Origin of the sequence: Curtobacterium sp. AB451 (assembly GCF_050585845.1) — a bacterium.
In the GTDB taxonomy this organism is placed as follows: domain Bacteria; phylum Actinomycetota; class Actinomycetes; order Actinomycetales; family Microbacteriaceae; genus Curtobacterium.
In genome coordinates this window covers 515,328-572,830 of record NZ_JBOBQG010000003.1, presented here as the reverse complement: position 1 = coordinate 572,830, position 57,503 = coordinate 515,328, and the positions used below count along the sequence as shown (strand labels likewise).

51 protein-coding genes and 1 other RNA gene (1 of these 52 only partly in view) are annotated in these 57,503 nt (G+C 71.3%); 40 read left to right on the top strand and 12 right to left on the bottom strand.

Annotated elements, in window-relative coordinates:
- Positions 1-37: 37 nt before the first annotated feature.
- A complete protein-coding gene (locus ACQXVK_RS09635; protein WP_430853404.1) occupies positions 38-571 on the bottom strand; it encodes a hypothetical protein in 534 nt (177 codons plus the stop codon).
- A 59-nt stretch (positions 572-630) separates the two neighbouring features.
- Between ACQXVK_RS09635 and ACQXVK_RS09630 the strand changes: the two genes are divergently transcribed.
- Both ACQXVK_RS09630 and ffh read left to right on the top strand, forming a co-directional pair.
- Positions 631-1,344, top strand: a complete 714-nt coding sequence (locus ACQXVK_RS09630; protein WP_430853403.1) for a VOC family protein — start codon at positions 631-633, stop codon at positions 1,342-1,344.
- Positions 1,345-1,388: 44 nt separating this feature from the next.
- Entirely contained in the window at positions 1,389-2,939 is a 1,551-nt protein-coding gene (ffh, locus tag ACQXVK_RS09625) for a signal recognition particle protein (RefSeq protein WP_022905829.1), read from the top strand.
- A 180-nt stretch (positions 2,940-3,119) separates the two neighbouring features.
- Here the strand turns inward: ffh and ACQXVK_RS09620 are convergent, their stop codons facing one another.
- Entirely contained in the window at positions 3,120-4,259 is a 1,140-nt protein-coding gene (locus ACQXVK_RS09620) for a glutamate--cysteine ligase (protein ID WP_416393803.1), read from the bottom strand.
- A gap of 118 nt (positions 4,260-4,377) precedes the next feature.
- Between ACQXVK_RS09620 and aroA the strand changes: the two genes are divergently transcribed.
- The 8 genes from aroA to trmD all read left to right on the top strand — a co-directional run bounded on the left by aroA (position 4,378) and on the right by trmD (position 13,878).
- Positions 4,378-7,539, top strand: coding sequence for a 3-phosphoshikimate 1-carboxyvinyltransferase (gene aroA, locus ACQXVK_RS09615; RefSeq protein ID WP_430853402.1), 3,162 nt, complete (start codon positions 4,378-4,380; stop codon positions 7,537-7,539).
- Positions 7,536-8,711, top strand: a complete 1,176-nt coding sequence (locus ACQXVK_RS09610; protein ID WP_022905826.1) for an acyl-CoA dehydrogenase family protein — start codon at positions 7,536-7,538, stop codon at positions 8,709-8,711. Before aroA ends, ACQXVK_RS09610 begins: the two co-directional genes overlap by 4 nt.
- A 78-nt stretch (positions 8,712-8,789) precedes the next feature.
- Positions 8,790-9,656, top strand: coding sequence for an SDR family oxidoreductase (locus ACQXVK_RS09605; protein ID WP_430853401.1), 867 nt, complete (start codon positions 8,790-8,792; stop codon positions 9,654-9,656).
- Between the two features lie 4 nt (positions 9,657-9,660).
- Positions 9,661-11,793 (top strand): FAD-dependent oxidoreductase, encoded by a 2,133-nt coding sequence (locus ACQXVK_RS09600; RefSeq protein WP_430853400.1) that lies wholly within the window; start codon positions 9,661-9,663, stop codon positions 11,791-11,793.
- Positions 11,794-11,960: 167 nt separating this feature from the next.
- A complete protein-coding gene (rpsP, locus tag ACQXVK_RS09595) occupies positions 11,961-12,374 on the top strand; it encodes a 30S ribosomal protein S16 (protein WP_022905823.1) in 414 nt (137 codons plus the stop codon).
- 4 nt (positions 12,375-12,378) lie between these two features.
- Positions 12,379-12,615, top strand: a complete 237-nt coding sequence (locus ACQXVK_RS09590) for an RNA-binding protein (RefSeq protein WP_022905822.1) — start codon at positions 12,379-12,381, stop codon at positions 12,613-12,615.
- 19 nt (positions 12,616-12,634) lie between these two features.
- Positions 12,635-13,180 carry a ribosome maturation factor RimM gene (gene rimM / locus ACQXVK_RS09585; protein ID WP_022905821.1) on the top strand — a complete coding sequence of 182 codons (546 nt, stop codon included), beginning with the start codon at positions 12,635-12,637 and terminating at the stop codon, positions 13,178-13,180.
- Between the two features lie 5 nt (positions 13,181-13,185).
- Positions 13,186-13,878 (top strand): tRNA (guanosine(37)-N1)-methyltransferase TrmD, encoded by a 693-nt coding sequence (gene trmD, locus ACQXVK_RS09580; RefSeq protein WP_022905820.1) that lies wholly within the window; start codon positions 13,186-13,188, stop codon positions 13,876-13,878.
- A gap of 248 nt (positions 13,879-14,126) precedes the next feature.
- Here the strand turns inward: trmD and map are convergent, their stop codons facing one another.
- A complete protein-coding gene (gene map, locus ACQXVK_RS09575; protein WP_430853399.1) occupies positions 14,127-14,918 on the bottom strand; it encodes a type I methionyl aminopeptidase in 792 nt (263 codons plus the stop codon).
- 166 nt (positions 14,919-15,084) lie between these two features.
- Between map and rplS the strand changes: the two genes are divergently transcribed.
- The 9 genes from rplS (at position 15,085) to ACQXVK_RS09530 (ending at position 22,303) form a co-directional block, all read left to right on the top strand.
- On the top strand, positions 15,085-15,441 hold the full coding sequence (gene rplS / locus ACQXVK_RS09570) for a 50S ribosomal protein L19 (RefSeq protein ID WP_022905818.1): 357 nt from the start codon (positions 15,085-15,087) through the stop codon (positions 15,439-15,441).
- Positions 15,442-15,606: 165 nt separating this feature from the next.
- Complete coding sequence (lepB, locus tag ACQXVK_RS09565; protein WP_402263664.1) at positions 15,607-16,353, top strand: signal peptidase I; 747 nt, start codon at positions 15,607-15,609, stop codon at positions 16,351-16,353.
- Positions 16,350-17,057, top strand: a complete 708-nt coding sequence (locus ACQXVK_RS09560; RefSeq protein ID WP_022905817.1) for a ribonuclease HII — start codon at positions 16,350-16,352, stop codon at positions 17,055-17,057. Before lepB ends, ACQXVK_RS09560 begins: the two co-directional genes overlap by 4 nt.
- A 159-nt stretch (positions 17,058-17,216) precedes the next feature.
- The gene (locus ACQXVK_RS09555; RefSeq protein WP_031261428.1) at positions 17,217-17,540 is read left to right on the top strand and encodes a DUF2469 family protein; all 324 of its coding nucleotides are present in this window, start codon (positions 17,217-17,219) and stop codon (positions 17,538-17,540) included.
- A gap of 117 nt (positions 17,541-17,657) precedes the next feature.
- Positions 17,658-18,005, top strand: coding sequence for a histone-like nucleoid-structuring protein Lsr2 (locus tag ACQXVK_RS09550; RefSeq protein WP_402263661.1), 348 nt, complete (start codon positions 17,658-17,660; stop codon positions 18,003-18,005).
- Between the two features lie 153 nt (positions 18,006-18,158).
- Positions 18,159-18,527 carry a YraN family protein gene (locus tag ACQXVK_RS09545; protein ID WP_022905814.1) on the top strand — a complete coding sequence of 123 codons (369 nt, stop codon included), beginning with the start codon at positions 18,159-18,161 and terminating at the stop codon, positions 18,525-18,527.
- Positions 18,524-20,050 carry a YifB family Mg chelatase-like AAA ATPase gene (locus ACQXVK_RS09540; protein WP_430853398.1) on the top strand — a complete coding sequence of 509 codons (1,527 nt, stop codon included), beginning with the start codon at positions 18,524-18,526 and terminating at the stop codon, positions 20,048-20,050. Before ACQXVK_RS09545 ends, ACQXVK_RS09540 begins: the two co-directional genes overlap by 4 nt.
- A complete protein-coding gene (dprA, locus tag ACQXVK_RS09535) occupies positions 20,047-21,246 on the top strand; it encodes a DNA-processing protein DprA (protein ID WP_430853397.1) in 1,200 nt (399 codons plus the stop codon). Before ACQXVK_RS09540 ends, dprA begins: the two co-directional genes overlap by 4 nt.
- 25 nt (positions 21,247-21,271) lie before the next feature.
- On the top strand, positions 21,272-22,303 hold the full coding sequence (locus tag ACQXVK_RS09530; RefSeq protein WP_430853396.1) for a tyrosine recombinase XerC: 1,032 nt from the start codon (positions 21,272-21,274) through the stop codon (positions 22,301-22,303).
- 43 nt (positions 22,304-22,346) lie between these two features.
- Here the strand turns inward: ACQXVK_RS09530 and ACQXVK_RS09525 are convergent, their stop codons facing one another.
- Entirely contained in the window at positions 22,347-22,946 is a 600-nt protein-coding gene (locus tag ACQXVK_RS09525) for a M23 family metallopeptidase (protein ID WP_430853395.1), read from the bottom strand.
- Positions 22,947-23,376: 430 nt separating this feature from the next.
- Here ACQXVK_RS09525 and ACQXVK_RS09520 point away from each other — a divergent pair, with 430 nt between their 5' ends.
- From ACQXVK_RS09520 to ACQXVK_RS09475, 10 genes are all read left to right on the top strand, one after another.
- Positions 23,377-24,819 carry a sugar porter family MFS transporter gene (locus ACQXVK_RS09520; RefSeq protein WP_430853394.1) on the top strand — a complete coding sequence of 481 codons (1,443 nt, stop codon included), beginning with the start codon at positions 23,377-23,379 and terminating at the stop codon, positions 24,817-24,819.
- 263 nt (positions 24,820-25,082) lie between these two features.
- Positions 25,083-26,030 carry a 30S ribosomal protein S2 gene (gene rpsB / locus ACQXVK_RS09515; protein ID WP_430853393.1) on the top strand — a complete coding sequence of 316 codons (948 nt, stop codon included), beginning with the start codon at positions 25,083-25,085 and terminating at the stop codon, positions 26,028-26,030.
- Between the two features lie 81 nt (positions 26,031-26,111).
- A complete protein-coding gene (gene tsf / locus ACQXVK_RS09510) occupies positions 26,112-26,939 on the top strand; it encodes a translation elongation factor Ts (RefSeq protein ID WP_402263641.1) in 828 nt (275 codons plus the stop codon).
- A 153-nt stretch (positions 26,940-27,092) separates the two neighbouring features.
- The gene (gene pyrH / locus ACQXVK_RS09505; protein WP_022907890.1) at positions 27,093-27,812 is read left to right on the top strand and encodes a UMP kinase; all 720 of its coding nucleotides are present in this window, start codon (positions 27,093-27,095) and stop codon (positions 27,810-27,812) included.
- 47 nt (positions 27,813-27,859) lie between these two features.
- Positions 27,860-28,414 (top strand): ribosome recycling factor, encoded by a 555-nt coding sequence (gene frr, locus ACQXVK_RS09500; RefSeq protein WP_022907889.1) that lies wholly within the window; start codon positions 27,860-27,862, stop codon positions 28,412-28,414.
- On the top strand, positions 28,414-29,406 hold the full coding sequence (locus ACQXVK_RS09495; RefSeq protein ID WP_416393718.1) for a phosphatidate cytidylyltransferase: 993 nt from the start codon (positions 28,414-28,416) through the stop codon (positions 29,404-29,406). Before frr ends, ACQXVK_RS09495 begins: the two co-directional genes overlap by 1 nt.
- A 67-nt stretch (positions 29,407-29,473) precedes the next feature.
- Positions 29,474-30,022, top strand: coding sequence for a DivIVA domain-containing protein (locus ACQXVK_RS09490; RefSeq protein ID WP_042723970.1), 549 nt, complete (start codon positions 29,474-29,476; stop codon positions 30,020-30,022).
- A gap of 60 nt (positions 30,023-30,082) precedes the next feature.
- Complete coding sequence (locus tag ACQXVK_RS09485; protein WP_416393720.1) at positions 30,083-31,066, top strand: transglycosylase SLT domain-containing protein; 984 nt, start codon at positions 30,083-30,085, stop codon at positions 31,064-31,066.
- 14 nt (positions 31,067-31,080) lie between these two features.
- Positions 31,081-31,386: a hypothetical protein gene (locus tag ACQXVK_RS09480; RefSeq protein WP_402263630.1), complete on the top strand. Its 306-nt coding sequence runs from the start codon at positions 31,081-31,083 to the stop codon at positions 31,384-31,386.
- Complete coding sequence (locus ACQXVK_RS09475) at positions 31,383-32,111, top strand: alpha/beta hydrolase (protein WP_430853392.1); 729 nt, start codon at positions 31,383-31,385, stop codon at positions 32,109-32,111. Before ACQXVK_RS09480 ends, ACQXVK_RS09475 begins: the two co-directional genes overlap by 4 nt.
- Positions 32,112-32,255: 144 nt before the next feature.
- Here ACQXVK_RS09475 and ACQXVK_RS09470 read toward each other — a convergent pair whose 3' ends face one another.
- Complete coding sequence (locus ACQXVK_RS09470) at positions 32,256-34,148, bottom strand: hypothetical protein (RefSeq protein ID WP_430853391.1); 1,893 nt, start codon at positions 34,146-34,148, stop codon at positions 32,256-32,258.
- Positions 34,149-34,334: 186 nt separating this feature from the next.
- On the opposite strand from ACQXVK_RS09470, the gene ACQXVK_RS09465 reads away from it, so the two are divergent.
- Together ACQXVK_RS09465 and ACQXVK_RS09460 are read left to right on the top strand one after the other, a co-directional pair.
- Positions 34,335-36,071 (top strand): hypothetical protein, encoded by a 1,737-nt coding sequence (locus tag ACQXVK_RS09465; protein WP_430853390.1) that lies wholly within the window; start codon positions 34,335-34,337, stop codon positions 36,069-36,071.
- A complete protein-coding gene (locus ACQXVK_RS09460; protein ID WP_430853389.1) occupies positions 36,068-37,081 on the top strand; it encodes a tetratricopeptide repeat protein in 1,014 nt (337 codons plus the stop codon). Before ACQXVK_RS09465 ends, ACQXVK_RS09460 begins: the two co-directional genes overlap by 4 nt.
- A 105-nt stretch (positions 37,082-37,186) precedes the next feature.
- On the opposite strand, the gene glgB is transcribed toward ACQXVK_RS09460, so the two are convergent.
- The 3 genes from glgB to ACQXVK_RS09445 form a co-directional block, all read right to left on the bottom strand.
- Entirely contained in the window at positions 37,187-40,045 is a 2,859-nt protein-coding gene (gene glgB, locus ACQXVK_RS09455; protein ID WP_430853388.1) for a 1,4-alpha-glucan branching protein GlgB, read from the bottom strand.
- Complete coding sequence (locus ACQXVK_RS09450) at positions 40,042-42,042, bottom strand: alpha-1,4-glucan--maltose-1-phosphate maltosyltransferase (RefSeq protein WP_416393727.1); 2,001 nt, start codon at positions 42,040-42,042, stop codon at positions 40,042-40,044. Before ACQXVK_RS09450 ends, glgB begins: the two co-directional genes overlap by 4 nt.
- Positions 42,043-42,184: 142 nt before the next feature.
- Positions 42,185-44,215 (bottom strand): glycogen debranching protein, encoded by a 2,031-nt coding sequence (locus ACQXVK_RS09445; protein WP_402263613.1) that lies wholly within the window; start codon positions 44,213-44,215, stop codon positions 42,185-42,187.
- Between the two features lie 59 nt (positions 44,216-44,274).
- Between ACQXVK_RS09445 and ACQXVK_RS09440 the strand changes: the two genes are divergently transcribed.
- The 8 genes from ACQXVK_RS09440 (at position 44,275) to ACQXVK_RS09405 (ending at position 52,320) form a co-directional block, all read left to right on the top strand.
- On the top strand, positions 44,275-45,438 hold the full coding sequence (locus tag ACQXVK_RS09440) for a cysteine desulfurase family protein (RefSeq protein WP_430853387.1): 1,164 nt from the start codon (positions 44,275-44,277) through the stop codon (positions 45,436-45,438).
- Positions 45,439-45,498: 60 nt separating this feature from the next.
- Entirely contained in the window at positions 45,499-46,605 is a 1,107-nt protein-coding gene (gene prfB, locus ACQXVK_RS09435; RefSeq protein ID WP_031262920.1) for a peptide chain release factor 2, read from the top strand.
- A 115-nt stretch (positions 46,606-46,720) separates the two neighbouring features.
- Positions 46,721-47,479: a cell division ATP-binding protein FtsE gene (ftsE, locus tag ACQXVK_RS09430; protein ID WP_031262921.1), complete on the top strand. Its 759-nt coding sequence runs from the start codon at positions 46,721-46,723 to the stop codon at positions 47,477-47,479.
- Positions 47,476-48,390: a permease-like cell division protein FtsX gene (ftsX, locus tag ACQXVK_RS09425; RefSeq protein WP_031262922.1), complete on the top strand. Its 915-nt coding sequence runs from the start codon at positions 47,476-47,478 to the stop codon at positions 48,388-48,390. The genes ftsE and ftsX overlap by 4 nt, the downstream gene beginning before the upstream one ends.
- A gap of 249 nt (positions 48,391-48,639) precedes the next feature.
- Positions 48,640-49,116: an SsrA-binding protein SmpB gene (gene smpB / locus ACQXVK_RS09420; protein ID WP_022907777.1), complete on the top strand. Its 477-nt coding sequence runs from the start codon at positions 48,640-48,642 to the stop codon at positions 49,114-49,116.
- Between the two features lie 96 nt (positions 49,117-49,212).
- Positions 49,213-49,590, top strand: a transfer-messenger RNA (tmRNA) gene (gene ssrA, locus ACQXVK_RS09415).
- A gap of 207 nt (positions 49,591-49,797) precedes the next feature.
- Positions 49,798-50,529, top strand: coding sequence for a hypothetical protein (locus ACQXVK_RS09410; RefSeq protein WP_430853386.1), 732 nt, complete (start codon positions 49,798-49,800; stop codon positions 50,527-50,529).
- Positions 50,530-50,655: 126 nt separating this feature from the next.
- Positions 50,656-52,320, top strand: coding sequence for an APC family permease (locus ACQXVK_RS09405; RefSeq protein WP_430853385.1), 1,665 nt, complete (start codon positions 50,656-50,658; stop codon positions 52,318-52,320).
- Positions 52,321-52,345: 25 nt separating this feature from the next.
- Here the strand turns inward: ACQXVK_RS09405 and ACQXVK_RS09400 are convergent, their stop codons facing one another.
- Together ACQXVK_RS09400 and ACQXVK_RS09395 are read right to left on the bottom strand one after the other, a co-directional pair.
- A complete protein-coding gene (locus ACQXVK_RS09400; RefSeq protein WP_430853384.1) occupies positions 52,346-53,650 on the bottom strand; it encodes an LLM class flavin-dependent oxidoreductase in 1,305 nt (434 codons plus the stop codon).
- A 3-nt stretch (positions 53,651-53,653) separates the two neighbouring features.
- A complete protein-coding gene (locus ACQXVK_RS09395; RefSeq protein WP_430853383.1) occupies positions 53,654-55,045 on the bottom strand; it encodes an O-acetylhomoserine aminocarboxypropyltransferase/cysteine synthase family protein in 1,392 nt (463 codons plus the stop codon).
- Positions 55,046-55,170: 125 nt separating this feature from the next.
- Between ACQXVK_RS09395 and ACQXVK_RS09390 the strand changes: the two genes are divergently transcribed.
- The gene (locus ACQXVK_RS09390; protein WP_430853382.1) at positions 55,171-56,385 is read left to right on the top strand and encodes an amidohydrolase family protein; all 1,215 of its coding nucleotides are present in this window, start codon (positions 55,171-55,173) and stop codon (positions 56,383-56,385) included.
- 148 nt (positions 56,386-56,533) lie between these two features.
- Here the strand turns inward: ACQXVK_RS09390 and ACQXVK_RS09385 are convergent, their stop codons facing one another.
- A complete protein-coding gene (locus ACQXVK_RS09385) occupies positions 56,534-56,851 on the bottom strand; it encodes an NUDIX domain-containing protein (RefSeq protein ID WP_430853381.1) in 318 nt (105 codons plus the stop codon).
- A gap of 524 nt (positions 56,852-57,375) precedes the next feature.
- Positions 57,376-57,503, bottom strand: partial view of a M50 family metallopeptidase gene (locus tag ACQXVK_RS09380; protein WP_430853380.1) — the end only. Its footprint extends 586 nt past the window's final position; the window shows 128 of its 714 coding nt (coding positions 587-714); the start codon falls outside the window, past its right edge — the gene reads right to left on this strand; the stop codon is at positions 57,376-57,378.

The following is a 57,503-nucleotide window of genomic DNA, read 5'->3' as shown; positions in this document are numbered from 1 at the left end:
ACTCCGTCCAACAACAGTGTTCGCGGATGTCCGCGCGTCACGGCACGCGGACGTCCTGCCACGAGGCCGTGCGGAGCTCCTCCTCGTACAGCGCGCGAGCCCGCGGCAGGTGGCGTCGTTCGACCGCGAAGACCTGCACCGCGATCCCCGCCCACAGCACTCCGGGGAAGAGCGCCAGGACGACGTCCTGCCAGCCTGCCGCGTCGAACAGCTGCGGGACGGCCAGCGCGAGGAACAGGACGGTCAGGACCGCGGCGAGCCACGCGAACCAACCTGCCCGGTCGATGGCCTGCGCGAGCCACCGCACGCGCCGGCGGGCGGGGACGCCGACCGGCTCCGGACCACCGCGGACCCACGCACGGAGCGCCCGCTGCGTGCCGTACCCGCCGGTCGCGGCCCAGGCGACGACGACGAGGGCGGTCACGAGCAGGCCCGCGCCGATCCCGACGGCCACGGCGGACGACACCGGGATCGCGAAGCGCGACGCGAACACGGCGGCGGCGAAGCCGCAGAGCAGTGCGGCGGCAACGGCGCGGACCCAGCCGCCGAGGTCGATCTCCCGGAGGTGCATGCGACGGACAGTAGTCCGGGGCTTGACCTGAAGCGCGGTTGAGGGTGTCGGGTGGGGCCATGCACATCCGCCAGGTCCAGCTCGCCACCCGCTCCCTCGACGACACCGCCCGCTTCTACGAGCGACTCGGGTGCGCCGTGCTCGCCGACGACGACTCGGTCCGGGTCACCATCGGGGCGTCGCAGCTCGTCTTCCGGGCGCTCGACCGGATGACCGGGGCGCACCACCTCGCGTTCACGATCCCGACCGGGACGTTCGCGGACGCGAAGCGCCGGGTGGCAGCGGTCGCGACGGTGCTCGGGGCGGACGGTGTCGACGAGTTCGAGGGGCCGGCGGGCTGGGACTCGCGCTCGGTGTACTTCGAGGGCCCCGACCGGCAGCTGCTCGAGCTCATCGAGCGACGACGACTCCCCGCCGGGGACGCCGCGCCGATCGACGGGCAGGCCGCACCGACCGACGGGCAGGCCGCACCGGCCGACGGGGACGCCGCGCCGCTCGCCCCGCTGCTCGTGTCGGTCAGTGAGGTCGGCATCGCCGTCCCGGACGTCCCCGGGGCTGTCGAGACGCTCAGCCTGCACGGACTCGACCCCTACGCCAACCAGCCGGGGCCCGACTTCGCCCCCGTCGGCGATGTCCACGGGCTGCTCATCCTGGTGTCGCCCGGTCGGCAGTGGTTCCCGACGCTCGACCGGGCCCCGTCGTCGGCTCCGGTGGTGGTCGATCTCGGGCTCGGCGCGACGGTGGAACTCGCCGAGGGCGTCCTCCTGCGGTGAGCGGGCGAGAGCGTCCGGGCGGGGCCTTGTAGAATCGACGGATCATGGCGCAATTCGGTTCACTCTCCGATCGGCTGACCGAGACCTTCCGCAACCTGCGGAGCAAGGGTCGGCTGACTCCGTCCGACGTCGACGGCACCGTCCGCGAGATCCGGCGGGCGCTCCTCGACGCCGACGTCGCGCTCGAGGTCGTCAAGGCGTTCACCGCAGCCGTCCGCGAGCGGGCCCTCTCCGACGAGGTCAACCGCGCGCTGAACCCGGCGCAGCAGGTCGTCCAGATCGTCAACGAGGAACTCGTCGGCATCCTCGGCGGCCAGCAGCGTCGCCTCGAGTTCGCCAAGCGGCCTCCGACGGTCATCATGCTCGCGGGCCTCCAGGGCGCCGGCAAGACCACGCTCGCGGGCAAGCTCGGCAAGTGGCTCAAGAAGGACGGCCACACGCCGATGCTCGTCGCGGCGGACCTCCAGCGTCCGAACGCCGTGCAGCAGCTGCAGGTCGTGGGCGAGCAGGCGGGTGTGCACGTCTTCGCGCCGGAGCCCGGCAACGGCGTCGGCGACCCGGTCAAGGTCGCGAAGAACGCCATCAAGGCCGCCGTCGACCAGCAGTACGACACCGTCATCGTGGACACCGCCGGTCGTCTCGGCGTCGACGCCGAGCTCATGAAGCAGGCCGCGAACATCCGCAAGGCCGTCGACCCCGACGAGGTCCTCTTCGTCATCGACGCGATGATCGGTCAGGACGCGGTCAACACCGCCCGCGCCTTCCAGGAAGGCGTCGACTTCACCGGCGTCGTCCTCTCGAAGCTCGACGGCGACGCCCGCGGTGGTGCAGCCCTGTCGGTCGCCAGCGTGACCGGGCGTCCGATCATGTTCGCCTCCACGGGTGAGGGGCTCGACGACTTCGAGCCGTTCCACCCCGACCGCATGGCGAGCCGCATCCTCGACCTCGGCGACATCCTCTCCCTCATCGAGCAGGCACAGGGCGCCTTCGACGAGGAAGAAGCACGCAAGGTCGCCGAGAAGATCGCGAGCGACTCGTTCACGCTCAACGACTTCCTCGAGCAGATGCAGCAGCTCCGCAAGGCCGGCTCGATCAAGGGCATGCTCGGCATGCTCCCCGGCGCCAAGGGCATGCGCGAGGCGCTCGACAACTTCGACGAGCGCGAGATCGTCCGGACCGAGGCGATCATCCAGTCGATGACTCCGCAGGAGCGCGAGCTGCCGAAGCTCCTCAACGGCTCCCGTCGCCTCCGCATCGCCAAGGGCGCCGGCTCCACCGTGACCGAGGTCAACGCCCTCGTGAACCGGTTCGAGCAGGCCGCGAAGATGATGAAGACCGTCGCTCGCGGTGGTGTCCCGCAGATGCCCGGCATGGGCCCGATCCCCGGCATGCACGGCGGCAAGAAGCAGCAGCAGGGCGGCAAGAAGAAGTCCAAGGTCGGCAACCCGGCGAAGCGCGCGGCGCTCGCCGCGGGTGCCGCCGCGGCGCCGCAGCAGGCGCCGAAGGGGTCCGGTCTCGGACTCGGCGGCGGCAAGGGCGGCAAGGCGCCGACCGAGGAAGAGCTCGCGAGCCTGCAGAAGTTCCTGGGTCGGTAGCCGACCCCTGACGGACGGGAGGCGCGGTGCCGGCTGGCACCGCGCCTCCTTTCCGTCCGTGCGCACGTCGCGACGTTCCTTCCCAGAACCGCCGCGATGGAAAGCGGAATCGGGCGTACCCGGTCGGGAGGAACGACCAGGCACGCCCGAAACGGCCGAGTATGCCCGGAACGCCCGGGGTCAGAGCGAGTCGCGCAGCTCGGTGACCAGGTGCCGGACGACGGCGCGGAGGTCGCCGCCGTTCTCCTGCGCCACCTGCAGCTGTCGCTGGTACGAGGCGCCGGCCGCGATCATCGTGTCGAGGTGGTGCAGCTCCTCGAGGCAGCCGAGGCGCTCCGCCACCGGGTGGAGCCGCTCGACGAGGTCGTGCACCTCGTCGGTCACGAGCCGCTCGTCACCGGCGGCGTTCGTGATGATCTCGGCCTCCATGCCGTAGCGCGCTGCGCGCCACTTGTTCTCACGGATGAACCAGGGCTGCATGGTCGGCAGCGTCTCGCCGGCGTCGAGCCGGTCCGACATGGCGGTGACGAGGCACTGCACGAGCGCGGTCACCGCCCCGACCTCGTGCAGGGTCGAGATGCCGTCGGAGACGCGGTTCTCGAGCGTGCCCCAGCCGGGCGACGGGCGGATGTCCCAGCGGAGGTCCTTGACGCCGTCGATGACACCGGTGCGGGTGAGGTCGTCGACGACCTCCTCGAAGTTCGCCCACGCGCCGAGCGCCGGGGGCAGCCCACCGGTCGGCAGCTGCTGGAACATGAGCGCCCGGTTCGACGCGTAGCCGGTGTCGGTGCCCGCCCAGAACGGGCTCGAGGCGGTGAACGCCTGCAGGTGCGGCACGTACGCGAGCATCGCACCGAGGATCGGCAGGGCCTTGTCGCGGTCGTCGATCCCGACGTGCACGTGCACGCCCCAGATGAGCATCTGTCGCCCCCACCAGCGCGTGCGGTCGATGAGGGTCGTGTAGTGCTCGCTGTCCGGCGTGATCTCCTGCTGGTCCCACACGGCGAAGGGGTGCGTCCCAGCGCACATGACCTGCGCGTCGAGCGGTTCGGCGGCGTCGATGACCTCGCCGATGATCCCGGACAGCTCGTCCGTGGCCCCGCGCACCCGGGAGTGCACGCCCGTGACGACCTCGACCGTGTTCGTCAGGAGCTCCTCGGTCACCCGGTCGTGGTCACCGAGCCGCTCCTGCACCGCCCGGATGACGGCGGGGGCACGCGGGGTGAGGTCGCCGGTGTCCCGGTCGACCAGGGGGAGCTCCCACTCGACGCCGATCGTCGACGGGCGGGACTCGGTGAAGCGGATGTCCATGCTGTACATCCTGCCCGGCTCCTTGTCGGACACGCACAAGGATCGACGGGCCCGATCGTGCGGATCCGATTCACAGTGGTTCCACACCGGGCGTACCGTAGTAACGCTCAACAGGGAAGAGGTAGGCATGCAGCTGGTCGTGCGCGGGACGAACACACCAATCGTCGGAGAACTCGACATCCCGGTCTCGAAGTACCACGCGCACCGAGCGCTGGTCCTCGCATCGCTCGCGAAGGGGACGAGCATCGTCTCCGGCATCAGCGCGACCCGACAGGTCGAGTGGACCGTGGGCACGCTGCGTGCCCTCGGCGTCGACGTCAAGCGTCGTGGGGACGAGTACCACGTCACGGGCCTCGGCGGCCGGTACGAGGCCACCGACGTCGTCGACCACGGCTCCCGGGGCGCCGACGGCATCCTCAACATGGGCTCGTCCGGCACCACCCTCTACTTCATGACCGGGCTCGCGTCCCTGGCGGACAAGCCGATGACGCTCGCCGGGATGAAGTACTTCCAGCGTCGGCCGATCAAGGCCCTGCTCACCTCGCTCACCCAGATGGGCATCGAGCTCGAGGCCACGAACGACTGCCCGCCGGTCACCGTCCAGCCGAAGCGTCCGCGGGGCGGCGACGTGCAGATCGCCGGAACGCTCTCGCAGTGGATCTCCGGGCTGCTCCTCGTCGCGCCCTTCGCCGAGCAGGAGACCCGCATCCATATCACCGGCGGACGGCTCAACGAGCAGCCCTACGTCGAGCTGACCGTGCGCATGATGCGCCAGTTCGGCCTCACGGTCGAGGTGTCCGACGACTGGCTCGAGTACCGGATCCCGGCGAACCAGCAGGCCACCCCGCACGACTACGTGATCCCGCCGGACATCGGCTCGGCCGCGTTCGGCATCGCCGCTGCCGGCACCCGTGCGTCGAACGTGCTGCTCCGCGGCATGACGGCGTTCACCACCGCCGAGACCGACCACCCGGAGAGCGAGTTCCTCGACCTCGCGACGGCGATGGGCGTCCCGATGCGGATCGACGAGGAGACCGGGTTCGTCCGCATCGAGCACGACGGCTCCCCGCTCCGCCCCCTCGACATCGACTGCCAGCCGATCCCGGACCTGCTCCCGGTCCTGTCGACCATGGCGACCTTCGCCGAGGGCACGACCCGGCTCTGGAACGTGGCGCACATCCGGTTGAAGGAGTCCGACCGCGTCGCCGCGATGCTCCAGCTCAACCGCCTGGGCGGCCGCGCCGAGCAGGGCGCCGACGAGCTGCGCGTCACGGGGGTCCGACCGGGTGACCTGCAGGGGTCGCCGATGTCCTCGTTCAACGACCACCGCGTCCTCATGTCCCTCGCCGTCGCCGCGTCGGGGGCCGAGGGCACGTCCTCGCTCACCTACCCGCGCGCCTACCGGATCTCGTACCCGACCTTCCTCGAGGCGATGAACGCCGTCGGCCTCGACATGGAGGTCGGCGACGGCGCCGCGGCCCGGATCGCCCGCGACGACCGCATCCACGCGGCCGAGGCCGCAGCCGAGCGCACCGACCTCGGCGAGGAGCACGAGGCCGTGTCGAACGCACTGCCCGAGCTCACCGGCGTCGACGCCGACCCGCTCGTCCTCAGCGAGAAGGTCCGCGCGCTCGCCGAGACGGACCCGGACGGCCTCGCCGTGATCGAGGTCGGCGGTCCCGAGCCGGTGAACACGACGTGGCGCGAGCTGCAGGACGAGGCCGACAAGGTCTCCGCCCTCCTCCTCGAGCTCGGCGTCCGCACGGGCGAGTCCGTGGCGATGCAGCTGCCGAACTGGCGCGAGTTCGTCTCGATCACCCTCGGTGCGATCCAGATCGGTGCCGTCGCGACCCCGATCATGCCGGTCTTCGGTCCCCGCGAGACGACGATGACGCTCGCCCGGTCCCGCGCCCGCGTCGTGTTCCTGCCGAACCTGTTCCGCAAGCGTCGTCCGGCGCTCGAGCTCCTCGACGTCATCGACGAGGCGCGGGCGCAGAAGCGACGGCTGTCGGTCGAACACGTGGTCGTGCTCCGCTCCGAGGCACGCGGTCAGGGGGACACCCCGACGAACCAGCCCCCGCTGCCCACCGACGCCATGGAGCGTGTGGCCGCGAGCGAGTGGAACTGGCGGTACTTCGACACGGCGCTCGAGTCCGTGCAGGTGGACGTCGAGCAGATCCGCTCGCACGCGCCCGGCCCGGACGACGTCTGCCAGCTCCTCTTCACCTCCGGCACGACCGGCGAGCCGAAGGGCGTGCAGCACCCGCACCGCACCCTCGGCCTGGCGACCGCGATGCACGTCGCCCAGTCCGGTCTGACGAGCGCGGACCGGATCTACATCCCGTCGCCGCTCGCGCACCAGACCGGGTTCCTGTACGGCATGCTCCTGGCCTTCCGGCTCGGCGCGCCCCAGGTCATCCAGCCGGTGTGGGACGGCACCGTCGCGCTCGAGCAGGCGTTCGGCGCCGCGAAGGCCACGTTCGTGCAGTGCGCGACGCCGTTCCTCACCGACCTGGTCGACCTCGTCGAGGCCGGTGCCGCCCAGCCCGAGTCGCTGCGGATCTTCGTGCCGACCGGTGCCGCGGTGCCCCGGGCCCTCGCCCAGCGTGCCGCGACCGTGCTCGGCACGGCGATCCTCGGTGCGTTCGGCACGAGCGAGACGTGCCTCGGGGCGCTGTCCAGCCCGACCGACGACCCGGCGGACGCCTACGGCCACGACGGCCGCGCGCTGCCCGGGATCCGGATCCGGATCGTCGACGACGAGGGGCACGAGCTGCCCGCCGGCACCGAGGGCAACTTCGAGCTGCACTCGCCGACGATGTTCGACGGGTACCTCGACCGCCAGGACCTCACGGACGACGTCTTCACCGAGGACGGCTGGTACCGCACCGGCGACCTCGCCACGGTCGACGCCAAGGGCTTCCTGTCCATCACCGGCCGCGTGAAGGACGTCATCAACCGCGGTGGCGAGAAGATCCCGGTGGTCGAGATCGAGAACCTGCTGTACCAGCACCCGCTGGTGACCGACGTGGCGATCGTCGCCATGCCGGACGCGCGGCTCGGCGAGCGTGCGTGCGCGTTCGTCGTGCCGGCCGCCGGCGCCGAGCGGCTCGACTTCGCGTCGATGCAGCAGGCACTCGACACCGCCGGCGTGAGCAAGTACTACTGGCCCGAGCGGCTCGAGTACCTCGCCGAACTGCCCCGCAACGCGGTCGGCAAGGTCCAGAAGAACGTCCTGCGGGAGCAGGCTGCCGCACTCGTCGCGACGAAGGAGAACGAGACACGATGACCATCACCGCCACCGACCAGACGCTGGACGAGACGACGTTCCAGCAGCTCAAGGCCGAGGTCACCGAGTGGGTCCGCGGCCGCGGTGAGGAGTGGGCCGAGGAGATCGAGCGCACCGGCCAGGTCGCGCCCGAGCTGTTCCAGGAGCTCAAGGACAAGGGGTGGCTGTCGCTCGCCGCCCCGGCCGAGCTCGGCGGACAGGGCATCCCGTTCTCGCGCTACCTCGAGATCATGGAGATCGTCTCGCGCTCGCACGCGTCGATCCGCATGCTCGTCCACGTCATCAACGGCACCTGGCGCGCCATGGCGCCGTACGCGACGCCGGAGCAGCTCGACGAGGTCGTGAAGCCGAGCGTCGCCGGCGACGAGCTCGTCGCGTTCACGCTCACCGAGGCCACCGCCGGGACCGGCGCGGACATCCGAACGACCGTCCGCCGCGAGGGCGACACCTACGTGATGAACGGCGAGAAGCACCTCATCACCTTCGGCGTGAAGGCCGACTACTGGCTCATCGCCGCGCGTCTCGAGGGCACCACCGGCCAGGACGGCACCGTCGCGTTCCTCATGCCGAACTCCGGCCTGCCGGGCGCCGAGGTGATCGACGACTCGGACACCATGGGCATCCGCGGCACCGACCACGCGATCCTCCGGTTCACCGAGACCCCGATCCCGGCCTCCGCCCGCCTGGGCGAGGAGGGCCAGGGCCTCGAGGTCGCGCTCGGCGGCTTCCTGCTGCCGAGCCGCGTGTCCGTCGCGATGAGCGCCGTCGGCCTCGCCGAGCGGGCGAACGAGCTCGCCGTCGAGTACGCGAACAAGCGCGAGACGTTCGGCAAGAAGCTCGCCAGCCGCCAGGCGATCCAGTTCTACCTCGCCGAGAACTACGCCGACATCGCCGCCGCCCGCGCCCTCGTCCTCGAGGCCGCGCGCGCCTACGAGGAGGGCCGTCCGGACGCCGGCACGCTGTCGAGCGCCTCGAAGATGGTCGCCGTCGACATGCTCGCCCGCGTCACCGACAAGGCCCTGCAGGTGCACGGCGGCCAGGGCTACTGGAAGCGCAACGCGATCGAGCGCGTCTACCGCGACGCTCGCGCACAGCGCTTCGAGGAGGGCACCAACGAGATCCAGAAGCTGGTCGTCGGCCGCGCCGTCGTGACCGGCCAGGCCGGGTTCTGATCCGCAACCACTCCACAGCCGGGAGGCGCGGTGCGGGCCCGCACCGCGCCTCCAGGCCCTGACAACGCAAGGAACACATTGGCTGCAACCACTGCTCCCATCGCCCTCATCACGGGTGCCTCCCGCGGCATCGGCCGCCTGCTCGCGCAGAAGCTCGGCCAGCGCGGCGTCACCGTCGTGGTGACGTACAAGGGCAACGCCGACCTCGCCGAGGAGTCGCTCGCCGACGTCAAGGCCGCCGGCGGCGACGGGATCACGGCGCAGGTCGACATCGAGCAGCCCGAGTCGATCGACGCGCTGTTCGACCTGGTGCGCGACACCTACGGACGCCTCGACATGTTCGTCGCGAACGCCGCCGCGAGTGCCTTCAAGCCGGTCAACCAGCTCAAGCTGCACCACCTCGACCGCAGCTACGCGACGAACGCCCGCTCGTTCGTCCTCGGTGCGCAGCGCGCCGCCGAGCTCATGGACCGGGGCGGCCGGATCGTCGTCGTCACGTCCTACGGCTCGCTCCGTGCCTTCCCGACCTACGCCGCACTCGGTGCCGCGAAGGCGATGACCGAGGCGTACACGAAGTACATGGCCGTCGAGTTCGGTCCCCGGCAGGTCACCGTCAACGCGGTCAACGGCGGGCTGATCGACACCGACTCGCTCGACTACTTCTACAACTCGGTGCCGGGCATGGCACCGATGCAGAGCGTGCTCGAGAAGCTCCCGCTGCAGCGTCCCGGCACCGCCGACGACATGGCCGACGCGGTCGACTTCCTGCTCTCCGACAAGGCGTCGTACATCACGGGGCAGACCCTGTCGGTGGACGGCGGGCTGACCGTCATCGCGCCGCCGTACTGGGCGGACACCACCTCGCCGCTCCGCGACGCGGTCCTGCCGCCGGCCGACGCGGCGTCCGACGCTGCTGCCGACCCGGCGTCCGACACGGCAGAGTAGGCGCATGAGCACCGTCGCCATGCCCGACCTCGCCGTCGTCTCCTCGCCGTGGACGCTCGGCCCCCTGACGCTCCCGAACCGGGTGGTCATGGGGTCGATGCACACCGGGCTCGAGGTGCACGACGACGGCGGGGCCGGCATGGCGGCGTTCTACCGCGAACGCGCCGAGGGCGGTGCCGCGTGCATCATCACCGGCGGGATCGCGGTCAACGACGAGGCACGGGGCGGGCCGGACTTCGCCGTGTTCGGCGTCGGGGGAGCGGACGAGCGGTTCCGCACGGCGGTCGACGCCGTGCACGAGTCCGGGTCGGTGATCCTCGCGCAGCTCTTCCACGCCGGCCGGTACGCACTCGCGTCGGGCATGGTCGACCGACACGGTGCGCCGCAGCGGGTGGTCGCGCCGTCGGCCCTGCCGTGGGCGGCCGCACGGGGCGTGGTGCCCGTCGAGCTGACCGTCGCCGAGATCGAACGGACGATCGAGGACTTCGCCGCCGCTGCCCGGTCGGCGCGCGACATCGGCTTCGACGGCGTCGAGATCATGGCGTCCGAGGGCTACCTCATCAACCAGTTCCAGTCGCCGCTGACGAACCTGCGCGACGACGAGTGGGGCGGGGACGCCGTCCGCCGTCGGCGCTTCACCGTCGCGGTCGTCGAGGCCGTCCGCCGGGCGGTGCCGGACCTCGCCGTGACGATCCGGCTCTCCGGCGCCGACCTCATGCCCGGCTCGTCCACCGACGACGAGGTGGACGCGCTCGTGCACGAGCTGCTGCCGCTCGGCCTCGACGGGATCTCGGTCGGCATCGGCTGGCACGAGTCCCGGACGCCGACCGTGCAGGCCGCGGTGCCGCACGGCGCGTGGCTCGCGTACGCCGCCCGCATCGCCGGCGTCGTCCGGGCGTCGGCGTACCCGGACGTCAAGGTCATCGCGTCGAACCGGATGACCGACCTGCGCGACGGCGAGGCCGTGCTGGCCGACGGGCTCCTCGACGCGGTCGCCCTCGCGCGCCCGTTCCTCGCCGACCCCGCGATCGTGAACCGGTCGCTCGACGGCGCCTTCGACCTCGTCAACACGTGCATCGGCTGCAACCAGGCGTGCCTCGACCGGTCGATCATCGGTCAGCCGGTGTCGTGCCTGGTCAACCCGCGCGCTGCCCGCGAGGTCGCCTTCCCCGCCCGGCCGACGACCGACCCGAAGCGCGTCGACGTCGTCGGCGGCGGACCGGCCGGGCTCGCCGCCGCGGTCGACGCGGCGCGCCGGGGCCACACCGTGACCCTCTGGGAGGCGTCCGACCGGTTGGGCGGACAGTTCGACCTCGCCGCGCTCGTCCCGGGGAAAGAGGACTACGCGGCAACCGTCCGCGCCGCGCGTGCGGAGCTCGAGGCCCGCGGCGCGACGATCCACCTCGGTCGGGCCGCGACCGCCCCCGACCTCACCACGAGCGAGGCCGTCGTGCTCGCCCCGGGGGTCGTGCCGCGCACCATCGACGTCCCCGGTGCCGACCTGCCGCACGTCCGGTCCTACGAGCGGGCGCTCCGCGAGGGCGTCCCGGCGGGCACCGTCGCGATCATCGGCGGCGGCGGGATCGGCGTCGACACCGCGGCCTTCCTGGTCGAGTCGCCCGACGAGGCCCGTCGCGCGAGCGAGTTCGGCGCCCGTTGGGACCTCGACGTGGCCGACACCGTCGTGGGCGACGTGCCGCAACGGCTGCCCGTGGCGACCCGCACGCTCCGACCCGGCAGCGACGTCACGGTGCTCCGCCGTTCCGGCAAGTTCGGCCAGGGGATCGGCATCACCTCGCGCTGGGTGGCGATCGGACGGCTCCGGGACGCCGGCGTGCACCTCGTCGGCGGCGTGCAGGAGTACCTGCGCATCGAGCCCGGCGTGCTCTGGATCCGTGACGAGCACGGCGAGGAGCGGGGGATCCCCGCGGACACCGTGGTGGTCTGTGCCGGGCAGGAGCGCGCGCTCGGGACGGGAGTCGAGGCGGGCGCGGGGCCGTCCGACGGACTCGAGCCGCGCCTCCGGGCAGCCGGTGTGCCGTACGCCGTCGTGGGCGGCGCACGCGACGCGCGGAGCGTCGACGCGGTGCGTGCGACCTCCGAAGCGCTCGAGGCGGTTCGGCGACTCGCACCCTGACGGCGCGTCCCGACTCGCTTCTCGCTCGGAAACCTGCAAGAATGAACGGTCGAATCGTGTCCGCTCGACCCTCTATCCAGCGGATCACGGTCTCATCGAGCTTCCACCGTGTGTGCCCCCACGCCCGCGGTCCGGTTCAACCACAACAACACGCAACAGGAGCATTTGTGGCTGTCAAGATCCGTCTCAAGCGTCTCGGTAAGATCCGGGCGCCGTACTACCGCATCGTCGTCGCCGACTCGCGCACCAAGCGCGACGGTCGCGTCATCGAGGAGATCGGTCAGTACCACCCGACCGAGGAGCCCTCGGTCATCAAGATCGAGTCCGAGCGTGCGCTCTACTGGCTCGGCGTCGGCGCGCAGCCGACCGAGCAGGTCGCGGCCCTCCTCAAGCTGACCGGCGACTGGGCCAAGTTCAAGGGCGAGAAGGACACCGAGTCCAAGGTCAAGGTCGCCGAGCCGAAGCAGGCCTTCCAGGTCGACTCCTCCAAGAAGGCCGTCCTCAAGCCGAAGTCGGAGAAGACGGCCCCCGCCGCCAAGGCCGACGAGGCCGAGACCGCCGACGAGACGACCGAGGCGTAATTCCTTGCTCGAATCCGCGCTGACGCACCTCGTCAAGGGGATCGTCGATCACCCTGACGACGTGCGCGTCGCCAGTTCCACCTCCGCGCGGGGCGAGGTCCTCGAGGTGCGTGTGCACCCCGAGGACCTCGGCCGCGTGATCGGCCGCGCCGGACGGACCGCAAAGGCGCTGCGCACCCTCGTCACGGCTCTCGCCGACGGCAAGCGGGTGCGTGTCGACGTGGTCGACACCGATTCCTAGGGAGACGACCCAGCTCCGGGTGGGTCGCATCACGAAGGCGCACGGGCTCAAGGGCGGCATCAAGCTCGAGCTCTACACCGACGACCCGGATCGTCGGTTCACGCCAGGAGCCGTGTTCACGCTCCAGGTCCCGGACGACTCGCCCTGGGCCGGCAAGACCATCGCGCTCGACGAGCTCCGCTGGTACAACGGCCACCCGGTCGCCTTCTTCGAGGGCATCGGGGACCGCACCGCCGCCGAGACCCTCGCGCGGGCGATCCTCTGGGTCGAACAGGACGCCGACGCCGAGACCGGCGAGGACGACGCCTGGTACGACCACCAGCTGGTCGGGCTGACGGTGCTCCGCGACGGCGTCGAGGTCGGCACCGTCGCACGGGTCGACCACCTGCCGGCGCAGGACCTCCTCGCCATCGACACCCCGTCGCGGGGCGAGGTCCTCGTGCCGTTCGTCTCGGCGATCGTGCCCGCGGTGGACATCGCCGCCGGCACCGTCACCGTGACGCCGCCGACCGGGCTGTTCGAGGATCCCGAGGACACGTCCCGCCCCGAGACCGTGACGGACTAGCGCGCGTGCGCATCGACATCGTCACGATCTTCCCGGAGTTCTTCTCCGTGCTGGACGTCTCGCTGCTGGGCAAGGCCCGCTCCGGGGGTCTGCTCGACCTGCACGTGCACGACCTCCGCTCGTGGACGACCGACCGGCACCGCACCGTCGACGACACCCCGTACGGCGGGGGAGCGGGCATGGTCATGAAGCCCGAGCCCTGGGCGCAGGCGCTCGAGTCGATCCTGCGGCCCGACGGGTCGTCGACCCTCGTCGTGCCGACACCGGCCGGCACCCCGTTCACCCAGTCCATCGCGCGGTCGCTCGCGTCGACGTCGGACCACCTCGTGTTCGCCTGCGGGCGGTACGAGGGCATCGACGCCCGCGTGTTCGAGTGGGCCGCGTCGCGGTGCACCGTCGTCGAGCTCTCGCTGGGCGACTACGTGCTGAACGGCGGCGAGGTCGCGGCGATGGCGATGATCGAGGCCGTCGGGCGGCTCGTCCCCGGCGTCGTCGGCAACCCCGAGTCCCTCGTCGAGGAGTCGCACGAGGACGGGCTGCTCGAGTACCCGTCCTACACGAAGCCGGCGCTCTGGCGAGACCTGGCCGTGCCGGACGTGCTGCTCAGCGGACACCATGGCCGCGTCGCCGACTGGCGGCACGAGCAGCAGGTCGAGCGGACGCGGCGCGTCCGGCCGGATCTGCTGCCGGACGCGTAGCCCGTCCCGTCCCGTTCCGGGCGTCCGCGCGGTCGCGTTGTCGCGCGCCGTCCCGGACCCTCGCGCTCTTGCACGCTGTCCCGGGCCGTCGCGCTTTTCCGCGCTGTTCCGGACGTTCGCGCTGCGCGACACCGCACGCGCCGTCGAGTGCGTGAGCTGTCGCTGAGCCCGTGACGTCAGGGGGAGGACCCGGCTCCGCACCGCGGGTCTGGAGGCGCGGTGCGGGCCCGCACCGCGCCTCCAGACCGTCAGACGGTCGCGTCGGTGCGCTGGGCGCGACGAAGCGTGAGGACCTCCGGACCGGACTCGGTCACCGCGACGGTGTGCTCGACGTGCGCGGCGCGTGAGCCGTCGACGCTCTTGAGCGTCCAGCCGTCGTCGTCCTGGTAGAGCTCCGCGGTGCCCTGCATGAGCCACGGCTCGATCGCCACGACCAGCCCCCGCTGGAGCTTCAGGCCGCGCCCGGGCCGTCCGTCGTTCGGGACGTGCGGGTCGCCGTGCATCGTCCGGCCGACCCCGTGGCCGCCGAACTGCAGGTTCACGTCGTAGCCGGCGTCCTTCGCGACGCGACCGATCGCGTACGACACGTCCCCGAGCTTGTTGCCCGTGCGGAACTGGGCGATGCCGGCGACGAGCGCACGCTCGACCGTGTCGATCAGCCGCTGGTCGTCCTCGCGCGGGGTGCCGACCTGCACCGTCACGGCCGAGTCGGCGACCCAGCCGTCGACGCTCGCGGCGAAGTCGAGGCTCACGAGGTCGCCGTCGACGAGCACGCGGTCGGACGGCAGGCCGTGCAGCGCCGCGTCGTTGACCGAGGTGCAGAGGTTCTTGCCGAAGGGCGACTTCCCGAACGACGGGTGGTAGTCGACGTAGCAGCTCACCGCCCCACGGTCGGCGATCATCCGTGCGGCCACCCGGTCGAGGTCGAGCAGGTTCACGCCGACGTCGACGGTGTCGAGGAGTTCGTCGAGGACGTCGGCCACGAACCGACCGGCGGCGCGCAGGCCGTCCAGCTCGGCGGGGGTGCGGAGTTCGATCATGCGACCATCCTCGCGCGTTTTGCGGACGTGGGTTGCTGTGGCAAGATGGGTAGCCGTGCCCTGGCTGGACTCTGCCACGGGGGAGTCGCCGACACCGGGCACACACCTTCACTTACCGAATTCGATCCGCGGCGACCCGTGTGCGTCCGCAGAGAGTGACCCAATCATGAGCCAGCTCCTCGACCACGTCGACGCAGCGTCGCTGCGCACCGACGTCCCGGACTTCCGCCCCGGCGACACCATCAAGGTGCACGTCAACATCATCGAAGGCACGCGCTCGCGTGTCCAGGTGTTCCAGGGTGTCGTCATCGGACGCCAGGGTCACGGCCTCGGCGAGACCTTCAAGGTCCGCAAGGTGAGCTTCCAGGTCGGCGTCGAGCGCTGGTTCCCGGTGCACTCGCCGATCATCGACCACATCGAGATCGTCACCAAGGGTGACGTCCGTCGCGCGAAGCTCTACTACCTCCGCGAACTCCGCGGCAAGGCTGCCCGTCGCAAGATCAAGGAGAAGCGCGACTCCTGATCGCCTTCACAGTGAGCGCCCGCGAGCCGGACGCCGCTGTCGGCCCCTCGTCCATGTACGGTTGTGCATCGACGGGGGGCTTTCCCTTTCCGTGGGCGCACGTCGTCCCGGTCTCGCGGACGCGTGTCGTCCACGGTGGGATCCTGTGGTTGAACGAGAGCGGAAATGACGGACACGACTGACGAAACCGGGCGCCGACCCCGTGTCGAGAAGAAGCGGAACGGTGTCCTCACCTTCCTCCGCGACCTCGTCATCATCTTCATCGCGGCGCTGCTCGTCTCGTTCCTCGTCAAGACGTTCCTGATCCGGTCGTTCTACATCCCGTCGGCGTCGATGGAGAACACCCTGCAGATCAACGACCGGGTGATCGTCAACGAACTCGTCCCCGACGTGGTCTCCCTGAAGCGTGGCGACGTGGTCGTCTTCAAGGACCCGGGCGGTTGGCTCACCGGTTCCGAGGTGCCGAGCGTGACGCCGACCACGCAGCCCGCGAAGGCCGTCGACTGGCTCCTCACCCAGATCGGGCTGGGGACCGGTGACAGCGACGACCACCTCATCAAGCGCGTCATCGGACTCCCCGGCGACAAGGTCTCCTGCTGCAACGACCTCGGTCAGATGTCGGTGAACGGCGTCCCCATCAAGGAGCCCTACCTCAAGCTGCCGACGGGGGAGACCCGCGCCTCGGGGACCGACTTCTCGGTGACCGTGCCGAAGGGCACCATCTGGGTGATGGGCGACAACCGCTACGACTCCAAGGACTCGCGGTACAACGGCGACACCCCGTCGAAGGGGTTCGTGCCGCTGTCCGACGTGACCGGACGGGCCTTCGTGATCTCGTGGCCGTCGAGCCGCTGGACCTGGCTCGACGACTACCCCGAGGTGTTCGCCGGCGTGGAGGAGCGGGACAAGTGACCGCCGTCCGGCCGTCGCTGCGGGTGGAGAAGAAGCTCCTCGCCGATGGACGCGTGACGGTCATCGGGATGGACGAGGTCGGTCGTGGTGCGATCGCCGGACCCGTCGCCGTCGGTGTCGCCGCCGTGACGGTGGACATCGGTCGCGTGCCCCAGGGGCTCGCCGACTCGAAGCTGCTCACCGCCGCTCGTCGCGAGGCGCTCGACCCCGTCGTCCGCCGGTGGACCCGCACCGCGGTGGGGATGGCGTCCGCCTCGGTGGTCGACGAGCAGGGCATCGTCCCCGCGCTCGGACAGGCCGGGGCGTCGGCGATCGGTGCCCTGGTCGCCGACGGGCTCTCGCTCGACGGCGCCGTGGTCGTCCTCGACGGCTCGTTCGACTGGCTCACCCGTGCGGTGCCGGCCACGCTCCGGCTGCCGTCCGACCCGCTCGAGGTCGTCGTGCGGGTCAAGGCCGACCGGGACTGCGCGTCGGTCGCCGCGGCGTCGGTCGTCGCGAAGGTCGCCCGGGACGCGCTCATGACGGCGGCGCACGACGAGGCACCGCACTACGCGTGGGCGTCGAACAAGGGGTACGGGTCGACCGCGCACTACGACGCGATCCGCGCGGTCGGGGCGCACGCACTGCACCGGAAGAGCTGGCTGCACCAGGCGTCGAGCGTGGCGTTGGACGGGTTCGCGGAGTTGGACGCGCTCGCGGGCTGAGCGGCGCGGTTCCTCCGTGGCTGCGGCTCGGTCGCGTGACGCGATGTGGCTGCGGCTCGGTCGCGTGACGCGATGTGGCTGCGGCTCGGTCGCGCTACGTGGTCGCGGCTCGGTCGCGGTGTGTCGCCGGTGCTCCCGTCGCCGTAGACTGTGGGCGCGATGGATGACGACGAATTCGACGACTACGACCGCGAGGTCGAACTTGCCCTGTACCGCGAGTACCGCGACGTCGTGTCGCAGTTCCGGTACGTGGTCGAGACCGAGCGGCGTTTCTACCTGGCCAACGAGGTGGAACTCTCCCGCCGGGACACCGAGCACGATTTCTACTTCGAATTGACGATGAACGACGTCTGGGTCTGGGACGTCTACCGTTCCGACCGGTTCGTGAAGTCCGTGCGTGTCCTGACGTTCAAGGACGTCAACGTCGAGGAACTCACTTCCCGTGAACTCGAGCTGCCGAAAGAACTCGCGCTCGACGAGTGATCTTCAGTTCTTCGCAGGAAATGCGAGAATCTGAGAATCGCCGCGACAATTGTGCCGGCGTGCATTCCTCCCGCTAATGTGAAGGGGATTTCCCGTCCCCTGCACAAGGAGCACGTCATGGCACAGAAGGTCACCGTCCAGCTCGTCGACGACCTCGACGACACCCCGATCACCGCCGGCTCCGGTCGCACCGTCGAATTCGCGTTCGACGGTTCGTCCTACGAGATCGACCTCACCGACGACAACGTCGACAAGTTCCGCGAGGCGATCTCCGACTACGTCGCCGCGGCGCGCAAGGTGTCCGGTCGTCGTTCCGCCGGTGCCGCTCCGAAGGCAGCGCCGAAGCGCGGCAACTCGGAAGAGCTCGCGAAGATCCGCGAATGGGCGAAGGAGAACGGGTACGAGGTCTCGTCCCGCGGTCGCATCTCGACCCAGGTGCAGGAAGCGTACGCAGCCGCACACTGAGCGCCCTGCTGCAGGACCCCGGACGGCTTCGGCCGACCGGGGTCCTTCCTTTGTCCTCCACAGGTGATCGTCCGCTGATTCCCGTCCACAATTCGTCGAGGTCCGGCTCGATCGTGTTCGGCGGTCCGCGATCGTCGTCGTGGAGGCAACGACATGGAACGATCACCCCTGCGGAACGGCAGTCTCGGACGATTCGGCGAAGAACGGGCCGCGGAATGGCTGGAACGCCACGGATTCCGTCTCGTCGAACGCAATTGGCGGTGTGCGCGGGGTGAGATCGACATCGTCGCGTGGCAGTCGTGCACGCTCTGCTTCATCGAGGTGAAGACACGGTCCGGCGCCGCCACCGGTCATCCCTTCGAAGCGATCACGGCGTCGAAGGTCGCGCGACTGCGGCGACTCGTGCCGGCGTGGTTCGCCGACCACCCCGAGGTGTCCGCGCGGACGATCCGCATCGACGCGGTTGCGGTGCACGTCGACGGTGACCGGATCGGCGTCGAGCACGTGGCGGGCGTGCTGTGACGGCGGACATCGGGCGTGCCTCGGCGATCGCGCTCGTCGGGGTGCAGGGGCGCGTGATCGAGGTCGAGGCGCACCTCACCAGCCAGCTGCCCGGGTTCAGCATCATCGGCCTGCCGGACGCCGCCCTGGGTGAGGCGCGGGAGCGGGTGCGGTCCGCCAGTGCCCTCGCCGGGTGTCCGCTGCCGGCTCGGCGGATCACGGTGAACCTCACGCCGGCGTCGATCCCGAAACGCGGCTCCGGCTTCGACCTGGCCATCGCCATGGCCGTGCTCGGTGCCGAGGGGATCGCGCCCCGGGTCTCGCGCGACGTCGCGTACATCGGGGAGCTCGGCCTCGACGGACGGGTCCGGCCCGTCCCCGGGGTCATCCCGATGGTGATCGCTGCGCGGGACGCCGCCATCGGCACGGTCGTGGTGCCGGTCGGCAACGTCGACGAAGCACGGATCGTGCCGGGCATCGAGGTGATCGGCACCGCGTCGTTGCGGGCGAGCGCTATCACGGCGGGAGCGCTCCTGCCGCCGGTCGAGACCGATCCGGTGCTGCCGGCGCTCCCGGTCGAGACCCGTCCCGAGGCGCACGACCTGGCCGACGTGATCGGGAACGCCGTGGGTGTCCGGGCCGTGATCGCCGCCGCGGCCGGTGGCCACCACATGTTCCTGCTCGGACCGCCCGGAGCCGGCAAGACGATGCTCGCCGAGCGGCTCCCGGGGCTCCTGCCGGACCTCGATGCCGAGGCGGCGCTCGAGCTCGCCGCGGTGCGCTCGGTCAGCGGACTCGGCAGCCAGTCGTGGAGCGTCCGGCCGCCGTGGGAGGCGCCGCACCACTCGTCGTCGGCGACGGCCCTGATCGGTGGGGGATCCGGCCTGCTCCGACCGGGCGCCGTGTCGCGGGCCACCCGTGGGGTGCTGTTCCTCGACGAGGCGACCGAGTTCCCCCGAGCGGTCCTCGACGCACTCCGGCAGCCGCTCGAGTCCGGTCGGATCACGATCCACCGCAGCGTCGGCAGCGCCGAGTTCCCCGCGCGGTGCCAGGTGGTGCTCGCCGCGAACCCGTGTCCCTGTGGCAACGCCGGGGTCCGCAACGGTCCGCCGTGTTCCTGCAGTCCCAGCACGGTGCGCAAGTACCTCGGGCGGCTCTCGGGGCCGCTCCTCGACCGGATCGACATCCGGGTGGCGGTGCCGCGGGTGACGACGGGTGCCATCCGCGCGACCGAGGGCTCGGCGCCCACGACCGCCGAGGCCGCCGCGCTCGTGGCGACGGCTCGAGGTCGGATGGCCGAACGCCTGCGCGGCACCGGCTGGGCGTGCAACGCCGAGGTCACCGGACCCTGGCTCCGCGCCGACGGGCGGGCGCAGCCGGGTGCGACGGACCCGCTCGACCGGGCGCTCGACCGCGGCACGCTCACGATGCGGGGGTGGGACCGGGTCATGCGGTTGTCGTGGACGCTGGCGGACCTCGACGACGTCGAGCGTCCAGGCGCCCGGGAAGTCCAGGGGGCACTCGCGTTGCGGAGCGCACTGTGAGCGCCGCGGTCGACGATGACCCGCTCGCTCGGGTCACGTGGAGCGTCCTCGCCGAGCCGGGTGATGCCGTCGCCGGGGAACTCATCGCCCTGTTCGGGCCGCGCCCGGCTCTCGCGCTCGTCCGTCGGGCCGCCAGGACGAACACCGGGGCACTCGTCGAGCGGATCGGCGCGGCGACGTCCTTCGCCGACGGGACGGACCAGGTGCGTGCCGCGCTCGATGCCGCCGTGGGACGGTGGCGTCCACGCCTCGCGGGATCGGAGGACCGGGCCGTCGCCGCGACGGCTGCCGCCACCGCGGTCGGAGCCCGGCTGCTGCTCCCGGGGACGCCCGGGTGGCCGAGCGGGCTGGACGACCTCGGACCGCACGCGCCGTTCGTCCTGTGGAGCCGGTCGGACCTCGACGATCCGGTCGGCGCCGCCGGGTGCCGCGGTGCGCTCGCGATCGTCGGCTGCCGGGCGAACACGATCTCAGGGGCCGAGGCCACCGCGGAGATCGCCTCGGTCGCCGCCGACGCCGAGGTCGAGATCGTCTCCGGCGGCGCCTACGGGATCGACGCGGTCGCGCACCGGGTCGCCGTCGCCGCGGGGACGCCCACGACGGCGGTGCTCGCCGGCGGCGTCGACCAGTTCTACCCGGCGGGCAACCACGACCTGCTGCGCAACGTGCTCGGTCGTGGCCGTGTGCTGTCCGAGTCACCGCCGGGGACCCGACCGACGCGCTGGCGCTTCCTCCACCGCAACCGGCTGATCGCCGCCCTGTCCGGCGCCACCGTGGTTGTCGAGGCCGCTGCCCGGTCGGGGGCGCTCAACACCGCCCACCATGCGCTGCACCTCGGTCGGCCGGTGTTCGCCGTGCCCGGTGCGTTCGCATCCGCTGCCTCGGTCGGCTGCCATCGGTTGATCGCCGAGGGGAACGCGCAGATCGTCGTGCATCCGCGTGATCCGGTCACGGCGGTGGTGTCGGGCGCCGGACCCGGTGGGACCGCCTCGCCCGTGGCGACCGAGGTCGTCCTCGGGACCACGTCCGATCCGCTCGTGGTGCGGGTGCTGGACGCGCTCGACCGTCGTCCGCTCGACGTGGACGAGATCGCTCGTCGCAGCGGCCTGTCCGTCGACGACGCGGCCGACGCGCTGGCCCTGGCGCAGCTCGAGGGGCTCGCGGTCCCGGCCGCGGCGGGGTGGTGCCGGCGATGACGGTCGTCGGACCTACGCTGGCTGCGTGACCGATGGCAGTCAGGAGCGACTCGAGGCGGCGGTGCACGCGTTCCTCGGCCATGCCCGCCATGCCCGAGGGCTCAGCGAGCAGACACTCCGCGCCTACGCCAACGACCTCGAGCAGCTCGTCGCGTTCGCGGCGTCGCACGGGGTGGAGCGGCTGGCCGACGTGGAGCTCGAGCTCCTCCGCGACTGGCTGTGGGACGCCGATCACCGTGGGCTGGCCCGGTCCACCATCGCGCGCCGGTCCTCGTCGGTCCGGGCGTTCACCCGGTGGGCGAGCGAGTCCGGGGCGATCACGAACGACCCGGGCGTGCGGCTGCGGGCACCGAAGGGGGCATCGCACCTCCCGCGGGTGGTGTCGTCCGACCAGGTCCGCTCGATGCTCGACGGGCTGGCGGACCGTGCCGCGACCGACGACCCGGCAGCCCTCCGCGACCTCGCGGTGGTGGAGCTCCTCTACGCCGCGGGCATCCGCGTCAGCGAACTCGTCGGCATCGACGTGCGCGACGTCGACCGCGGCCGGCTGACGGTCCGGGTCCTCGGCAAGGGGGGGAAGGAGCGCGTCGTCCCGTTCGGTGTCCCGGCGCGTGACGCGCTCGAGGCCTGGCTCGACCGCGGTCGACCGGTGCTGGCGGCGAAGGCCCTGGCGCAGGACGCCTCCCTGGTCGACGCCGCGGCCGGCCACGGCCACGGCGCGGCGACCGCGGGGAAGGCGACCGGGTCGCGCACCGGGGCGCACGGCACCTCCTCGCCCACCGAGGCGCTGTTCCTCGGCGACCGCGGTGGCCGACTCGGGGTCCGTGGTGCCTACCGGATCGTGGCCCGGCTGCTGCAGGACCTCCCGGGCGAGGGACCCAGCGGGCCGCACACCTTCCGGCACACCGCGGCAACGCACCTGCTCGACGGGGGAGCGGACCTCCGTGCCGTGCAGGAACTGCTCGGGCACGCGAGCCTCGGGACGACCCAGATCTACACGCACGTCTCCTCCGCACGGCTGCGCGAGGTCTACCGGACGGCCCACCCCCGCGCCTGACCGTCGACGTTCGCGGGCACCGTCGGGTCCGCGCCGCCGGTCGTCACCCCGTCCAGTCGGACTCGGGCAGCAGCACCGGCCACGCCGCCTCGGGCAGGTACGGCGTCGGGTCCACGTACCGGTCGTCGAGCCGTGCGCCGAGGTGCAGGCAGGGGTCCGCTGCCGGACAGTGCCCGACCGACACCCTCCCGAGCGGGTCGCCCCGTCCCACGACGTCGCCCGTCCTGACCGTCGGCGCGACCGAGTCCACCGTGCTGCGGAGTCCGCCGCCGTGGTCGATCGTCACGACCCCGCGGCCGGCGACCTGCCCGGCGAACGTCACCGTGCCGTCGTCCACCGCGACGACGACCGTCCCGAGCGCCGCTCCGACGTCGATGCCGCGGTGCCCCGCGGCGTAGTCGTCGGTCGGGGCCTCCCACGGACGGTCGACGACGCGGTTCCCCGTCGGCCACACCCACGGTGCGTCCGACGTCAGGTGGTCGGCATCGCCACGAGACGCCCCGGTCGCATCGGCGCCGCGGCCGGTGACGGGCGAGGTGGCGTCGGCTCGGGGCGACCCGGTCACCCACGGGCCACCCGCGGGAACCGAGGCGACCAGCAACGCGAGGGCAGCCATCGCGGGGCCTGCGTGACGGAACGGCATGGGGACAGCCTCCCGGCGGTGGACGCGTCGCGTGCCGGCGGTGGGCCGATCTGTGGAGGACGAGCCGCGCCTCCTGGCCTGTGGAGGTGCAGCGCGACCGACGCGCGTGCAACGAGCGACGTCGTCGCTGTCGAACGACGTCGACCCTGTCGCAACCCGGCGGGCGCAACGGTTGCACGCGCGCGGTGACGACATCACCGCTGTCGTACGACGTCGACCATGTCGTTCCGAGTCGGCCCCGCCCCCGCGGCCGACGCGCCCCGCCCGCGCGCCCGGCGCCGCGCCCCGCCCGCGCCGGTTGGCCCCCGCGCCCGATCCCGGAGTACAGTCGGGGCCGCTCCGGAACACGCAACGCCGCTCGGACGGCGAACCAGCCGACCGCCGGGGCACCGTGCAGCATCCCGCACGGCGGCAGGGAACCTGGAGCATCGTGTCGAACGCGACCACGCAGCACGGCGAAGACCGTGCGTTCAAGGGGAAGGTCACGCTGTTCGCCATCGCGGCAGCGGTCGGCGGCTTCCTCTTCGGATTCGACTCGTCCGTCATCAACGGGGCGGTCGAGGCCATCAAGGGCGAGTTCGGCCTGTCCGAGGCCGCCAGCGGCTTCGCGGTCGCCTCCGCCCTCATCGGTTGCGCGTTCGGCGCGTACTTCGCCGGCCGCCTCGCGGACCGCTGGGGCCGCACCCGGGTGATGTTCTGGGCCGCCGTCCTGTTTTTCGTGAGCTCGATCGGCAGCGCGTTCGCCTTCGCCACGTGGGACCTCGTGATCTGGCGCCTCGTCGGCGGCCTCGGCATCGGCACCGCGTCGGTCATCGCCCCGGCGTACATCTCCGAGGTCTCGCCGAAGGCCATCCGTGGTCGCCTGGCCTCGTTCCAGCAGCTCGCCATCACGCTCGGCATCTTCGCCGCGCTCCTGTCCGACCAGATCTTCGCGGTGACCGCCGGCGGCGCGTCCGAGCAGGTGCTCGGCCTGGCCGCGTGGCGCTGGATGTTCCTCGTCGGCGTCGTCCCGTCGGTCGTCTACGGCATCCTCGCGATCACGCTCCCGGAGTCGCCGCGCTTCCTCCTCGCCAACGGTCGGACCGACGACGCGCGTGCGGTGATGGGCAAGATCGTGCCGCGCGACACGGTGAACACCAGCCTCGAGGAGATCCAGGACGGCATCAAGAAGGAGGCCAACGAGAAGAAGGGCTCCATCCGGGGCAACCGCTTCGGGCTCCAGCCGATCGTCTGGGTCGGCATCATCCTCGCGGTGCTGCAGCAGTTCGTCGGCATTAACGTGATCTTCTACTACTCGACGACGCTCTGGCAGGCGGTCGGCTTCAAGGAGGACCAGTCCTTCCTCATCTCGACCATCACCTCGGTCGTGAACGTCGCCGTCACCTTCATCGCCATCTTCACGGTCGACAAGCTCGGTCGGAAGCCCCTCCTCATCGCGGGGTCGACGGGCATGTTCGTGTCGCTGCTGATGGTCGCGATCGCGTTCTCGCAGGCGACGATCGTGAACGGCGAGCCGAACCTGCCCGGTGCGTGGGGCGTCATCGCGCTGATCTTCGCGAACCTCTTCGTCGTGTCCTTCGGCGCCACCTGGGGTCCGCTCATGTGGGTGCTGCTCGGTGAGATGTTCCCGAACCGCATCCGTGCGACGGCGCTCGGCGTCGGGTCCGCGGCGAACTGGATCGCGAACTTCCTCGTCACCATCACGTTCCCGGTCCTGTCCGGCTTCAACCTGACCGTGACGTACGGCATCTACGCCCTGTTCGCCCTGCTCTCCCTGTTCTTCGTCATCGCGAAGATCCCGGAGACCAAGGGCCGCTCCCTCGAGGAGATGGGCATCACCGCCGAGGGCGACACGGTCGACGCCAAGGCCTGACGCACCAGCGTCACCACCGTCCAGGAGGCGCGGTGCGGGTCCGTCCCGCACCGCGCCTGACGTCTGTTAGCATCTATCCAGCAGCGCGCTGAGCGCGCTGACTTCGCGTGTCCACACGCACTCCACGGCCACCGGTCCTGCTCTCGCGAGCGGGCGGCCGTCCGGGGTGGGGCACCAGGGGCCACGACCACCGGTCGTGACCGACACAACCGCAACCGTGTACGCGGCTCAACAGCCGCGTGCCGAGAACAAGGAGGGACGGCATGGCCGTCGTCACCATCCGCCAGCTGCTCGACAGCGGCGTTCACTTCGGACACCAGACCCGTCGGTGGAACCCGAAGGTGAAGCGATTCATCCTCGCCGAGCGCTCCGGCATCCACATCATCGACCTGCAGCAGTCGCTGGCCTTCATCGACCGTGCGTACGACTTCGTCAAGGAGACGGTCGCGCACGGTGGGACGATCCTCTTCGTCGGCACCAAGAAGCAGGCCCAGGGCTCCATCGCCGAGCAGGCGACCCGCGTCGGCCAGCCGTACGTCAACCAGCGTTGGCTCGGCGGTCTGCTCACGAACTTCCAGACGGTCTCCAAGCGCCTCGCGCGCATGAAGGAGCTCGAGGAGATCGACTTCGACGACACCACGAAGGGCTTCACCAAGAAGGAGCTCCTCATCAAGAAGCGCGAGCTGGACAAGCTCCACAAGACCCTCGGTGGTATCCGCAACCTCACGCGGACCCCGAGCGCGCTCTGGATCGTCGACACCAAGAAGGAGCACCTCGCGGTCGACGAGGCGCAGAAGCTCGGTATCCCGATCATCGGCATCCTCGACACCAACTGCGACCCGGACGAGATCACCTACCCGATCCCGGGCAACGACGACGCGATCCGCTCCGTCGGCCTCCTCACCCGCATCGTCGCCGACGCCGCGGCCGAGGGCCTGAAGACCCGCCACAACGGTGGCGACGACGAGGCTGCCGCAGAGCCCCTCGCCGAGTGGGAGCAGGAGCTCCTCGGTGGCGAGACCGCGACGCCGGCCGCGGCCGAGACGTCCGCCGCGACCGAGACCCCGGTCGAGGGCAGCACCGTCGAAGAGAACGACGCCGACGCGCAGGTCGCCGCGAAGGAGATCGGCGAGCCGATCGCCGACGACGCGAAGAACGCGGAGCCCACGGCCGAGGCCGAGGCCGCTGCGGAGACCACCCCCGCCGAGTGACGATCGGGGGCGCCGGGCCGGTCGGTCCGGCGCCCCTGCTCCACTCTCCACTACCGCACAGTCCAGAAAGGACTCCAGTCAATGGCCAACTACAGCCTTGCTGACGTGAAGAAGCTCCGCGAGGACCTCGGGGCCGGCATGATGGACGCGAAGAACGCGCTCGTCGAGGCCGACGGCGACTACGACAAGGCCGTCGAGCTCCTCCGCATCAAGGGCGCGAAGGCCGTCGCCAAGCGCGACGACCGTGCGACGTCCGAGGGTGTCGTCGTCGCGTCGACCGACGGTGGCGCCGCGACCGTCGTCGAGCTCGCGAGCGAGACCGACTTCGTCGCGAAGAACGAGAAGTTCACCACGCTCGCCGACAAGGTCGTCGCCGCGGTCGCCGCCGCCGGTGCCGCCGACGTCGAGGCCGGGAACGCCGCGCCGCTCGACGGCAAGACGGTCGCCGAGGCGATCGACGAGGCTGCCGCCGCACTGGGCGAGAAGCTCGCGCTCCGCACGGTCACCCGTGTCGAGGGCGACGCGTTCGAGGTCTACCTGCACAAGACCAGCCAGGACCTGCCCCCGCAGATCGCCGTCGTCATCGCCTACTCGGGCTCCGACGCGGCCGAGGCCCGTTCCATCGCGCAGCACGTCGCGTTCGCGAACCCCTCGTACCTCACGCGTGCGGACGTCCCGGCCGAGGCCATCGAGAAGGAGCGCGCCACCGTCGAGGCGATCACGCGCGAAGAGGGCAAGCCCGAGGCCGCCCTCCCGAAGATCGTCGAGGGTCGCGTCAACGCCTACATCAAGCAGGTGTCGCTCCTCGACCAGGACTACGCGAAGGACAACAAGATCTCCGTCGCGAAGGCCGCCGAGAACGCCGGCATCACGATCCAGGGCTTCGCCCGCGTCAAGGTCGGCGCGTAACGAACCCGTGACGGGGCTCGGAACCACCAGGTTCCGGGCCCCGTTTTCGCGCGCCGACACGCGCGGACCCCGTCGGGAGGCACGACCTGCCCCCGCCGGACCGGCTGCGGCCGGGTAGATTCCCACGAGACATTCGACGAAGGGTGCGACCACATGACGAACGAGAAGACCGGCCGCCGCCGGGTCCTGCTGAAGCTGTCGGGGGAGGCGTTCGGTGCCGGTTCGCTCGGCGTGAACCCGGACGTCATCAGCACGATCGCGAAGGAGATCGCGGTCGCCGCGCAGGACGTCGAGGTCGCGATCGTCGTCGGCGGCGGCAACTTCTTCCGCGGCGCGGAGCTCTCCCAGCGCGGCATGGACCGCGGGCGCGCCGACTACATGGGCATGCTCGGGACGGTCATGAACGCGCTGGCGCTGCAGGACTTCCTCGAGCAGGCCGGTGCCGCCACGCGCGTGCAGTCGGCGATCAGCATGACCCAGGTGGCCGAGCCGTACATCCCGCGGCGGGCCGAGCGCCACCTCGAGAAGGGACGCATCGTGATCTTCGGTGCCGGCGCGGGGCTCCCGTACTTCTCGACCGACACGGTCGCGGCCCAGCGTGCCCTCGAGATCGACGCGCAGGAGGTCCTCGTCGCCAAGAACGGCGTCGACGGCGTCTACACGGCCGACCCGAAGAAGGACGCCACGGCCGAGAAGCTCCACCACGTCACCTACCAGGACGCTCTCCTCAAGGGGCTCAAGGTCGTCGACGCGACCGCGTTCTCGCTCTGCATGGACAACGGCATGCCGATGCACGTCTTCGGCATGGAGGGCGACGGCAACGTCGCAGCGGCCATTCGGGGCGAGCGCATCGGCACGGTGGTCAGCAACTGACCCTGTCCGCTGACTAGACTCGACGCCAGTACCGAAGGAGTAACACCGTGATCAGTGATGTCCTGACCGAAGCCACCGAGAAGATGGCGAAGGCGGTCGAGGTCGCCAAGGACGACTTCTCGACCGTCCGCACCGGCCGCATCAACGCGGCGCTCTTCCAGAAGATCCCGGTCGACTACTACGGCACGCCGACGCCGCTCGCGCAGCTGGCGTCCCTGCAGACGCCCGAGGCGCGCACGCTCATCGTGACGCCGTACGACAAGTCCGCACTCAAGGAGATCGAGCGCGCCATCGCGACGTTCCCGAACCTCGGTGCGAGCCCGACCAACGACGGGGACATCGTCCGCGTCACCATCCCGGAGCTCACCCAGGACCGCCGCAAGGAGTTCGTGAAGCTCGTGCGCGGCAAGGGCGAGGACCACAAGGTCGTCATCCGCAACATCCGCCGCAAGGCCAAGGACGACCTCGACGCGCTGAAGGGCGAGATCTCGGACGACGAGATCTCCCGTGGCGACAAGGACCTCGAGGCCCTGACCAAGAAGCACGTCGACCAGATCGACGACTCGCTGAAGAAGAAGGAAGCCGAACTCCTCGAGGTCTGATGCGTCGTCCGGACCAGGGCGGTGACCGCCCCACAGCAGAGAAGCGTTCCGCCAAGGGGCTGCGTCAGGACTTCGATGCGCGCGCACGCGCTGCGCGCACCGACTTCGAGGCGCAGCTCCGGCAGCGGAAGGCCGACTTCGGCGTCCGCAACGAGGCCCTGACGGCGCGGACCGGGCGGAACCTCCCGGCCGCGATCGGAATCGCCCTCGCCTTCGCGGTCGTGATGCTCGGGTCGTTGCTCATCTGGAAGCCGTCGTTCATGGTCGTCGCGGCGTTCCTGCTCGGCGTCGGCGTGTACGAGCTCGCCAGCGCCATGCGCTTCGCCGGACGCGACGTCCCGCGCATCCCGAGCGTGCTCGTGAGCGTGGCGGTCGTCCCAGCGGCGTTCCTCGGTGGTCAGATCCCGGCGCTGTTCACGCTGCTCGGGGGCATCGTGCTCATCATCCTGTGGCGCCTCGTCGAGGTCGTCGTCACGCGGGACAAGCCCTCGGCCGGCAACGTCACGCGCGACCTCACGGACGGGTTGTTCGTGCAGGCGTACATCACCCTGCTCGGCGCGTGCGTCGTCCTGCTGGCCGCCCAGCCCGACGGCCAGTTCTGGGTGATCGCGTTCATCCTCGTCGTGGTCGCGGTGGACACCGGCGCCTACGCCACCGGGCTCAACCTCGGCAAGCACCCGATGGCGCCCCGGATCAGCCCGAAGAAGACGTGGGAGGGCTTCGCCGGGTCCGTCGCGGCGAGCATCGTCGTCGGCATCATCGTCTCGTGGCTCATGCTCGGTCTGCCGTGGTGGTCGGGCGTCATCCTCGGCGTGCTCATCTCCGGGTCCGCCACGCTCGGCGACCTCACCGAGTCGATGATCAAGCGCGACCTCGGCATCAAGGACATCTCGTCGTTCCTGCCGGGTCACGGCGGGCTCCTCGACCGGATCGACAGCATCCTGCCGTCGGCCGCCGTCGCCTACGTGCTGTACCTCGTCGTCAACCACTGAACGGTCTCGGGTCCGGCGCCCAGCGCGTCCAGGACACACCATGGTCCGGTCCTGGCAGAATGTCGCCGTGGCCACCACCTTCCCGAACGCAGACCGCTCCGCCCTCGGATACGACGTCGACGAGGTCGAGCGTTTCCTCGAGGACGCCCGTCGGGCCTACACGGCCAACGACACCGCTCCGGCGATCGAGGCAGCGAAGATCCGCGCGACGGCCTTCTCGATGCGCAAGGGCGGCTACTCGACCGCGCACGTCGACGCGGCGCTCGAGCGCCTCGAGGACGCCTTCGCAGCCCGCGAGCGCGAGCGGGAGATCGCGGAGATCGGGCAGAAGGCCTGGTACGCCGAGGCGCGGTCGAAGGCCTCCGACGTCGTCGCCCGGTTGGAGCGTCCGGACGGCCAGCGGTTCGGTCGGGTGAGCTTCCTCGGCACCGGGTACCACCCGAAGGACGTCGACGCGTTCGCGACGCGGCTCGAGGGCTACTTCCGCGACGGCAAGCCGCTCAGCCTGACCGAGGTGCGTTCGATCGTCTTCCGCCCGAAGCACGGTGGCTACCGCGAAGCCCAGGTCGACGCCCTGCTCGACGCCGTCGTCGAGGTCATGCTCGCTGTCCGCTGACGACGCGCTGACCGCGGGTGCTTCGCTTTCCGTGATCGTTCCGTTATCCTGGTCGAACTCATGGGCAGGCACACGGCAGACATCAGCTCCGACCGCGATACCCGCGAGCACCTCGGCCTCACGGCCGCCGGTGAGCGCCGCGCGGCACTGAACCGAACCCGCACGGCGGAGAACTCGGTCCTCCCGGCGAACCCGACGGTGGTCACGGCATCGGTGCCGACCACTCCGGTCGTCGCCCCCAAGTCGGTCGCAGCGAACCGCGTGTCGGACACCACCGACGCCCAGGCCTCGGCCGTGCGTGCCGTGCCCGCCACGCCGGCCGACCCGCGCATCGTCACGCAGCGCCGTGCCCGCGCCGTGGCCGCCTCGACGAAGCCGTCGTCGCCGCAGAGCGTGAACACCTTCATGCGCAAGCGCGCGACCGTGCCGGTGCTGTCCTTCTTCGCCGTTTCCGGCATCGTCGTCGGCTCGCTGTTCAACCCGCTCCAGCCCGACGTGGCGCAGGCGGCCGTGTCCGCACCGGTGCTCGTCAAGGCACCGGCAGCGCCGCAGGAGTTCACCGCCCACGGCACCTACGCCGCGTTCGACGTCTCCCGCGACGGGTACGGCGTCACCCTGCCGAAGCCCAAGGTCGTCGAGAAGCCGAAGACCGAGACGGACACCGCCGAGTCCGACACCGCCACCGACTCCACCGCCTCGGTGAGCGCCGAGAACACCCTCGCGGCGACCGCTGCGACGCCGGACCCGGGCAGCGCCCAGGCCATCGCGCAGCAGATGGTGGCCGCTCGTGGCTGGGGGACCGACCAGTACAACTGCCTCGTGTCGCTGTGGAACAAGGAATCGGGCTGGCGCGTCAACGCCTACAACCCGAGCGGTGCCTACGGCATCCCGCAGGCGCTCCCGGGCAGCAAGATGGCCTCGGCCGGCGCCGACTGGCAGACCAACCCGGCGACGCAGATCACCTGGGGTCTCAACTACATCTCCGGCGTCTACGGCACGCCGTGCGGTGCGTGGGGCCACAGCGTCGCGAACAACTGGTACTGATCGGCTGAACGCAGGTGCCGCGGAGCAACCGGCCGCGACGCCCACGGGGGCGCGGGCCTGAGCACGACGACGAGCCCACCGGTCTCGACCGGATGATGAGCTCGTGGAAGCGCACCGAGGTGCGTCGGGGTCGCGAGTACCTCGTGCAGCCGGTCTCGGCCGCGTCGGCGCAGAAGGAGTACGTCTGCCCGGGGTGTGGCGGCGCGGTGCTGCCCGGTGTGGCGCACGTCGTCGTCTGGCGTGCCGACGGGGTCCTCGGCGACGAGGCCGACCTCGCGTCGCGCCGTCACTGGCACAACCACTGCTGGAGCATCGCATGAGCACCGAGATCCGTTCGAACACCGAGCTGCCGGCACGTCGCACGGACGTCGAACTCGTCACCGACGACCACCTCACGCTCGTCGGCGAGCTGGCGGAGCCGCTGGAGCACACTGCGCGCGGCACGATCGTGACCCTGCACCCGCTGCCCACCGCGCACGGGTTCATGGACTCGCACGTGCTGAAGAAGGCGGCTGCGCGGCTGCCGGCACTCGCGGACATCGCGGTGCTCCGCTTCAACTTCCGGTCGGTGACCTCGCCGCGCGGGACGTCCGAGGGTGTGTTCGGCGACGGTGTCTCCGAGGGCTTCGACCTGCGCGCGGCCGTCACCGACGTCGTCGACCGGGGGCTGCCGACGCCGTGGCTCGTGGGGTGGTCCTTCGGCACCGAGGTGATCCTCAAGCACGCGCTGGAGCACGTCGAGGCCGGCCGGGTCGCCGGGGTCGTCCTGCTCTCGCCGCCCCTGCACCGGACGACCGACGAGGAACTGGCCCGCTGGGCGGACGTCACCGTCCCCGTCGTCGCGCTCGTGCCGGAGCACGACGACTTCCTCCGGCCGGTCGAGGCGGAGCGCCGGTTCGCCGTCGCGCCGAACGTCCGCGTCGTGCCGATCGACGGTGCCAAGCACCTCTGGGTGGGGGAGAAGTACGTCCGGATCGTGCTCGACGCGATCGCGGACCTCGTCGTGCCGGGCAGCGCACCGCTGCCGACGCACGTCACCGACTGAGCGACGCCCCGCGACGCCCACCGACTGAGCGCCGCACCGCGCCGCTCACCGACCGAGCGCCGCGCTGCACGGCCCTGGGCCCCTCGCGTCGACGACAGGAGCCGGTCCAGGAGGCGCGACCCGCGCCTCCTGGACGGGTCGCGTTCAGCGCGCGGTCGCGTCCTCGTCGTCGGTGACGGTCTCGTCGTCGCGCATCGTCTCGTCGTCGGGCTCGACGACGATCTCGGCCGGCGTCGCGCCGTCGGTCGACGGCGCCGTGCCGAGCAGGCCGGTCGCGTGCGTGAGCACGCCGCGCAGGTTCTCGAGGTAGCCGGCCACCGCGTCGCGCTCGGTCCGGATCGCCGCGAGACGGTCCTCGGACTCGGCGATGATGCCGGCCGTGCGCTCCTCGGCGTCCGCGATCATCTGGTGCACGCGGTCCTGTGCGTCGGCGACGATCGTCCGCGCGTGCTCCTGCGCGTCCGACGTGCTGGAGCGCTCGAGGTCGTCGGCCTCCTGCTGGAGGCGTTCGGCACGCTCACGGGCCTCGGTCGCCCGACGCGTCGCCTCGGCGAGCTGCAGGTTGGCCTCGTCGAGGTACTTCTGCGTCTCGGTGACGGTGTCGTGGTGCTTCTGCAGGTAGTCCTGCTCGGCGTCGTCGCGACGGGCGGTGAGCTCGGACTCGAGGGTCGTGCGAGCCTCGTCGCGTTCGCGGGCGATCTCGGCACGGACCTCGTCGCGCTCCCGGACGAGGTCGGCTCGGGCGGTGTCGATCTCCTGCCGGAGTGCCGTGCGCTCGGCCTCGAGCGCGTCGAGCTCGGCGGTGCGGCGGTCGGCGATCTCGGTGTCGACCTCGGCGTGCTCGCGTTCGCGGCGGGCGGCGAGTTCGTTCTCGTGCTCGCGGGCGGCGCGTTCCGCGGTCGCCTCGGCCTCGGCGCGCTCACGCTCGATGCGGGCCGCGTGCTCGTCGAGTTCGCGGGCGATGCGGTCAGCGGTCTCCTGCACGAGGCGGGCGTTCTCGGTGCGGGTCTGCTCCTCGTCGACGCGGAGCTGGGCGCGTGCGGCCTCGATCTCCTGTTCGAGGGCGGTGCGGGCGGACGCGAGTTCGCGGTCCCACTCGGCCCGGGCCGCGGCGAGTTCCTCGTCGTGGACGCGACGGCGGTCGCCGAGCTCGGTGTCCAGGTCGGCGCGACGGCGGTCCACCTCCGCGGCGAGGTCGGCGCGGCCGGTCTCGAGCTCGATCGTGTGCGCCGCGAGCTGCTCGTCCCGCTCGCGGTGCCACGCCGCGCGGCCCTCGGTGACCTCGCGCTCGAGGGCGTCACGGCGGGTGGACTCGTCGCGGTCGAGGTCCTCGGTGCGTCGGGCGTGGTCGGCCTCGAAGACACTGCGGCGGTGCTCGGTCTCGCGGTCGAGGTCGGCGGCGGCCCGTCGTGCCTCGGCGGACTCGCGCTGGGTGACCTCGCGGAGCTCGGCGACCTCGTGCTCGACCCGGGCACGCAGGGCGTTGGTCTCGCGGATGGCGACGGACCGGACCTCGGCTGCCTCGGTCACGGCGGCGCCCCGGATGGCGGCGGCCTCGTTGCGGGCGTCCTGCGTGAGGAGGCCGGCCTCGGCGCGGGCGCGCTCGACGGTGTCGGCGGACTCGGCCCGGGCACGCGTGAGCTCGTTGGTCGCGCGGGTGCGGGCGTCCTCGAGCGTGTCGCGGGCCTCGTCCTGCGCCTCACGCAGGGTGCGGTCGGCCTCGGCACGGCTCGAGGCGCGCAGTCGTTGCGCGTCGATGTCGGCCTGGCTGATGAGCCGGGTGGACTGTTCCTCGGCGACGCGGAGGGTCGACTCGAGGCGGGTGCCGAGTCCGCTGTAGGTGGGGGTGCCGGCCTCGTCGAGCTCGCCCTGCAGCTCGGAGACGCGCGCCTGCAGGAGACGGATCTCCTTCGCGGCGTCCGCGCGGTCGTTGTTCGACTTGATGAGCTCGCGACGCAGATCGTTCAGCGAACGGTCCACGTCTTCGCGGCGGTACCCGCGCAGCTCGGTCCCGAACTCTGCCTCGTCGTTCGCCACGTGTTCGCTCCTGGGTGCTCGGCGGAGGGCACAGGGAAGGCCCGGCCACGATTGTAGTGGCGAGCGGGGACGGCGGGCTGCGACCGCCGACAGCGCCGGGGGATGCGCCGTCCAGACTCCCTCGCTATCCTGGAGCGCTGATTCGCGCGCCGTCACCCCACCCCCGGCGCGGTAGGGAGAAGATCCGTGCGATTCGTCCTGGCGATCGTCAGTTTCGTCATCGGTCTGCTGCTCGTCGCCCTCGCGGTCGGCCAGCGGACCGTGTTCGAGCCACCGTCGTCCCTCGTCGCGGCATCGTCCTCGAAGAGCTCCGCCCCGGTCACCGTGATCCCCGGCTCGACGCTCAACGCCAACCCCGGGTACCAGCGCATCAACGTCTCCGGCTCGGGCACGGTCTTCGCCGCCTACGGCAAGACGAGCGACGTGGACGCCTGGATCGGTGACGCGAAGCACACCACCATGCGCTTCGACGCCGAGCAGGCGAAGCTCGTCGGCCGCACGACCGGGTCCGAGGACTCCGTGCCGGACCCGGCCGGCAGCGACCTCTGGTACCAGGAGTATGACGGCGCCGGGCAGTTCACGGTCCGCCTGCCCGAGGACGTCAGCGTGATCATCGTCGGCGACGGCGAGAACGCGGCGCCGAGCGACGTCTCGGTGACCTGGCCCCGTGACACCGCGACCCCGAGCGTCGGTCCGCTGCTTGTGGCCGGTGGTGTCTTCCTCGTGGGCGGCATCGTCCTGCTCGTCTGGGCCTTCGTGCACCAGCGCCGTGGTCGCGGGCCGCGCCGACGCAGCGGGGGATCCCGTCCGCCGCGCGTCCGGGCCTCCCGCCGTGCCGCCGCAGCCGGCGCGCAGGTGCCGGTGCGCGGTCGCCGCGGCCGTCGGGCCCTGGTGGCGGTGCCGGTGGTGCTCGTCGGCGCCCTCGGCCTCGCCGGCTGCTCCTCCGACTACTGGCCGCAGGGCGGGTCGGAGGCCACCCCGACCCCGACCGCGACCGCGACGGGCACGGCCGTGCAGAACGAGCCGACCGCCGCGACGAAGCAGCAGATCACGCGCATCGTCCAGCGCGTGGCCGAGGTCGCGAAGAAGGCCGACGACGCCCGTGACGCCGAGATCGCGGCCGAGCGCTTCACCGGCGCCGCCCTCGACCTGCGCGAGGCGAACTACACGATCCGCCGCAAGGACGCGGACGTCGACGCACCGCCGGCGATCTCGGCCGGCCAGGTGTGCGTGGCGCTGCCGCAGCAGACCGACTCGTGGCCGCGCACGGTGTTCGCCGTGGTCGCCGAGGACTGCGACGCCAAGTCGGCCCCCCAGGCACTGACGCTCGTGCAGGACTCCGCCCGCGACGACTACAAGGTCGCGTACGACGTCTCGCTCGAGGCCGCGGCGAAGATCCCGAGCCTCGCGCCCACGTCGATCGGTGCCGCCCTGCTCGCGTCGAACACGAAGCTGCTCTCGATCGCCCCGGACGAGATCGCGACCGCGTACGGCGACATCCTGTCGAAGGACTCGGACAGCTCGTACGCGTCGCTCTTCCAGTCCGACGGCGACGGCCTCCGGTCGACCATCGGCAAGGCCTACAAGGACAAGAAGTCCGAGTCGCTGCCGGACACCGCGAAGATCGAGTACTCGTCCGAGGTGCCCGACGACAGCGCGGTGGCGATCGCGACCGACGGCGCCGGCGCGCTCGTGTCCGCCGACCTGAACGAGGTCGAGAAGGTCACGCCGACCGCCGCCGGAGCCGAGGTCAACACCGAGGGCGCGGTCAAGGCGCTCTCCGGCGTCGACTCCAGCACGAAGGGCATCAGCGCCACCTACGGCGTGCAGCTGCTCTTCTACGTGCCCCCGGTGGGCACCGATGACAAGGTGGTCCTGCTCGGGTTCACGCAGGGCCTGACAGCAGCGAGTGAGGTGCAATGACCAACGTCCCCCCGACCCCGTCCGGTCTCCGCGGAGCCGTCGACCTGTCGTCCCTGGTGGACCGCGCCCAGCGGCCCCCGCAGCCCGGTGGTGCTCCCGCCGGTGCGGCGGGCACCGGGCCCGGTGCCGCCGTCGACGGCGCTGCCGGCAGGGAGACCGGCGCGGACCTGACGGTCCCGTCGCTCGTCCTCGACGTCACCGACCAGACGTTCCAGGACGTCCTGCAGCTGTCCACGATCGTCCCGGTGATCGTCGACATCTGGGCCGAGTGGTGCGGGCCGTGCAAGCAGCTCTCGCCGATCCTCGAGCAGCTCACCGCCGAGTACGACGGCCGTGTGCTGCTCGCCAAGGTGGACGCCGACACGAACCCGCAGCTCGTGCAGGCGTTCCAGGCGCAGTCGATCCCGACCGTGGCCGCGCTCATCGGTGGACGCCCGCTCGGGCTCTTCGTCGGCGCGCTCCCCGAGGCGCAGGTCCGCGACGTCTACGAGCAGGTCCTCGCCGCCGCCGAGCAGAACGGCGTCTCCGGGCGCGTGCACGTCGACGGTTCCCCGGCGACCGAGACCGTGGAGCAGGGCGAGCCCGAGCCGGAGCCGCTCCCGCCGCACCACCAGGCGGCGTACGACGCGATCGAGCAGGGTGACTTCGCCACCGCGATCCAGGAGTACAAGACCGCGATCGCGCAGGACCCGCACGACCAGATGGCGGTCGCGGGCCTCGCGCAGGTCTCGCTGCTCGACCGGCTCGACGGGCGAACAGCCGACGACATCCGTGCCGCTGCCGCCGCCGGGCCGTCCGACGTCCCGGCGCAGCTCGCGGTCGCGGACCTCGACGTCTCCGGTGGGCACGTCGAGGACGCGTTCGGGCGGCTGCTCGACCTCGTCCCGACGGTGTTCGGCGACGACCGCGAAGCCCTGCGCGTCCGGCTCGTCGAGTACTTCGAGCTGATCGGCGCCGAGGATCCGCGTGTCGTCGCGGCCCGACGACGCCTGGCGAGCGCCCTGTACTGACCGCTCGCCCGTCGCCGAGGGCGCACGGGCGGGACGCCACCACACGACGGACGGGAGGCGCGGTGCCAGCCGGCACCGCGCCTCCCGTCCGTCGTCTGCGTGCGACTACCGCGCGAGCTTCAGCCAGACCGCCCCGAGCGGCGGCACCACGAGGTGCGCGGACGCGGGGCGTCCCGCCCACGGGGTGTCCTCGGCCGTGACCACACCGAGGTTGCCCACACCGGAGCCGCCGTACTCGGCCGCGTCGGTGTTGAGGACCTCGTGCCACGTCCCGGCGGCGGGCAACCCGAAGCGACGCTCCACCGGCACGCCGGAGAAGTTCACGAAGACCGCGAGCCGGTCGTCGCCGTCCTTGCGGAGGAACCCGAGGGTGGAGTGGGGTGCGTCGCCGCCCTCGATCCACTCGAAGCCGTCCGCCGTGGCGTCGTGCGTCCAGAGTGCCGGCGTCTCGCGGTAGACCCGGTTGAGCGCGGACACGAGGTCCTGCACACCGCGGTGACCCGGGTCGTCGAGGAGCCACCAGTCGAGGCCGCGGGCCTCGGACCACTCGGACGGCTGGGCGAACTCCTGGCCCATGAAGAGCAGCTGCTTGCCGGGGTGCGCCCACATGAACGCGAGGTACGCCCGGACGTTCGCGAGCTTCTGCCACTCGTCGCCGGGCATCTTGCCGTACAGGGACCCCTTGCCGTGCACGACCTCGTCGTGGCTGATCGGCAGGGTGAACTGCTCGCTGAACGCGTACACGAACGAGAACGTGATCTCGTCGTGGTGGTAGCTGCGGTACACGGGCTCGCGCTCGATGTACTGCAGCGTGTCGTGCATCCAGCCCATGTTCCACTTCTGGCCGAACCCGAGCCCGCCGGCGTCGGTCGGCTGCGTGACGCCCGGCCACGAGGTGCTCTCCTCGGCGATCATCACGATGCCCGGGTAGCGCTTGTAGGCGGTGGCGTTCGTCTCCTGCAGGAACGAGATCGCCTCGAGGTTCTCGCGACCGCCGTGGATGTTCGGCAGCCACTCCGTCCGGGAGTAGTCGAGGTACAGCATCGAGGCGACGGCGTCCACGCGGAGCCCGTCGATGTGGAACTCCTCGAGCCAGTACAGCGCGTTCGCGACGAGGAAGTTGCGGACCTGCGGCTGCCCGAAGTCGAACACGTACGTGCCCCAGTCGAGCTGCTCGCCACGTCGGGGGTCCGGGTGCTCGAACAGCGCGTGGCCGTCGAACTTCGCCAGCGCCCACTCGTCCTTCGGGAAGTGCCCGGGGACCCAGTCCATGATCACGCCGATGCCGGCGGAGTGCAGCCGGTCGACGAGGTACCGCAGGTCGTCGGGGGAGCCGAACCGGGCCGTCGGGGCGTAGTAGCCCGTGACCTGGTAGCCCCACGAACCGCCGAACGGGTGCTCGGCGAGCGGCAGGAACTGCACGTGCGTGAAGCCGGTGTACTGGACGTGGCCGATGAGCTGGTCGGCGACCTCGCGGTAGGACAGGCCGGGACGCCACGAGCCAAGGTGGACCTCGTAGACGCTCATCGGACGGTCGTGCGTGGTCGTCCGTGCCCGGTGCTCCATCCACCGGGCGTCGCCCTCGGACCACTCGTGGTGCGCCTCGTCGATCACCGAGGCGGTCAGCGGCGGCACCTCGGTCCGGCGGGCGAACGGGTCCGCCCGCTCCACCCAGCCCGAGTCGGTGAGGAGCTGGAACTTGTAGCGCTGTCCGACGAGGGCGCCCGGCCAGAACAGCTCCCAGACCCCGAGGTCGGTGAGGCGGCGCATCGCGGTGGTGCGGCCTTCCCAGCCCTCGAAGTCGCCGATCACCCGGGCAGCGGTCGCCCGGGGTGCCCACAGCGTGAACGAGACGCCGTCGACACCGTCGACCGTGGTGACGTGCGCGCCGAGGTGGTGCCAGAGCTGCTCGTCGCGGCCCTCGCCGAAGAGGTGCAGGTCGAGCTCACCGATCGTCGGCGGGAAGCGGTAGGCGTCGTCCGTCGTCCAGGTGATGTCGTCGCCGTCGCCGGACGGGTCCGGGTCGTAGTCGGCCTCGACGCGGTACCGGCCGAGCTCGCCGACGGTCGCGCCGGCCCACATGCCGTCGCCCTCGTGCGTGAGTTCGACGTCGTCACCGTCCGGTCGGACGATCCGGACGGCCGTGGCGAGGTGCCGGACGACCCGGACACTCGTGCCGCCGTCGACGGGGTGCGGGCCGAGCACGTCGTGCGGCTGAGACCAGCGGGCCTCGGCGACCTGCTGCCGCAGCCACTCCTCGACCGGAGCGGGGCGCGGACCGGTCGACGCGGCCGCGGGCGTCGCGGGCGTGGTGGTCGTCGCCGTCGTCGTCGGCGTCGCGGCGAGCGGGCTGCCGCCCTCGCTGGTGGGCGCGTCGGCACCGTCACCGGGGCCGGCGGTCACGGCGGCGTCGACGCCCGGCACGGATGCGTCGTCCGACGGCGCGGACTGAGCGGACGGCGCGGACGGCGCGGGCGGCGCGGGCGCCGCGGGTGCATCGTCGGACGGCGCGCCCGCCGCGGGTGCATCGTCGGACGGCGCGGACGGCTCGGCCGGTCCGCCCGCCGCGAGCCGTTCCACGGCCTCGACCGTGACGTGCCGCGGGTGGGCGGCGTCCGATGCGTGTCCGGCGAGCGTCGCCGACTCCGGGACCCCGCGGTCCGGCGCCTCACGCGGGGCCGGGGGTGCGCCGGGCAGGTCCTCGCCGGGAGCGGAGCCGCGCGGCTCGTAGCGGGGGCCGTCGGCAGCGGACGGGTCCGACGGGGTCGGGGTGCGCCCGGCAGCCGCGTCGGGGGCCTCGGGCGCGACGTGCTGCGCCGGGTGCGTCGGGCGGGGCGTGTCGGCCGGCATGCGGCGCGGGAGCACTGGGGGCGGGGGCGGCGGGACCGGCGGCACGCTCGGCCCCTGCCCGCGGTCGTTCGGCGCCGCCGTCGGGGCGTCGTCCTCGGGGTGGGTGTCGGTCATCGGTGGGGTCCCTCCACGACGAGCAGGTGCACGGGTTCCTGGAACGCGTCCAGGCGGACGTAGTTCGACGACCCCCAGACCCAGCGCTGCCCGGTCACGACGTCGCGGACGTCGAACGCCTGCTCCGGGTCGAGGCCGAGGGCGGCGAGGTCGAGGTGGACCGTGGTCTCACGGGCCGAGTGGGGATCGACGTTCGCGACGACGATCACGGTGTCGTCGCGCCCGGAGCGGATGAACCGCCCGGGCAGGTGCTTCGAGTACACGACGATCGCCGGGTCCTCGGCGTCGTGGACGTGCAGGTTCCGGAGCTGCCGGAGCGCCGGGTGTGCCTGCCGGAAGCGGTTGAGCATCGTCACGTACGGCGCGAGGCTCGCGCCCTCGGCCTCGGCGAGGGCGAAGTCGCGGGGCTTGTACTCGTACTTCTCGTTGTCGATGTTCTCTTCCGAGCCCGGGCGGGCGACGTCCTCGAAGAGTTCGTAGCCCGAGTACATGCCCCACGTGGGCGCACCCGTCGCCGCGAGGGCCGCACGGATCTTGTAGCCGGCGCGCCCGCCGAACTGCAGGTACTCGGTGAGGATGTCCGGCGTGTTCACGAACAGGTTCGGGCGCAGGTACGCGCTCGTCTCGTGCGAGAGCTCGGTGAAGTAGTCGGCGATCTCGTCCTTCGAGTTCCGCCACGTGAAGTACGAGTACGACTGCTGGAACCCGACCTCGGCGAGCGCCCGCATCATCGCCGGGCGCGTGAACGCCTCGGCCAGGAACACCGTGTCGGGGTGCTCGTCGCGGATCTCGCGGATGACGCGTTCCCAGAACCAGAGCGGCTTCGTGTGCGGGTTGTCGACGCGGAAGATGCGGATGCCGAAGGCGATCCAGTGGCGCAGGACCCGCAGGACCTCGGCCACGATGCCGTCCGGGTCGCTGTCGAACTGGATCGGGTAGATGTCCTGGTAGCGCTTCGGCGGGTTCTCGGCCGTGGCGATCGATCCGTCCGCCCGGACCGTGAACCACTCGGGGTGCTCGGTGACCCACGGGTGGTCGGGCGAGCACTGCAGGGCGAAGTCGAGGGCGACCTCCATCCCGGTGTTCTTCGCCGTCTCGACGAAGTCGCGGAAGTCGTCCTCGGTGCCGAGGTCCGGGTGGATGGTGTCGTGGCCGCCCTCGGGTCCGCCGATCGCCCAGGGGCTGCCGGGGTCGTGCGGGCCGGGGGTGAGCGTGTTGTTCGGGCCCTTGCGCGCGGTCGTCCCGATGGGGTGGATCGGCGGGAGGTAGACCACGTCGAACCCCATCCGGGCGACGCCGGGGAGCCGGCGTGCCGCGGTGCGGAAGTCGCCGCTCTTCCAGGAGCCGTCGGGGTTCTTCTTCGCCCCTTCGCTGCGGGGGAAGAACTCGTACCAGGCGCCGACGCCGGCACGGGTGCGTTCGACGTCGAGCAGCTGCGTCGGCGAGTGGGTGCGGAGCGAGGTGAGCGGTGCCTCCTCGAGCTCGCCGGTGATGCGCGGGTCGTCGACGGCGGCGAGGCGCTCGGCCGGGTCGAGGTCGGTGTCGCGGACGCGGGCCGCCGCGCGGGTGGCCGCGGGGGAGTCGGTCTCGTCGGCGAGCCGGTCGAGCAGGGCCGCACCGTCGAGCAGCGTGGCCTCGGTGTCGACGCCCGCGGCGATCTTCAGCCGGGCGCCGTGCACCCAGGACGACCAGTCGTCGGCGTAGGACTCGACGTGCCACGTCCACACGCCGGTGTGGTCGACCTGGACGGTCGCCTCGTAGCGGTCGGTCCCCGGTGCGACGAGGACCATCGGCACGGTCCTGGTGCCGCCGTCCGGACGTTCGAGGACGAGGTCGGCGCCGATGACGCCGTGTCCCTCGCGGAAGACGGTCGCCCCGAACGTGATCACCTCGCCGTCGAACGCCTTGCCGGGGAACCCGTTGGGCGTGGTGGGGGCGAGTTCGGTGATCGGGATGCGCCCGATCTTCGGTCGGCGGGGTCGGTCTGCAGTGGCCACGGAGCCGACGCTACCCGGCGAGCGGCTCCGCGTTCCCCGGAACGTGCCGTCTGTGGAAGACCCGGGCGCGCCGTGACGCTGTGGAGGGGCACGGCGCGAGGGTCGTGCCGGAGCCGACCCGCGCCTCCTGGACGGCCTGCCGTCAGGCGATCTCGAACACGTGGATGCCGGGGCCGTAGGCCGTGAACACCTGTCCGGCGGGCCGGAGCCGCTCGTGGTCGCGGTGCTTCTCGCTCGACCACGCGAGCCGGTAGCCGACCACGTCCTCGCGCGTCGGCAGCGTGATGTCGCGGGTGCGCCCGCTGCCGTGGACGACCACGAGGACCCGGTCGTACGGCTCGTGCTCCGGCGTCGACTCGACGAAGTACTGCAGGGCGCGGTGGATCGGCTCGTCCCAGCCCTCGACGGTCATCGGCTGTCCGTCCGGCCCGTACCAGGACATCCGGGACGCGCCGGGGGTCTCCTGGCCCTCGACGCCGAACCGGGTGGGCCGCAGCGCGGGGTGGGCGGACCGGAGCCGGGCGAGCGCGGCGACGGCGTCGGTCATCGCCTCGGCGTCCTCGTCGTCCGACCAGTCGACCGGAGTGAGGTCCTCGGACACCACGTAGGCGTTGTTGTTGCCGTGCTGGGTGCGGCTCCGCTCGTCGCCGGCGGTGAGCATCGGCACACCGGCGGAGAGCATGAGCGTGCCGACGAGGTTCCGCATCGAGCGGCCGCGGGCGGCACGGACGCCACGGTCGGCGGTGTCGCCCTCGATCCCGTGGTTGAACGACCGGTTGTCGTTCGAGCCGTCGCGGTTCTCCTCGCCGTTGGCGTGGTTGTGCTTGCTGTCGTACGACACCAGGTCGAGCAGGGTGAAGCCGTCGTGGGCGGTGACGAAGTTGACGCCGGCGAGCGGCCCGCGCGCCGTGTCGAAGAGGTGGCGCGAGCCGGTCAGGGCCCCGGCGAGCGCGCCGATGCCGGTCGCGGGGGCGCCGTGGCGGCGTTCGTCGGCGATGTCGGTGAGCCAGAACTGCCGCACGGTGTTCCGGAAGCCGTCGTTCCACTCGCTCGTGCGCGCCCCGAACGACCCGGTCCGCCACCCGTCCGGTCCGACGTCCCACGGCTCGGCGATCACCAGGGTGTCCTGCAGGTCGGGGTGGTCCCGGATCCGCTCGAGCAGCGGGTGCGCCGGGTCGAAGACGTGGTCGCCGTTCCGCGCCAGGGCTGCCATCAGGTCGAAGCGGAACCCGTCGACCTGCACCTCGCGCGCCCAGTACACGAGGCTGTCGACGACGAGGTCCGCCGTGGCCTCGACCGAGGTGTCGAGGGTGTTCCCGCACCCGGTGGTGTCGTAGTAGGCGTCGGGTTCGCCCGGCGGGACGGACGCCCACCGGTAGCGGTTCGCGCCGTCGATGCCCCGGAGCGAGGTGGTCGGGCCGCCGAGGCCTTCCTCGGCGGTGTGGTTGTAGACGACGTCGAGCACGACCTGGATCCCCGCCGCGTGCAGGAGCCGCACCATGCCCTTGAACTCGCGGAGGACCGCAGTGGCCCCCTCGGCCCGGGCCGCGGGGGAGGCGTGGGCGGCGTGCGGGGCGAAGAAGCCCAGCGTGTTGTACCCCCAGGCGTTCTCGCGCCGGGCCTCTCGCAGCCACCGCTCGGTGTCGAAGGCGTGCACGGGCAGGAGTTCGAGCGTGGTCACGCCGATCCGGTGCAGGTGCGCGATGGTGCTCTCGTGGGCGATGCCGGCGTACGTGCCGCGCAGGTCCTCGGGCACGTGCGGGTTCGACGCCGTCAGGGTCCGGACGTTCGCCTCGTACACGACCGCACGGTCGAGCGGCGTCGTCGGCTTGACCACGCCGCCCCAGTCGAACGCGTCGTCGACGACCACGCTCGTCCACCGGGACGCGGCGCCCGGCAGGACGCCGCGAGCGTACGGGTCGAGCAGCGGACGCGTCGCGTCGAACCCGCCGCGGGCACCGCTCGGACCGTCCACGAGCAGGTGGTACGTGTCACCGGGTCGGACCCCGGGGACGGCACCGGCCCAGACGTCGTCGGACCGGGTCAGCGGGAACGTCCCGCGTCCGTCGACCACGACCGACACGGCCGTCGCCGTCGCTGACCGCACCGAGAAGCGCGGCACGTCGGCGTCCAGCCGGAACCCCGGGATCTCGTCGATGGCCGTCTCGTGCATGCCCCCAAGGGTACGAGGGCGCGCGGGTATCCTGGGAACGTTCGTTCAGAGGGGTGCAGATGCCGGTCTACCTCGACCACGCCGCGACGACGCCGATCCTGCCGGAGGCGCTCGCTGCGTTCACCGCTGCGCTCGGCACCGTCGGCAACCCGTCCTCGATCCACAGCGCGGGCCAGCGGGCGAAGATGCTGCTCGAGGACGGCCGGGCCGCCGTCGCGGCGTCGCTCGACGCCGACCCGGTCGAGGTCGTCTTCACCTCGGGCGGCACCGAGAGCATCAACCTCGCGGTGAAGGGCATGTTCTGGGCGCGGCAGCAGGACCGCCGTCGTCCGCGCATCGTCGTCCCCGGCGGGGAGCACCACGCGACGGTGGACACGGTGGCCTGGCTGGAGCAGCACGAGGGGGCGGTCGTCGACGTGGTCCCGTTGGACGCGCAGGGGCGCGTCGACCTGACGGCCCTGGAGGCGCGGCTCGCCGACGCCTCGGACGTCGCCCTGGTCACGTTCCTGTGGGCCAACAACGAGGTCGGCACGATCGCGCCGGTGTCGCGGATCGTGGAGCTGGCGCACGCCGCCGGCGTCCCCGTCCACAGCGACGCCGTCGCGGCCTACGGCCAGGTCCCGGTGTCGTTCGCGGCGTCCGGCCTCGACGCGCTGAGCGTCTCGGCGCACAAGATCGGCGGCCCGGTCGGCATCGGCGCGCTCGTGCTCGGCCGTCGTGCGACCGTCGAGCCGCTCATCCACGGGGGCGGGCAGCAGCGCCAGGTGCGGAGCGGGACGCAGGACGCGCCGGCGGCGGCGGCCTTCGGGGTCGCGGCGTCGATGCCGCACGCGGACGTCCGGGCACTGCGGGACCGCCTCGTCGCGGGCGTGCGGGCAGCGGTGCCCACGGCGGTGCTGATGGGCGACCCGGTCGACCGACTCCCCGGCAACGCGCACTTCACCTTCCGGGGCTGCGAGGGGGACTCGCTGCTGTTCCTGCTCGACGCCGCCGGTGTCGCGGTGTCGACCGGCTCCGCGTGCCAGGCCGGCGTTCCCGAGGCCTCGCACGTCCTGCTCGCGATGGGGCTGTCGGAGCAGGACGCCCGGGGTGCGCTCCGCATCACGCTGGGGCACACCACGACCGGGTCGGACGTCGACGCGTTCCTGGCCGCGCTGCCGGACGCGGTCGCGCGCGCCGGAGCCGCGGGGATGGCGTCGAGGGAACCGCTCCTGGGGCGCTGACCGGTCCGCCGGGGCCGCACCGCGCCTCCCGGCCCGGCAGCACCGGTAGGATCGGTGATCATGGTCGAACTGGACTTCACCGAGCAGCTCTCCGCCCTCCGCGAGACCTTCGGCAACATCCGCTCGGTGGTCGACGTCGACCGCCTGCAGCGTGAGATCGCCGACCTCAGCGAGCAGGCCGGGGCCCAGGACCTCTGGGACGACGTCGAGCACGCGCAGCAGGTGACGAGCGCGCTCTCGCACCGGCAGTCCGAGTTGAAGAAGATCACCGACACCGAGCGGCGCATCGACGACCTCGAGGTCCTGGTCGAGATGGCGAACGAGGCCGACGACCAGGACTCCGCCGACGAGGCCGCCGCCGAGCTCAAGGCGATCCAGAAGACCATGGGCGACCTCGAGGTGCAGACGCTCCTCGACGGCGAGTACGACGACCGACCCGCGGTCATCACGATCCGGGCGGGTGCCGGTGGCGTCGACGCCGCGGACTTCGCCGAGATGCTGCTGCGCATGTACCTGCGGTACGCCGAGCAGCACGGCTACAAGACCACCGTGATGGAGACGTCCTACGCCGAAGAGGCCGGCATCAAGTCGGCCACGTTCGAGGTCGACTCGCCGCACGCCTTCGGCACCCTGTCGATCGAGGCCGGCACGCACCGGCTCGTCCGGATGTCGCCGTTCGGCGCCGCGGGCAAGCGCCAGACGTCGTTCGCCGCGGTCGAGGTCATCCCGCTCATGCCGGAGACCGAGTCGATCGACATCCCCGAGAACGACATCCGCGTCGACGTGTTCCGGTCCTCCGGCCCCGGCGGGCAGTCGGTCAACACGACGGACTCCGCGGTCCGGCTGACCCACATCCCGACCGGCACCGTGGTCTCGATGCAGAACGAGAAGTCGCAGATCCAGAACCGTGCGGCCGCCATGCGTGTGCTGCAGTCGCGCCTCCTGCTCCTCAAGAAGGAAGAGGAGAACGCGAAGAAGAAGGAACTCGCCGGCAACATCACGGCGAGCTGGGGCGACCAGATCCGCTCGTACGTCCTCGCGCCGTACCAGATGGTGAAGGACCTCCGGAGCGAGCACGAGGTGAACAACCCCTCAGCGGTGTTCGACGGCGACCTCGACGGGTTCATCAACGCCGGCATCCGCTGGCGCAAGCGCGGCGATGCGTGAGACGACGCGCCAACGGCGGGCTCGCCGCGCCGGGGGAGCCTGCGACCCCGGTCGATGAAATCGAGCCGCGCGCCTCGGCTGATTTGCGGTCGGGGCGACCTACCCTGATCCGGTCATGATCAAATTCGACCAGGTCACCAAGGTGTACTCGGGCAACCCGAGCCCGGCCCTCGACGCCATCTCGCTCGAGATCCTCAAGGGGGAGTTCGTCTTCCTCGTGGGCGCGTCCGGTTCCGGCAAGTCCAGCTTCCTCCGCCTCGTGCTGAAGGAGGAGAAGCCGTCGCGCGGGCAGATCCACGTGCTCGGGCAGCGCCTCGGCGCCCTGTCGTCGCGCAAGGTCCCGTACTTCCGCCGGAACCTCGGCGTGGTCTTCCAGGACTTCCGTCTCCTGCCGAACAAGAACGTGTTCGACAACGTCGCGTTCTCGCTGCAGGTGATCGGCAAGAGCAAGGGCTTCATCAGCGAGGCCGTCACCGACGTGCTGAAGCTCGTCGGGCTCGCGGGCAAGGCGACGCGCATGCCGCACGAGCTCTCCGGTGGTGAGCAGCAGCGCGTGGCGATCGCCCGTGCCGTCGTGAACAAGCCGGCGATCCTGCTCGCCGACGAGCCCACCGGCAACCTCGACCCGACGACCTCGGCCGGCATCATGGCGCTCCTCGAACGCATCAACCAGGGCGGCACCACCGTGCTCATGGCCACGCACGACGCGAGCATCGTGAACCAGATGCAGCGCCGGGTGATCGAGCTGTCGAACGGCACGATCCTGCGCGACGAGCAGTCCGGCGGCTACCAGACCCAGGCCGTCCCGATCCAGCGAGGCAACACCGTGTCGAACACCACCGGCATCCAGACCATCCCGGGGATCATCCGATGAGGCTCGGGCTCGTCATGTCCGAGGTCGGCTCGGGCCTGCGGCGCAACGCGTCGATGGTCGTGTCCGTCGTCCTCGTGACCTTCATCTCGCTCACCTTCGTCGGCACCGCGATCCTGCTCCAGATGCAGATCAACCAGATGAAGGGGTACTGGTACGACCGGGCGCAGGTCGCCGTCTACCTGTGCACCGACACCGACACCACGGGCAACTGCACCGGCGCGAAGGCCACCTCGGACCAGCAGGCGCAGGTCAAGGCGCAGCTCGAGTCGTCGACCCTGAAGCCGTACATCGAGAAGTTCTACTTCGAGAACCAGCAGGACGCCTTCACCCGGTTTAAGCAGCAGTTCAAGGACTCGCCCGCCACCGAGTTCGTCAAGCCCGAGTACCTCAACGAGACCTACTGGGTGAACCTCAAGAACCCGTCGCAGTCCGACGTGCTCGTCGAGAGCCTGTCGAAGGTCGCGGGCGTGCAGAGCGTCGTCGACCAGCGCGGGTACCTGCAACCGATCTTCAACCTGCTGAACGCGTCGTCGTACACGGCCATCGGCATCGCGGCGCTCATGCTCGTCGCCGCCGTGCTGCTCATCGCCACCACGATCCGGTTGTCGGCGTTCAGTCGACGGCGGGAGCTCGGCATCATGCGGTTGGTCGGGGCGTCGAACCGGTTCATCCAGACGCCGTTCGTGCTTGAGGGGGTGATCGCCGCGGCCATCGGGGCGGTCCTCGCCGGCGGGGCGATCACGGCCGTGGTGTGGTTCTTCGTGCGGAACTACCTGGCGATCCGGTTCTCCGGGACGGCGTTCATCGGCATGGGGGACGCCGCGATCGTGGTTCCGTCGGTGATCGTGATCGGCATCGTGCTCGCGGGGCTGTCGGCCTTCGTCGCCATCCGCCGCTACCTCAAGGTCTGACGCGCGGTCGGCCGGCTCGGCCGGGCTCGGCCGGCTCGGCCGGTCGGTGTTCTCACGCGCTGAGCGACACCTCACGTGCTCCGAGCGCCGTGAGGTGTCGCTCAGCGCGAATGTTCCGGGCGTTCGGCACGGACGCAGCACGGGCGCGGCACGGGGCGGCGCGGCGCGCCGGGAAGGTGCGGGACCGTCCGCGGGTTGGGTACGCTGTAGGGCTGCGCATCCGCAGCGACCGCACGGAGGGAGACACGCATGGCGAAGGAACGCGGCGAGAAGATCGTGGCGACGAACCGTCGCGCGCGTCACGACTACCTGATCGAGGACACGTACGAGGCCGGCATGGTGCTCTCCGGCACCGAGGTGAAGTCCCTCCGCGAAGGACGCGCCTCGCTCGTCGACGGGTACGCCTTCATCGACGGTGGCGAAGCCTGGCTCGATGCCGTCCACATCCCCGAGTACACCGAGGGCACCTGGAACAACCACGCCCCCCGGCGCAAGCGGAAGCTGCTCCTCCACAAGCAGCAGATCGTGAAGATCTCGCACAAGACCGCGCAGGGCGGCTACACGCTCGTCCCGCTGCAGATCTACTTCCACGACGGCCGGGCCAAGGTGGAGATCGCGGTCGCGAAGGGCAAGCGCGAGTTCGACAAGCGCCAGGCCCTGCGCGAGAAGACGGACAAGCGCGAGGCCGAGCGGGCCATGCGCACCCGGAACCGCGTCGGCGAGTAGCGCCGTCGCACCTCGGTCGGCTAGACTGAGGGACTGCTCCGATCGGAGCATTGGCAACTCAACAGCGTGACAGCGGCTCGCACGTCCGGCCCGCATGGGGATGATCGGTTTCGACATTGCCTGTGTGCCGACGGGAAGCGGGCCGAGGACCCACGGTCATCTCGTGAACGATCCGTGGAAAACAACAAGTGCCAATTCCAAGCGCACTGACTTCGCTCTCGCTGCGTAAGCAGCCCAGCACATGAAGTCCGTCGGCCAGGTGACCGTCTTCTAACCTGAGTTCCGGCGTCATCCAGAGGACTTGCTGCACGGTTGCGCCTCAGGGCCGTGCGGGACTTGCACTGAGACTGGGCCCGTCGTCCTAGAAGCCGGTAGCAAAGGACGGGGCCGAGCAGAACGAACCATCCGGATACGCCCGTAGAAGACGTCGAATTGCAGCGATGGACGGGGGTTCGATTCCCCCCATCTCCACCATTCGCCGAACGTCGAGCCGCTGTCACGCACTGCCACCCGAACGCCCCGACACCGTCCCCGGACGGCGCCGGGGCATTCGTCGTCCGGTCACCTGCCAGGACTACGATCCGCAGCAGGCGCGGGAACACGCCCGCGCCGCGAACGGGAGGTCAACGCGTGGTGCAGGAGATCGCGATCCGAGTCCGTCTGCGAGAGCAGGAGCGAGTGGTGCTCGCCGACTACGAGCGGGCGGTGGCCTCGGTCGCGACCGTCGCTGCGCTGTCCGCGTGGCTGCCGACGCCGGACGCTCGGTTGGTGATCCGCGGGCGTGGGGCCGAGCCGGTCCGCCTCGAGACGGTGACGTACGGCTCGGTGATCGAGATGCTCGTCGTGCTCGACCAGCGGTCCGCCGCGGTGGAGCGCGGTGCGGCAGCGATCGCTGCGCTCATCGATTCCGTGCGCCTCGAGCACGTCGAGGACGACGTGTCGGGTGTGGCCGGCGAGCTCGACCGCCTCGACCGCTCGGCACCACGGGGTCGTTCGGTCGTCGAACGCTCGTTGCGCGCCTTCCTCGAGGGGGCTCGGGCCGACGTGCTCGCCCGGAAGACGACGACCCGCGTCCGGGCAGCCCAGGCGCTCGTCCGGCTCGCCGAGGACGGTGCGTCGCTCGTGGTCGAGCGGGTTGAGGACGCCCTCGCGCCGACGCTCGAGGAGCACGAGGTCGACGTCCTCGCCGACACGGGGAGCGCGGTGGTGGTCGAGCCCGTCGACGGGGTGGAGTCGCCCGACGCCCAACCCGTGCCGGTGCCGGTGCCCGCGCCCGCGCCCGCCGAGAAGGACAAGAAGGACTCGAAGAGCAAGAAGGACAAGAACAAGTCGGACAAGAAGAAGGACGACAAGAAGAAGTCGAACAAGAGGAAGTCGGACAAGAAGAGCAAGAAGAAGCAGGACAAGAAGTAGCCTGAGGGCTTGTACAGCACGTTTGTTTCCATCGTGTTAAACAATCCACCGAAAGTGCTGTCACGGTGCCAGAGTCGATGAGCGCAGCCCCCGTCCGAGGGGCGGCGCTCATCGACAGGAGCAACAGTGGCTACAACGACACAGGCGCTGCCGGACTCCGGCCTCAAGCGCAACGTCGGCTTCATCGGGCTCATCTGGGCCTCGACGGGGTCGATCATCGGCTCCGGCTGGCTCTTCGGTTCGCAGGAGGCCCTGAAGACCGCCGGGCCCGCCGCGATCATCTCGTGGCTCATCGGTGGCGTGGCGATCCTCGTCCTCGCACTCGTGCACGCCGAGCTCGGCGGCATGTTCCCGATCGCGGGTGGAACAGCGCGGTTCCCCCACATCGCCTTCGGTGGCATCGCCGGGGCCTCCTTCGGGTGGTTCTCGTGGCTGCAGTCGGTGACCGTCGCCCCGATCGAGGTCGAGGCGATGATCAAGTACGCGCAGCACTGGGAGTTCGCGCGCCCGTGGCTGCACACCGTCGTGATCAACGGTGAGACCCAGCAGCTGTTGACCGGGGCGGGCATCGCCGTCGCGATCGTGCTCATGGCCGTCGTCACGGTGATCAACATGCTCAGCGTGCGGATCCTGGCGAACACGAACTCCGCCGCCACCTGGTGGAAGGTCGCCATCCCCCTGCTGGTCATCATCGTGCTGGCGTTCAGCGGGTTCCACGGCTCGAACTTCACGGCGGCGAACGGCTTCATGCCCGAGGGGGCGAAGGGCATCCTGGCCGCCGTGTCGACGTCCGGCATCATCTTCGCGTTCCTCGGTTTCGAGCAGGCGGACCAGCTCGCCGGCGAGGCCAAGAACCCGAAGCGCGACATCCCCCGTGCCGTGATCGGCTCCGTGCTCATCGGCCTCGTGATCTACCTGCTGCTGCAGGTCGTCTTCCTCGGGGTGCTCCGCTCCGACGCGATCCAGGGCTCGTGGGCCACCGCGGACTTCACGAAGTACACCGGCCCGTTCGCCGACATCGCGATGGCCGCCGGCATCACCTGGCTCGCCGTCATCATCTTCATCGACGCGATCATCTCGCCGGCCGGCACCGGGCTCATCTACGTGACGGCGACGAGCCGCATCACGTACGGCCTCAGCCGCAACGGCTACTTCCCGAAGGCCTTCGAGTGGACGACGAAGCAGGGTGTGCCCTGGGTCGGCCTCATCGTGGCGTTCGTCGTCGGGTGCGCGTGCTTCGCACCGTTCCCGTCGTGGCAGGGGCTCGTCAGCCTGATCACGAGCGCGTCCGTCCTGATGTACGCGGGTGCACCGTTGGCCCTCGGCGCGTTCCGGAAGCGGATCCCCGAGATCGAGCGGCCCTACCGGATGCCGGCCGCGTCGGTGCTGTCGCCGATCGCCTTCATCGTCGCGAACCTCATCATCCTCTGGACCGGTTGGGACACCGACTGGAAGCTCGGCGTCGCGATCCTCATCGGTGCCGTGGTGATCATCCTGAACAACGTGTTCCGCGGCGCCTCGAGCGTCCGCCCGCGCTGGGACTGGAAGGCCGCCCAGTGGCTGCTGCCGTACCTGGTCGGCATGGGGCTCATCGTGTTCCTCAGCGACTTCGGTCCGTTGACGAACCCGGTGTTCCCGCTGTGGGTCGACATCGTCGTGGTGGCGGTGTTCTCCCTGGTGATCTACTACTGGGCGATCAACTCCGCGTCCGACCGCGACGAGATCCTCCGCACCGCCGAGGACGTCCGCGACGTCGAGGAGAGCGGCGTCGTGGAGCCCGTCCACCACTAGGATCCGCGCCACGGGGCGCGCGGTCTCAGAAGTCGAACAGGTTCTGCCGGATGCCTCCGGCGCCGTACTCCCGTCGCAGGAGCCCACGGCGCCGGAGCACCGGCACGAGGTCGCCGAGCATCCGGTAGACCTGCGCCGGGTGCAGGTCGCCCGAGAAGATGATGCCGTCGTTGTCAGCGTCCGCACCGAGCTCCTCGATGAAGTCCGCGAACTCGTCGGCGGTGCCGACGAAGCCCTCGCGCGCGGACACCCGGCCCTTCCGGGCCTTGCGTTCGAGGAGCGTGCGCAGCGGTGCGTCGGGGGTGTCGCCGACGAGGCCGCGGATCGTCCCCGCCGAGACGTGGTCGCCGAACGTCCCGGCCGGGATCGGCGCGTCGAGGTCGAGCGCGAGCAGGTCCGTCTCGGAGTCGCTCGACCACGCGATCGCCGCGGTGCGGAGGTCAGCGTCGGACGGGTGCCGTGAGGCCTCGACGACGCGGTCCGCCTCGGCCGCCGACGACACGATCTCGGGCTTGAGGACGAACAGGATCCGCAGCGCGTCGGCAGTGCGTCCGGCGTCGGCCGCCGCGACGAGGACGCGGGCGCGGTAGTCCCGCACGGCCGCGACGGACAGCGGCGCGAGCGCGAGCTGCACGTCCGAGTGCGTCCCCGCGAACGCCAGCCCGCGACCGGACCCGCCGGGGGAGACCACGATCGGGTCGGCGTCGAGCGGCAGGGCGTTGAGCGGGCCGTCCGCGGTGAAGTAGGCGCCCTCGTGGTGGAACGCGTCGAGGGCGTCGCCGTCGGCGAAGTGCCAGTCGGAGCGGTCCCCGACGTAGCCGGAGCCCCACGAGTGCCAGAGCCGGCGGACGAGCTGCAGCCACTCCTCGGCGCGGTCGTACGCGGCGTCGTGCGGGAGCGGAGCGAGCCCGGCGTGCCGGGCGCTCCCGGTGTCGGTGACGACGTTGATGCCGAAGCGGTCGTCGGAGAGGTGCGCGAGCGTCGCGAACTGCCGGGCCGCGAGGTACGGCGGGGTGAACCCCGCGTTCACGGTCGGGGCGATGCCGATGTGCGACGTCGCGGCGAACAGGTACGGCGCGAGGAGCAGCGGGTCGTGCTTCGGGCCGCCGTACGCCTGCCGGATCCGCAGGTCGAGCGTCGACGGGTTGCCGAGCGAGATCGCGTCCTCGGCGATGACGAGGTCCATGCCGGCCTGCTCGAGGGCGCGGACGGACTGCTGGTACAGGTCGGGCTTCGTCCAGTCGTGCCCCCAGTCCCAGTCGGACCGGCCCCACGCCTGCGGGCCGAACCCGCGCGAGAAGAAGTACCCGAAGTGCTGCAGTCCTGCCATTGCCTAGAGTTCCTCCGCGATCACGTGGTTGCCGGGGACGGCGTGTTCGAGGGAGGCGAGCTCCGAGTCGGCGCCGACCCGCGCCTCCCGGCCCGCCGCCGCGTCACGCACCGCGGCGAACCCGCGTGACAGGTCGCGGACCAGGTCCGCGACGTCCTCGATGCCGACCGACAGGCGGATGAGGCCGTCGTCGATGCCCTGATCGGCGCGTTCCTGGGGGGTCTTGCCGGCGTGCGTCGTGGTGGCGGGGTGCAGGATCAGCGAGCGGACGTCACCGAGGTGGGTCATCCGGCTGAACAGCTGGACGCTGTCGATGAAGGTCCGCGCCGCGGCTTCGCCGCCGTCCAGCGTGAACGCGAAGACGGACCCGGCACCGCGCGGCAGGTAGCGCTGGGCGAGGTCGTGGAACGGACTGGAGGCCAGACCCGCGTAGTCGACGCTCGTCACCTCCGGCTGCTGCTCCAGGAACGACGCGACGGCCAGCGCGTTCGCGCTGTGGCGTTCCACGCGCAGCGACAGCGTCTCGATGCCCTGGCGCAGCAGGAAGGAGTTGAAGGGGGAGGGCGTCGGGCCGATGCGCGAGGCGACGACGTCGCGTGCGAAGACGACGAACGCGCGGCTTCCGTACCGCTCGACGTAGCTCTCGCCGCCGAGCGACCGTTCCGGGCTGGTCAGGTGCACCCAGCGGTCCGGAGACGCCGACCAGTCGAAGGTGCCGCCGTCGACGACCACGCCGCCGAGTCCGGCACCGTGGCCGGAGAGGAACTTCGACGCCGAGTGCACGACGATGTCGGCGCCGTGGTCGACCGGACGCACGAGGTACGGCGTCGCGAGGGTGTTGTCGACGATGAGCGGCACACCCGCACGGTGCGCGGTGTCGGCGACGCCGGTGATGTCGAGGACGTCGTTCTTCGGGTTCGGGATCGTCTCGGCGAAGAAGGCCTTCGTGTTCGGGCGGACGAGGCGTGCCCACTCGTCGAGGTCGCGCTGGTCCGCGACGAAGTCGACCTCGATCCCGAGGCGTCCGAGGTTCTGCACGAGCAGGCCCTTGGTGCCCTCGTAGATGCTGCGCGCCGCCACGACGTGGTCGCCGGCCTGCAGGATGCCGAGGAACGCTACGGTGGCCGCGGCCTGCCCACTGCCCACCAGGATCGCCTCGACGCCGCGCTCGAGCAGTGCGACCCGGCGCTCGACGTCGGCGTTCGTGGGGTTCCCCAGCCGCGTGTAGGTGTAGCCGTCGTCGGTCCCGGCGAAGCGGTCGCGGGCCTGGTCGAAGTCGTCGAACAGGAAGCCGGACGACATGTGGATCGCCGGGACCCTCGCACCGTGGCTCTGGTCGGGCTGGAACCCGCCGTGCACCTGCTCGGTCGCGAAACCGTGCGCCTCGTCCGTCACGGGACACCTCCTGCCGTCGTCGTGCCGGTACTCTCGCAGGCTTCGGTCGGCGCCACCGGATTGCGGCGTCCCGTTACGGCGGGTCCCGCGCACACCCGGTGCGGCCGGACTGGCAGGGTGGGGGCATGGTGGACGAGGACGCGACCCTGATCATCCGCGACGTGCGACCGTGGGGCGGGGAACGCGCCGACGTGGTCGTCGCCGGCTCCCGCACCACCGCGGTCACACCCCCGGGCACCGTCCCGGCCGGCAGCGCGACCGAGGTGCAGGGCCGTGGGCAGCTCGCGCTCCCCGGGCTGGTCAACACGCACGCGCACGTCGACAAGAGCTGGTGGGGCCACCCGTGGGAGTCGTACGGCGGCGAGGGCGGGACCGAGGGCCGGATCGCTCACGAGCGAGCCCGGCGTGACGCCCTCGGGATCCCGGGCGAGGCCGTCGCGACCAGGGTCCTGCGGGAGTCGCTCCGCACCGGCACCACCCGGGTGCGCACCCACGTGGACGTCGACCTCGGCGTCGGACTCCGGGGCATCGAGGCCGTCCGCGCCGCCGGTGCAGCGCTCGACGACGCGGTCGAGCTGTCGATCGTGGCGTTCCCGCAGGACGGCGTGCTCCGGCGCCCCGGCGTGCTCGACCTGCTGCGCCGCGCGGCGGAGGGCGGAGCGGACCACATCGGCGGCCTCGACCCGTCGCTCATCGACCGTGACCCCGTCGGTCAGCTCGACGGCCTGTTCGACATCGCCGCCGACACCGGGTGCGGGATCGACGTCCACCTGCACGAGCCCGCCGAGCTCGGGGCGTTCTCGTTCGACTTGATCCTCGACCGCGTCGAGCGGCTCGGCATCGCGCCCGGGAGGGTCAACGTCGCGCACGGCTTCGCGATCGTCGACGTCGACCCGGTCCGGCGCCGCGACCTGCTCGCCCGGATGGCGGGCCTCGGGGTCACGATGACGACGGTCGCACCGGTGCGCATGCAGCAGCTGCCGCTGCACGAGTTCGACGACGCCGGGGTGCGGTTCGGCTTCGGCACCGACGGCATCCGCGACCTGTGGAGTCCCTACGGTGACGGCGACCTGCTCGGCATCGCGTGGCAGTACGCGCGGGTCGGCGGGGTGGTGCGGGACGAGGACCTGGTGCGGGCGGTCGAGATCGCCTCGCGCGACGGCGCACGGTTCGTCACGGACGAGGAGCACGACATCGTCTCCGGTGCGCGCGCGGACGTCGTCCTGATCGACGCGGAGAACCCGATGGACGCGCTGGTGCGCCGTGTGCCGCGGTCCCTCGTGGTCGCAGGCGGGCGGGTGATCGACCCGGCAGAGCTGGCGCAGCACCCCTGGGAGTAGCGCGGTGCGCGGTGGATGGTGGGCGGCCGCGCGGTTCGCGCGGTGATCGCGACACTGCACTCGTCGATCGACGCGCGCGACGTCGGAAGGTGCGCAGGCATCGGACGGGAGGCGCGGGTCGGCGCCGCCCCGCGCCTCCCGTCCGGTGTCAGTCGCGCTGCGCGACCGTGGCGACCACCGCGGCCAGGCGTGCGGGCAGCCCGGGCGCGAGGCCCTCGGGCAGTGCGTCGAGGGCGAACCACCGGACGTCGTCGCTCTCGTCGCTGACGGTGGTCGCCCGGGCGGGGTCGACCACGGCGACGAAACCGACGTCCCAGTGCGCGGCGCAGGCGAAGCCGCCGTGCAGGTCGTGACGGTCGAGGTCCGCGAGACCCCGGTCGAGCAGGTCGAGGTCGGCGATGCCCGACTCCTCGCGGGCCTCGCGGCGTGTCGGCGAGGTCGCGGTCGTCCGGTTCGAGGTGTCCACCGAACTGCACCCAGAACCGGCCCTTGCGGTGCAGGCACAGCAGCACGCTCCCGAGGTCGGGCGAGAACACGAAGCACGACGCGGTGAGGTGCTCCGGGCCGCCGTCGCGTCGGAGTGCCGCGTCGCCGTGGGCTCGCACGAACGCGAGGAAGCGGTCGCGGTCGGGCACGGGCACGGGCACGGGCGCGGGCGTGTGCGTGTCGGCGAGGGCGGCGATCACGTCGTCGAGGTGCACGGGGTCATCCTCTCAGCGCGCGTGGGGACTGTTGCGTGCGCGGGGTTGCGACGACGTCGATGTCGTACGACAGCGGTGTTGTCGCCGATGCGCGCGTGCAACTGTTGCGTGCGCGGGGTTGCGACGACGTCGGTGTCGTACGACAGCGGTGTTGTCGCCGATGCGCGCGTGCAACTGTTGCGTGCGCTGGGGTGCGACATGGCCGATGTCGTACGACAGCGATGTTGTCGTACCGAGTCGGCCCCGCGCGGCCCCGCCCAGCCCCGGCCCCGCGCTCCCGCCGCACGCGTCAGACGAGCGCGCGCACCCCGTCGGACACGGTCGACCAGACCTCGAGCAGCGGGCCGCGGCAGAGCCACACGGCCACGGCATTCACGACGAGGAACAGCACGAACCACACCGCCGCCGGCACCCGCA

What these genes read in the sequence shown, in the direction of transcription:
- ACQXVK_RS09635 (WP_430853404.1), bottom strand. Translation starts at nt 571, where the DNA reads ATGCACCTCCGGGAGATCGACCTCGGCGGCTGGGTCCGCGCCGTTGCC.
- ACQXVK_RS09630 (WP_430853403.1), top strand. Translation starts at nt 631, where the DNA reads ATGCACATCCGCCAGGTCCAGCTCGCCACCCGCTCCCTCGACGACACC.
- ffh (WP_022905829.1), top strand. Translation starts at nt 1,389, where the DNA reads ATGGCGCAATTCGGTTCACTCTCCGATCGGCTGACCGAGACCTTCCGC.
- ACQXVK_RS09620 (WP_416393803.1), bottom strand. Translation starts at nt 4,259, where the DNA reads ATGTACAGCATGGACATCCGCTTCACCGAGTCCCGCCCGTCGACGATC.
- aroA (WP_430853402.1), top strand. Translation starts at nt 4,378, where the DNA reads ATGCAGCTGGTCGTGCGCGGGACGAACACACCAATCGTCGGAGAACTC.
- ACQXVK_RS09610 (WP_022905826.1), top strand. Translation starts at nt 7,536, where the DNA reads ATGACCATCACCGCCACCGACCAGACGCTGGACGAGACGACGTTCCAG.
- ACQXVK_RS09600 (WP_430853400.1), top strand. Translation starts at nt 9,661, where the DNA reads ATGAGCACCGTCGCCATGCCCGACCTCGCCGTCGTCTCCTCGCCGTGG.
- map (WP_430853399.1), bottom strand. Translation starts at nt 14,918, where the DNA reads ATGATCGAACTCCGCACCCCCGCCGAGCTGGACGGCCTGCGCGCCGCC.
- rplS (WP_022905818.1), top strand. Translation starts at nt 15,085, where the DNA reads ATGAGCCAGCTCCTCGACCACGTCGACGCAGCGTCGCTGCGCACCGAC.
- lepB (WP_402263664.1), top strand. Translation starts at nt 15,607, where the DNA reads ATGACGGACACGACTGACGAAACCGGGCGCCGACCCCGTGTCGAGAAG.
- ACQXVK_RS09555 (WP_031261428.1), top strand. Translation starts at nt 17,217, where the DNA reads ATGGATGACGACGAATTCGACGACTACGACCGCGAGGTCGAACTTGCC.
- ACQXVK_RS09550 (WP_402263661.1), top strand. Translation starts at nt 17,658, where the DNA reads ATGGCACAGAAGGTCACCGTCCAGCTCGTCGACGACCTCGACGACACC.
- ACQXVK_RS09545 (WP_022905814.1), top strand. Translation starts at nt 18,159, where the DNA reads ATGGAACGATCACCCCTGCGGAACGGCAGTCTCGGACGATTCGGCGAA.
- ACQXVK_RS09525 (WP_430853395.1), bottom strand. Translation starts at nt 22,946, where the DNA reads ATGCCGTTCCGTCACGCAGGCCCCGCGATGGCTGCCCTCGCGTTGCTG.
- rpsB (WP_430853393.1), top strand. Translation starts at nt 25,083, where the DNA reads ATGGCCGTCGTCACCATCCGCCAGCTGCTCGACAGCGGCGTTCACTTC.
- tsf (WP_402263641.1), top strand. Translation starts at nt 26,112, where the DNA reads ATGGCCAACTACAGCCTTGCTGACGTGAAGAAGCTCCGCGAGGACCTC.
- pyrH (WP_022907890.1), top strand. Translation starts at nt 27,093, where the DNA reads ATGACGAACGAGAAGACCGGCCGCCGCCGGGTCCTGCTGAAGCTGTCG.
- ACQXVK_RS09495 (WP_416393718.1), top strand. Translation starts at nt 28,414, where the DNA reads ATGCGTCGTCCGGACCAGGGCGGTGACCGCCCCACAGCAGAGAAGCGT.
- ACQXVK_RS09485 (WP_416393720.1), top strand. Translation starts at nt 30,083, where the DNA reads ATGGGCAGGCACACGGCAGACATCAGCTCCGACCGCGATACCCGCGAG.
- ACQXVK_RS09475 (WP_430853392.1), top strand. Translation starts at nt 31,383, where the DNA reads ATGAGCACCGAGATCCGTTCGAACACCGAGCTGCCGGCACGTCGCACG.
- ACQXVK_RS09460 (WP_430853389.1), top strand. Translation starts at nt 36,068, where the DNA reads ATGACCAACGTCCCCCCGACCCCGTCCGGTCTCCGCGGAGCCGTCGAC.
- glgB (WP_430853388.1), bottom strand. Translation starts at nt 40,045, where the DNA reads ATGACCGACACCCACCCCGAGGACGACGCCCCGACGGCGGCGCCGAAC.
- ACQXVK_RS09445 (WP_402263613.1), bottom strand. Translation starts at nt 44,215, where the DNA reads ATGCACGAGACGGCCATCGACGAGATCCCGGGGTTCCGGCTGGACGCC.
- ACQXVK_RS09440 (WP_430853387.1), top strand. Translation starts at nt 44,275, where the DNA reads ATGCCGGTCTACCTCGACCACGCCGCGACGACGCCGATCCTGCCGGAG.
- prfB (WP_031262920.1), top strand. Translation starts at nt 45,499, where the DNA reads ATGGTCGAACTGGACTTCACCGAGCAGCTCTCCGCCCTCCGCGAGACC.
- ftsE (WP_031262921.1), top strand. Translation starts at nt 46,721, where the DNA reads ATGATCAAATTCGACCAGGTCACCAAGGTGTACTCGGGCAACCCGAGC.
- ftsX (WP_031262922.1), top strand. Translation starts at nt 47,476, where the DNA reads ATGAGGCTCGGGCTCGTCATGTCCGAGGTCGGCTCGGGCCTGCGGCGC.
- smpB (WP_022907777.1), top strand. Translation starts at nt 48,640, where the DNA reads ATGGCGAAGGAACGCGGCGAGAAGATCGTGGCGACGAACCGTCGCGCG.
- ACQXVK_RS09400 (WP_430853384.1), bottom strand. Translation starts at nt 53,650, where the DNA reads ATGGCAGGACTGCAGCACTTCGGGTACTTCTTCTCGCGCGGGTTCGGC.
- ACQXVK_RS09390 (WP_430853382.1), top strand. Translation starts at nt 55,171, where the DNA reads ATGGTGGACGAGGACGCGACCCTGATCATCCGCGACGTGCGACCGTGG.